The organism is Janthinobacterium sp. P210005, from assembly GCF_036231865.1.
GTDB classification, from domain to species: domain Bacteria; phylum Pseudomonadota; class Gammaproteobacteria; order Burkholderiales; family Burkholderiaceae_D; genus Janthinobacterium; species Janthinobacterium kumbetense.
This window is the reverse complement of sequence record NZ_JAZARC010000009.1, coordinates 57,672-115,342: the sequence shown is the minus strand read 5'-3', so window position 1 is coordinate 115,342 and position 57,671 is coordinate 57,672. Positions and strand designations below refer to the sequence as shown.

The following is a 57,671-nucleotide window of genomic DNA, read 5'->3' as shown; positions in this document are numbered from 1 at the left end:
GGTCGGCCACGCGCTTGAGTTCTTCCAGGCGGTGGGAAATATAGATGATGCACACGCCTTCGGCTTTCAGGCGTTCGATCTGCAGGAACAGCAATTCCACTTCGCGGTGCGTCAGCATGGCCGTCGGTTCATCGAGCACCAGCAGGCGGCAAGCGCCAATTAAATTGCGCGCGATCTCGATCATCTGCTGGTGGCCGATCCCCAGTTCGCCGACCAAAGTCCACGGGTCGAGGCCGCCCAATCCCACTTTTTCCATCTGTTCGCGCGCGTCGCGCTCAAGACGCGTACGGTCGATGAAGCCGAAACGCTGCGGCAAATTCTTCAGGTACAGGTTTTCCGCGATCGACAGGGTGGGAATCAGGTTGAGTTCCTGCATCACCATGCGGATGCCCAGCGCCTCGGCCGCGCCGCGCGAGGCGGGCTGGTAAGGCTTGCCGTCGAGCAGCATCGTGCCCGTGGTGGCTTGCTCCAGGCCGCAGATGATCTTCGACAAGGTGCTCTTGCCCGCGCCGTTTTCGCCCGTCAGCGCCAGCACCTGGCCAGGGGCGAAGCGCAGGCCCACGCCACCGAGGACGGGGCCGACATAGGACTTGCCGATGTTATCGAGCGTTAACAAGGGGATGGCGGCTGGCGCCGGGGGAATGTCGGTGGGCATGATAAAACTCCGCGGTAGTGGCGGCGGGGCCGGCGGCGCCTGCTCGGTGAGCAAGCGGGCGCCGGCCCCGGCGGGATCAAACGATCAGGACTTGGCGCCCTTGGCGACCAGTTCGACCTTGGTTTCGATGACGCCACCAAGCTCGGCCTGTTTCTTCTTCTGCGCCAGGGCTTTCAGCACGGTCTCGATGCCGAACACGGCTTGTTGCGAACCGAACTGGTCGGCGGTAGCCAGCACGCGGCCATCGGCCAGCATCGGCTTGATGGCGTTGATGTTGTCGTAGCCGACGACGAGCACTTTGCCCGTCTTGCCGGCCGCCTTGATGGCGGAAATGGCGCCGATGGCCATGTTGTCGTTACCGCACAGCAAAGCCTTGATATTCGGATTGGCGTTCAGCATGGCGGCCGCCACCGTGTTGGCGGGGGCGATTTCCCACTGGCCCGACTGCACGCTGACGACTTTCGCACCGGCTGCCGTCATGGCGTCCTGGAAACCCAGGGTGCGCTGCTGCGCGTTGTAGGTGGTGGACACGCCTTCGATGATGCCGACGGGGTCGCCCTTCTTGATTTGCTGCGCCAAGTAGTCGCCGACGACCTTGGCGCCCTTGCGGTTGTCCGGGCCGACGAACGGCACGGTGATGCCCTTCTCTTTCAGGGCGCCCGCGTCGAGCTTGTTGTCGATATTGACGACGATGATGCCCGCGTCGATGGCTTTTTTCAGCACCGGCACCAGCGCTTTCGAGTCGGCCGGCGCGATCACCAGCGCATTGACGCGCGAGACGATCATTTGCTCGACCAGCTTGATCTGGCTCGACGTATCCGTTTCATCCTTGATGCCGTTCGACAGCAGGTCGTACTTGGCGGCATTCGCCTTCTGATGCGCCTTGGCGCCATTTTCCATGGTCAGGAAAAATTCGTTGGCGAGCGACTTCATCACCAGCGCCACCTTTGGTTTGGCAGGTGTCTGCGCCATCGCCGGCACGGCGGGCAAGGCACATACCAGGACAGCGGCGGCAATCATTTTCAGGCGAATACGGGATGTCATGAGCGTCTCCAGAGTTGTTGGTCAAGCACGTGTACTGCATGCTTTTTAGGAAATTCGTTGCGCGCAAACGTTTGCGCGAAGCGAATAGTGCCTCAATGCCCCATATCAGTGCAAGCAAAACTGTATGTGCGGTGCAGCAAAAAGGGAGCGCCCAGAGGGAAACAGGCAGGCTGATGCCATCAGCCTGCCGGAGGGAAATACGCGGAAGTCAGGACTTTGTTGCGGGACGGGCGCTGGCCCACTGCACCGCCAGCACGCTGGCCAGCACCAGCAGCAAGCCCAGCATCGACCAGCCCGTCATGGCCTGGCCCAGCAAGGCCCAGCCCAGCACGACGGCCATCAGGGGGCTGAGCAAGCCCAGCGAGGACACGGCCACGGGCGACAGGCGGGCGATGCCGCGGAACCACAAGGCATACGCCAGCAGGGCGCCGGCCAGGCACAGGTAGGCGTAGGCCAGGACTTGCTGCCAGGACAGTGCCGGCAAGGGCGCGTCGGCCAGCCAGGCGACGGGCGCCAGCATCAGGCCGCCGAGCAGCAATTGCCAGCCCGTCAGCGCCAGCACGGGCAAGTCCGGCTTCCAGCGCCGCGTCAGATAGGTGCCGGCCGCCATGCAGGCCGTGCCGCCCAGCGCGGCGGCGATGCCGATGGGTTCCCACACCGTGCGCGGCGACAACAGCAAGACGCCCATGCCGGCCACGCCCAGCACGCTGGCGCCCAGGGCCAGGCGGGCCGGGCGGCGTCCTTCCACGCCCCAGGCGAGCCCCATCACCAGCAGCGGCTGGATGGCCCCCACCACGGCCGCCAAGCCGCCCGGCAAGCGGTAGGCGGCCACGAACAGCAGCGCCTGGAACACGCCGATATTCAGCGCGGACAGGATCAGCACGCGGCCCCAGTCGCGCCGTGCGGGCAGGCGCCGCATCAGCAGCAGCAACAGCAAGCCGGCCGGCAACACGCGGATCAGGGCCGCCGTGAAGGGACGGTGCGGCGGAAGCAGTTCGGACGTGACGATATACGTGGAACCCCAGATCAGGGGCGCCAGCGCCGTGAGCAGAATATCGCCCCAGGCGGGGCGGGCAAAGGAAGAGGTCATGAAACTATCTCGACATTAAGATAAAAGACCAGTGTGGGCGCGAACTATCTTGATGTCAAGATAAATACCTGCCTCCCTTGCCTGGCAGGCGGCGTAAAAAAACCCGGCATGGCCGGGCTTCTGGAATGCTGCAAGGCGGCAAGCTGCGCCGGCTGGACAGCTGCCTAATCGCGCATGCGGCGCAGGGTCGTCACCCGCATGCCGCCCATGCTGATCTGCGCCGTGTTGCCGTCGTCGCTGACGATAATGTCCATGGCCGTTTCGCCCGCGCCTTCCGGTGCGATCGTCACGGTATTGCCGTTGGTGGTGAAGGTGGCCTTGGTCGAAGTCCCGTTATTGATCACGCTGTCGCGTGTAAATTCCAGGACATTGCCCATCGCCGCCTGCCATTTCCCCACCGCCGGGTGGCCGCCAAAGCTGAACACGCTTTTCAGCTTGTCCAGCATGCCCGCGCCCTGCCCTGCCCGCGCTTTGCCCATCACACCGGTCATGGCCGCCTGGCTCATCTGCGCTTGGTCGATGACTTGCCACTGCTTGTCGACCAGCGCCAGCGGCAGCCGCACTTCCAGGTCGCCGTCCGGCAAGCGTTGCAGGATCAATGCGCGGTCCGGCGACTTGGCGAACCACGCCGCCTCATCGGTCAACGCCAGGGTGGCCTTGGCCATCGCCACTTGCTGTTCGCCCAGGTCGCGCACCTGATCGTAGCCGCTGACCTTGGCCACTTTCACGCCCTTGGCCACGCACAGCTTGTCGCCGCGCAAGGCCGCCTTGCCCGGCGCGGCCAGCGCGTAGACGAATTGCGATTGCGCAACCCAGCCGCCGCTGCTTTGTTCGACGGGAGTGTTGTACAGCCCGCTACGCACGAGGATATCCAGCCATTGCCGAGTGGAACTGTCGTACGACGCCACGCGGATCTCTTCCTTCTGATACGGCAAGTTGGCAAGGCACAGCAACTTGTCGCGCGCCGCCTCGTCGGCCGCCAGGTGGGCATCGATGGCACGGCTGAAACTGCTGGACGAAGCTGCCTCTGGCGCCAGCAACCACGCCAGCGCGCCACCGGCCACGACGACCACCGCCAGCACGCCGCCGGCAAGGAGGAGGTGGCGCCGCTGCACACCGGCTGGCTTGACGGGCGCGACGGGTGCCGGCGCAGGTGCGGGCGACGGCGCGGCGTTCACGGCCTTGCCGCATTCATCGCAAAAACGCGCGCCGGGAACATGGGCGGTGCCGCATTGGGTGCAGAAGTGAGCCATGGCGTGCCTTTACTTGAGTTTATGCGCGCATTCGCCGCAAAACACATCATCGGATGCGACCGGTGCCTTGCAGCTTGGGCACTGCAGGCTGTCAACCGGCGCGGCGGCCGGTGCAGCGGCAGCGGCTGGCGCGGCGGGGGCGCTCGCCTGCTCGGCCAGGGCACGCGCGCGCTCGCGCGCTTCCTCGGCTTTTTTCTTGACCGTGGCCAGGCCGTCGTTCAGGCTCGCTTCCGAGGCGCTGAAATCGACATTGCGCGTGGCGTCCAGGTAAATGATGCACACGCCCTTGGTAAAGATCAGGCCAGGCACTACGGCCGCGGCCGCCATCAGCAAGCCGCCGCCCAGGCCGGCTGCGACGATGTAGCCAGAACCGGAGCCGCCACGACCCAGGCCCGCAGCCAGCGCATACATATTCATCTCGCCCAGGCTGAGGATGCCAGCCGACATGCCCGTGGTGAGCGACACGCCGGTACCGAGCACGCCAAAGATCAGCAGGGCCACAAACGCGGTGATCAGGAACAGCAGCACTTCCAGCAAGATCACGGACACCAGCTTGGTGCGCACGATCTGGTTCAGGCGGGCAATGATCTGGAACACGCTGGCGCCCGACCAGGCGGCAGGGCCGGCCAGCGGCAGCATCACGTAAAACAGCGCAAACACCAGCACGCCCAGCACGATGGCCGACAGCGGGAAGACGACCGCGTACAGCACGGGGCCGAGCACGGGGATCTTGCAGACGAACAAGATGATGGCGATGGCGATCATGGCCGCCAGCACGATCAGAAATTCAAGGAAGACGACCGCGATCAGGCGGTGGCTCGTGTACAGCGAAACGAGCACGGCATCCACCAGACTCATGCCAGGCTGGCCTTGCGCATCGCGCATCAGCAGGATGCCCACGGCATTGGAACCGTAAAACATCACGAGGAAAGCCATCAAGCCGCCCAGGAAGGCCAGCAGCGCACTGCTCATGCCGCCGGCAAGCATCGTCAGCACGCCACCGACGAGCACGGCGCCGATGAAGGTCAGGGCCAGCAAGGCAATCGCGCGGAAGTTCCTGATGGCGTCGGTCGCTTCGATCAGCGAGCCCACGGCGGAAGAAAAGGGAAGAGGTTTAGCTGCTTCTGTGGAAATGGTCATGTCTAGCCTGAAAGGGGGAAATCGGAAGGGGACGGCCTGCCTGGCCGCCCCGTGGTAGCACGGTGTTAGTAGGCCTGCGCCAGTTGCAGCTCGGATGCCGGCGCCTGGCGCTGAACGATCTGCAGCTTGACGTCCTGGCCACCGACGCGCTTGCTATTCAGGTACAGGGCCGTGCGCACCGGGTAAATGCCCTGCGGCACACCTTCGGGCATGGGAATCGAGAAGCCGCCCTTGTAGGCGCCGCTGCCGTTATTGCTGCTGACCACCTTGCGCACGGTTTTGATCAAGTCGCCATTTGGCTTGTACAGGCTCAATTCCTCTTCCACCAGCGGGTTCGGATCGCGCGTGCCGGCCGCCACTTCGATATACGAATTGGTCTGCGCCTTCTGGCCCGGACGCACGGAGGACGGCGTAAAGCCCGTCTCGTATTTCACCAGGGTCGACTGCTCGGGCAGCTTGCCCTTGTTGGCCACCTTGTAGTCGGTCTGCACCTGCTGCGCCGTCTTGACTTGCTGGCTTTGATAATTCAAGGCCACGCAAGCGAGCGCGCCCAGGCTGGCGCCCAGGGCCGCGCCGCGCACGGTATTGTTGCCGCCGCCCAGCAAGCCGCCCACGACGGCGCCGATGCCGGCCAGCATGGCCGTATTGCATTCGCCGCTGGCCGCTTCCGTGCCGGCGGTGGTGGTATTGCCGGTGGCGCCAGGGCCGCCCGGCGCGGCGCAACCGGCCAGCATCGAGGACACGACCAGCATCGCCACCAGGGGCTTGGCCATTTGTTTCAGGTTTTTCACGTTATTCTCCGGAAAGATCAATCAATAGGAATGGAAGGCAAGCAGCGCGGCTTACTCGATCTGGATTTGCGACAGCGCCTTGTCCTGCGCTTCTTTCGCCTTGCGCTTGATGTCGAGCGCGTAGCGGTTGCCAGTGTCCATGCGCAACACGGCATTCGCGTTGGCAATGGCACAGTCGTATTTGCGCTGGCTCATGCAGTGGCTCGCTTCCGACAGGCTGTCCGTGATCACGCTTTCGAGACCGGAAGGCTTGCTGACAGGCGCGGCCGGCGGCGTCACCTTGACGGGCTTGGCGGGTTTTTCCGCGACAGGTGCCGGTGCCGGCGCTGGCGCCGGAGCAGGAACCGGTGCGGGGGCTGCCGCTGGCTCAGGCTCAGGCTCGGCAGCAGGTGTCGCGGCATGGTCGGCCGTCGTGGCGCCATCGAGCGCAGGGTCGCTGATGGCCAGCGGCTGCTCGGCAGCAGCCGTCGTGTCGTCGGCGGGAAGCGTCGGCGTGGGGACTGGCGCGGGTTCGGCAGGCTTGGCTGACAGGTAATAGTATCCGCCTGCCGCACCCACTACCACTACCGCCGCGACGGCTGCGACGATCAGCTTGATGCGGCTGCCACCGGCCGGGCTGTCGGATGCCGCTGCGGGCGCGGAAACAGGTTCCGCTGCGGGGCCAGGATCGGCACGGCGCTTTTCCAGCACTGGCGCTGGCACTGGGGCAGGCTCAGGTTCCGGCTCAGGCACGGGTATGGATGCAATGACGGGCTCAGTGACGGGCTCGATTAGCGGCTCGATCACGGGGGCGATCGCAGCCTCGATGACCGGCTCGATAACGGGTGCGATGACCGGCTCGATGACCGCTTCCGGCAGCGGCGGCGGCGCCGCTGCGGCAACGGGCGCCACGGCAAAGCTGAATGCGCACTTGGGGCAGAACTTGGCATCCGGCTTGCAATCATGGCCGCACTGGCCACAGGATTTGCCCGGCGCGGGGGCGGCGGCGGCAGGAGCAACGGCAAACGTCGTGCCGCAGGAAGAGCAGAATTTTGCGCCCGGCTTATTTTCGGCCTGGCAGGAAAGGCATTTCAATTGGCATCTCTTTTCATCTAAACGCTGGAAGGCGCGTACGCTGGCGCTTGCCAGAATGGCAGCATTGTTGCCGTACGGCTAAATATTCAACGAGTATATTTTCAAACACCAAGTTGCCACAAGGGAAAATTGCCTTTTGCTCTATTCAATTTTTAAATATTGGTAAAAATTCTGCTGCCCCCACATTTTTGCGCCCCATCCTGGTGCGCAGATAACAAAAAACCCGGCAACGCTGTGTGCGTTGCCGGGTTTTCAGGCGATGCCCGGGATGCCGAGGACGGTTTACTTGCGTCCGCCCCGTGCCGGCGCGGCATGGCCGCCCTTGGCTGGCGGCTTGCTGCCACGGCCCATCGGCACGGCGGCAGGCTTGGCCTTCGTCTTGATGGTCGACAAGATCGATGGACGCACCTTCGATTCGACGGCGGTCGCCTTCGGCGCCGCGGCCGTGCCGCCCAGGGCGATACGGTTCTTGCCCGGCGTAACCTTGAACTTGTCCGGTGTGCCGGCGCCATGCGTCTGGCGGCTGCGTTCGCCGGCGGCCAGGCCGCCCGACTCGGACGAGGTCCAGGCAGGAATCAAATGCTTGTCGCCATTGCCGATCAAGTCGCCACGGCCCATGTTGACCAGCGCTTCGCGCAGGATCGGCCAGTTGGCCGGGTCCTGGTAGCGCAGGAACGCTTTGTGCGTGCGGCGGATCTTGCCGCTGCGCGCCGTTTCCACCACTTCCGAGTCCGCCGTAACCTTGCGCAAAGGATTCTTGCGCGTGTGATACATGGTCGTCGCCATGGCCATCGGCGTGGGCATGAAGGTTTGCACCTGGTCCAGCTTGAAATTGTTTTTCTTCAGCCACAGGGCCAGGTTCAGCATGTCCACGTCCGTCGTGCCCGGATGGGCGGCGATGAAGTAGGGAATCAAATACTGCTTCTTGCCTGCTTCCAGGGAGAAACGGTCGAACATTTCCTTGAACTCGTCATACGCGCCGATGCCGGGCTTCATCATCTTCGACAAAGTCCCCTCTTCCGTATGCTCGGGCGCGATTTTCAACAGGCCACCGACGTGGTGCGTCACCAGTTCCTTCACGTACTCGGGGGAACGCACGGCCAGGTCGTAGCGCAAGCCCGAGCTGATCAAGACTTTCTTGATGCCGGGAATGGCGCGCGCCTTGCGGTACAGGGAAATGAGCTTGCTGTGGTCCGTGCCCAGGTTGACGCAGATGGACGGGTACACGCAGGACAGCCGGCGGCACGAGACTTCGATCTCTTTTTCCTTGCAGGCGAGGCGGTACATATTCGCCGTCGGGCCACCCATATCGGAAATGGTGCCCGTAAAGCCTTTGGTTTTATCGCGGATATGTTCAATCTCGCGCAGGATCGACGGCTCCGAACGGCTCTGGATAATGCGGCCTTCGTGCTCCGTGATCGAGCAGAAGGTGCAGCCGCCGAAGCAGCCGCGCATGATGTTGACGGAGAAGCGGATCATTTCCCAGGCGGGAATATGCGCCTTGCCATAGCTCGGGTGCGGGGCGCGCGCATAATTCATGTCATACACGCCATCCATCTCGTCCATGGCCAACGGCAGCGGCGGCGGGTTGAGCCACACGTCGCGTTCGCCGTGCGCCTGCACCATGGCGCGCGCATTGCCGGGATTCGATTCCAGGTGGAACACGCGCGAAGCGTGCGCATACATGACGGGGTCATCCTTGACGACGTCGTAGGCGGGCAGGCGCACCACCGTCTTGTCGTGCTTTTCCTTGGCCATGGCCAGGCGTTCTTCGCGGCTCATGATGCGGATCGGCTTGATGACTTCGGCCGACTTCGACGCATTTTCCGTGGCGCAGGCGGTCTTGTCTTCCTGCACCATCTCGTACGGGCTGTAGTGCGGATCGATCTTGCCGGGCACGTCGACACGGGTGGAATTGTGCACGCCCCAGTCGTCGCCAGGCAGCCAGCCGGACGGCACCATGAAGGCCGTGCCGCGCAAGTCGCGGATATCCTTGATCGATTCGCCGGCAGCCAGGCGGTGCGTCAGGTCGACCAGCGCCCGCTCGGCATTGCCGAAGATCAACAAATCAGCCTTGGAATCGGGCAAGACGGAACGGCGGACCTTGTCCGACCAGTAATCGTAATGGGCGATGCGGCGCAGCGACGCTTCGATGCTGCCGATGACGATGGGCACGTCGGGATACGCTTCGCGCGCGCGCTGGGCGTACACGGTGACGGCGCGGTCCGGGCGCTTGTTCGGTTCCGCGTTCGCCGTGTAGGCGTCGTCGGAGCGGATCTTGCGGTCGGCCGTGTACTGGTTGACCATGGAATCCATGTTGCCGGCGGTAATGCCGTAGTACAGGCGCGGCTTGCCGAGGATGCGGAACGCGTCGGCCGACAGCCAGTCCGGCTGGCTGATGATGCCGACGCGGTAACCCTGCGCTTCGAGCAGGCGGCCGACCAGGGCCATGCCGAAACTCGGATGGTCGATGTAGGCGTCGCCCGTGACGAGGATGACGTCGCACTGATCCCAGCCCAGCGTGTCCATCTCGGCACGCGACATCGGCAGGAAAGGCGCCACGGCAGCGCGGGCAGACCGCTTGGGAACGGTCGCAAATAAATTGGTAGGGGAGCTCATAGGGTACGGATTGTACCGGAATTGGCCATTTCCAACCTGACGGCCTGCTTTTTACTGTTGGATTTCAGTACAAAAAACGTTTAATTTTCAATTACTTGGGAGAAAGAGGCCCTTGGGGTCAGACCCGGCGGGTCTGACCCCAGATGTTGCTTTAGGGTTAAATTAAATACCCATATTGGCTAGAATCTCACCAAGTTCTCGCAGCGCCGGCTCCAGTTTCGGATGCTTGACGGCAAACTTGGCCGACAATTCCTGGCTGCGCTCGGCCAGCCCATAGGTGGTCGACTCTTCTTCCTGCTCCTGCGCGGCACGCTTTTCCATCAGCAACTTGATGTCGACATCGAGTTTTTGCAGCAAACCATGCAGTTCTTCATCGACGGGGCCGCTGGTTTCCAGCGTCGAATGCAGTTGTTGCAGCGATTCCTTGAGTTTGCTATCCATGTTTTTTCCTGTCAGTCAGTAAATTGCGTGTCCAGGAACAGCTGTTCCACCTTGCTCCTGGCCCACGGGGTCTTGCGCAAAAACTTCAGGCTCGACTTGATGCTGGGATCGCTGATGAAGCAATTGATATCGATGTGCTTGGCCAGGCCGTCCCAACCGTAGTGGGCGTGCAGGCGCGTCACGATACCTTCCAGGGTAATGCCATTCAAATCTTGCTGACTCATATACTCTTTCGACTGCCTTCTTGTTTACATCTTACTCAATTCTACGCCGCCGGCACGGAAAGCTTGCGTGCGCCAGGTCAACGCAACGCAAGCTTCTGATGGGGACGTCTTACTTGGCGTTCAAGCCACGGCGTTCCAGCAATGGTTCCACGGTGGCATCACGGCCGCGGAAGTCGCGGAACAGCTGCAGCGCATCGACACTGCCACCGCGCGACAGCAATTTGCTGCGGAACCAGTCGCCATTCTTGCGCGTCAGGCCGCCGTTTTCCTTGAACCAGTTGACCGATTCCGCGTCCAGCTTTTCCGACCACAGGTAGGCGTAATACGCCGCCGAGTAGCCGCCGGAGAAACTGTGCGAGAAGTAGCTGGTGCGGTAGCGCGGCGGCACGGGCGCGTAATCGACGCCCGCATCCTTCAGCGATGCCGCTTCAAAGGCCAGCACGTCGGTCGGAACCTGGCTCGGCGCCAGCTGGTGCCAGCGCTGGTCCAGCAGGGCCGCCGACAGGTATTCCGTCGTCATGAAACCCTGGTTGAATTTCTTCGCCGCCGTCACCTTGTCGAGCAACTCCTGCGGCATGGCCGCGCCGCTCTGGTAGTGCTTGGCATAGTTTTGCAACACTTCCGGCCACACGGCCCACATTTCATTGACTTGCGATGGATACTCGACGAAGTCGCTCGGCACGCTGGTACCGGCAAAGCGCGGATATTTCACGTTCGAGAACATACCGTGCAGCGCATGGCCGAATTCGTGGAACATGGTCGTCACTTCATCGAACGTCAGCAGGGTCGGTTGGCCGGCGGGCGGCTTCGGAATGTTCAGCTGGTTGGCGACGACGGGATGCGTGCCCATCAGCATCGACTGCGACACGTATTCATTCATCCACGCACCGCCATGCTTGTTGCCGCGCGCATAGAAGTCGGCGATGAACAGGGCCAGCGGCTTGCCGTTCGCGTCCAGCACGTCGTAGACGCGCACGTCCGGGTTGTACACCGGCAAGTCCTTGCGTTCTTTGAAGCTGATGCCGTACAACTTGTTCGCGGCAAAGAAGACGCCGTTGTTCAGCACGCTATTCAATTCCAGGTACGGTTTCAGCTCGTTTTCATCGAAATTGAAACGCTGCTTGCGCAGCTTGTCCGTGTAGATGGCCCAGTCGGCTGCTGCCACCTGGAAACCGCCCTTCTCGGCATCGACGATTTGCTGCAGGTCGGCCGCTTCGCGGCGCGCATTGGCAACGGCCGGTTTCGCCAGTTCCGACAGCAGGGTGTTGACGGCCGTGGTCGTCTTGGCCGTCTGGTCTTCCAGCGAGTACGCGGCGTAGTTGGCGTAACCGAGCAGGGTGGCCCGTTCGGCGCGCAGCTTGGCCAGCTTCAGCACGATGGCGCGGTTGTCGAACTCGCCGCCCTGGCTGCCGCGGTTCAGCGACGCATCCATCAGGCGCTGGCGCGTCTTGCGATCCGTCAATACCGCCAGCGGCGGCTGGCCGCTGGTGTTCACGAGGGCGATGACGAACTTGCCCGTCAAGCCGCGCTCCTTGGCTGCCGTGGCGGCCGTATCGATATCGCTGTCCGTCATGCCGGCCAGCTCAAGACGCGTGTCGACGACGATGCTCTTGGCATTCGTTTCCTTCAGCACGTTTTGCGCGAAGGCCGTTTCCAGGCCCGCCTGTTCGGCGTTATAGGCTTTCAGTTTTTCCTTGTCCGCATCGGACAGCTTGGCGCCGGCGCGCACGAAATCCGTGTGATAGCGTTCCAGCAGGCGCAAGGATTCGGCATCCAGGCCCAGCTTGTCGCGCTTGGCGTACAGGGTGTCGATGCGGGCGAACAGTTTCGGATTCAGGGTGATGGCGTCGCCATGCGCGGCCAGCTTCGGCGACACGTCCACTTCCACCGCTTCCAGCACGCTGTTCGTGTTGGTCGACGTCATGTTGCTGAAGATGCTTTGCACGCGGTGCAGCAACTGCCCCGTGCGCTCGAGAGCCACGATGGTGTTCTCGAACGTGGGCGCCTGGCGGTTGCTGGCGATCGCGTTGACTTCGGCCAGCTGGCGTTTCATGCCTTCGGCAAACGCTGGCGCATAGTGTTCATCCTTGATCAGGCCGAACTGCGGCATCTGGAATGGCAGCGGGCTCGCTTTGAGCAGGGGGTTCTGGGCGCTGACGGCAGCAGCAGGCGCGGTTTTTGCAGTGGCGGCAGCCATGGCGGATGGGGCGGCGTGGGCCAGCATGACGCTGGCGGCGATGACGAGCAGTTGTGGACGGATCATGACATCTTTCAGGAAGCGCGGGAAGAACCGCGATCGCGTCGCGGGCCAGTGGCAGATCATAGCAGTCTGTCACACAGGCGTCATCCAACATGGGCGATCCTGTGGTGCATCACGCCAACTGCGCGGTTTACCACGGTTTACGAGCAGAATCGCCAAATAAAAATGGCCGCCCGTTGCGGGGCGGCCATCGATATTCAGCACCGGCCAGGCCGGTGACGGGGGATTACTTGGCGTTCAAGCCACGGCGTTCCAGCAGCGGCTCGATCTTCGCATCGCGGCCGCGGAAGTTGCGGTAGATGTCGAGCGCATCGGCGCTGCCGCCGCGCGACAGCAGTTTATTGCGGAACCAGTCGCCGTTCTTGCGCGTCAAGCCGCCGTTTTCCTTGAACCACTCGACCGTGTCGGCGTCGAGCTTTTCCGACCACAGATACGCGTAGTAGCCGGCCGAATAGCCGCCCGCGAACGCATGCGAGAAGTAGGTGGTGCGGTAGCGCGGCGGCGCCGGGGCGAAATCGACGCCCGCGTCGCTCAAGGCGGTTTTTTCAAACGCCAGCACGTCGGTGGGGATCTGTGCCGGGGTCAGCTGGTGCCAGCGCTGGTCCAGCAGGGCCGACGCCAGGTATTCCGTGGTTTTATAGCCCTGGTTGAAATTGTCGGCCGCCGTCACTTTCGCCAGCAGCTCGGCCGGGATGGCCGCGCCCGTCTGATAGTGCTTGGCGTAGTTTTGCAGCACTTCCGGCCACAGCGCCCACATTTCATTGACTTGCGACGGGTATTCGACGAAGTCGCGCGGCACGCTGGTGCCGGCAAAGCGCGGGTATTTCACGTTCGAGAACATGCCGTGCAGCGCATGGCCGAATTCGTGGAACATGGTGTTGACTTCGTCAAACGTCATCAGGGTCGGCTGGCCCGCTTCCGGCTTCGGAATGTTGAGGTTATTCGCAATCACCGGCTTGCGGTTCAGCAAGGTCGACTGGCCCACGTAGGCATTCGCCCAGGCGCCGCCGCGCTTGTTGCTGCGCGCGTAGGGGTCCAAGGTAAAGATGGCCAGCTGCGTGCCGTCTTCATTGAAGACGTCGTACACCAGCATGTCGGACGTGTAGACAGGCAAGTCGGTGCGCTGCTTGAAGGTCAAGCCGTACAATTTACCTGCGGCAAAGAACACGCCCTTGGTCAGCACGCTGTGCATTTCAAAGTACGGTTTGAGTTGATTTTCATCAAAGTTGTAGCGTTCGGCGCGGACCTTATCGCTGTAGAAGGCCCAGTCGGCGGCGCCTACCTTGAAGCCGCCTTTGCCCGCATCGATAACCTTCTGGATATCGTCCGCTTCACGGCGCGCATTGACGACGGCCGGCTTCGCCAGCTCGCCCAGCAAGGCGTTCACGGCCGTGGTGTCGTGCGCCGTCTGGTCTTCCAGCGAGTAGGCCGCGTAGTTCGGGTAGCCCATCAGCGCGGCACGTTCGGCGCGCAGTTTTGCCAGTTCCAGCACTTCCTGGGTGTTGTCGAACTCGCCGCCACGGCTGCCGCGCGCTTGCGAAGCGGCCATGATGCGTTCGCGCACGGCGCGATTGGTCAGCAACGACAGCGGCGCCTGGCCCGTCGTGTTGACGAGGGCGATCACGTATTTACCGTCCAGGCCGCGCTTCTTGGCCAGGCCGGCGGCCACTTCGATGGCGGCCGGCGACAGGCCGTCGAGCTCTTCGCGCGTATCGATGACGACGGCCGACGCGTTCAATTCTTTCAGCACGTTCTGTGCGAACTTGGTCGACAGGGCAGCCAGCTGGCCGTTGTAGGCGCGCAGCTTTTCCTTGTCCGCCGCCGACAGTTTGGCGCCCGCGCGCACGAAGTCCGTGTGATAGCGTTCCAGCAAGCGTTTCGATTCCGCATCCAGGCCCAGCTTGCCGCGCTTGGCGTACAGGGTGTCGATGCGCTTGAACAATTTGTCGTTGAGCATGATCGCGTCGCTGTGGGCCGCCATTTTCGGCGCCAGTTCGCGTTCCAGGCCCTGGATCGTGTCATTCGTGTTCGAACCGGACATGACGGAAAACACGGTGCGCACGCGGCTCAGCAGCTGGCCCGAGCGTTCCATGGCCACGATGGTGTTGTCGAAGGTGGCTGCTTTCGGGTTGTTCGCGATGGCATTGATTTCCGCCAGGTTGGCGGCCATGCCTGCCGTAAAGGCCGGCGCGTAGTCGGCGTCCTGCACCTTGTCGAACGGCGGGTAGTTGAATGGCAGGCTGCTGGCTTGCGCAAACGGGTTCGAAACGGGCAGCGCCGCGGCTGCGGTAGCGGCGGTGGTTGGCGCGGTGGTGGCGGTCGCGGCAAAAGCGGCTGGCGCCAGCATCAGGCTGGCGGCGATGACGAGCATTGTTGGACGGGTCATGTCTACTTTCAAGGAACGCAAGAGAGCCGCGATTGTGTCGCGGGCCAGCCTGAAATAATAACAGCCTGAAACACTTGCGTCACCAGCAACTACCGATGGTAGCGCGCCCGCCAGTAATGAACGGTTTTCATGCGTCCCGCATCACGATGCCGATTTAGTAATGCGGCGGGCGTTCGTTGACCAGCCCGCCATTTGCCTGTTGCGCCCCGTCGCGCACGTGCTCGCCCAGCTTGTGCAGCATGGCTTCCAGCTGGTCGATGCGCTTGCCCTGCTGGTACACCATCTGGTTCAGCGACTCGACCAGGTCTTCCTGCTGCGCCAGCTTGATTTCGATATCGACGAAACGTATTTCCATCTGTTCTGCATTATCCATGGTGCTTCTGCTCATTTCTGACTGAAAGCGGCATTCTACCGCCGCAGCGGCGTGCGCCAGGACAAACTCCGTCCATTCGCCGCAGTCAGGCACCGATTTCTGTTGATTCTTCCTGCATGGGTTCAAGCCGCTTGACGAATGAGAACAAACGATTACAATGGTTGAACCAACACCAACACCAACACCAACCGAGCCACTGCTGATCGACACGCGCAAGACGGCCGAATACCGGCGCTGGGAAGATTCCCTGCACGATGTGGCGGCCGCCGCCATCGATGCGCGCATCAAGCATTTGCAGCACGGTAAAAAGGGCGACTGGCGGCCAGTGGGCGAAGGCGTGTGCGAACTGCGTTTTTTACAGACGGGACCGGGCTGGCGCGTGTATTTTCATGAAACGAACCGGGGCACCCTGATCTTGCTGCTGTTGGGCGGCAATAAATCCAGCCAGCAGCGCGACATCAGGCAGGCGCAAGCGATCCTGCGGGAGCTGAAAGCCCGGCAGGCGGCCCTCAAGAAAGCAGCGGCAAGTCCCTCCACAGGAGCACGAAAGAAATGAACCAGGATATCAACGATGACGGCTTCGACCTCGACGACCTCGACGCGCTGGGCCTGAGCAAATTTGACCCGACACAACACCTGACCAGCAAGGCCGCCGTGGCCGCCTACATGAGCGAAATCGTCGCCACCGGCAATGCCGAACTGTTCCAGTCCGCCATGAACGACGTGGTGCGCGCCTACGGCATGGGCAAGGTGGCGGCCCGTGCCGACATCACGCGTGAAGGCGCGTATAAAGCCTTGCGCGAAGGCAGCAAACCGCGCTTCGAAACCATTTTAAAGATGCTCGATGCGCTGGGCATGCAGCTGGCCATCGTGCCGAAGGCCACGCCGGACGGCGCCGCGGAAGCCTGAACGCCGCTTACACTTTCGGCGCGGCCAACAGCGCCTTCATGCGCGCCAGCCGTTCTTTCGGCGAAATCACTTCCGCTTCCGTGGGCACGGCGTCGCCCACGTCGAGTTGCATTTCCTTGATGAAACGCGACGGGTCGCAATGCACTTGCTCGCCGGCCCGCTTGCGCTTCTTGCACCAGGTGACGTGCAAGGTGCGCTGGGCGCGCGTGATGCCCACGTACATCAAGCGGCGCTCTTCCTGGATGCGCGCGGCGATGGTTTCGGCCGGCGCATCCGCGTCGCCCTTGTGCGGCAAGATCCCCTCCTCCACGCCGACCAGGAATACGTGCGGAAATTCCAGGCCTTTCGACGCGTGCAGGGTGGACATGCGCACGGCGTCCTGCTCCTCGTCCTTGCCTTCCAGCATGGTCATCAGGGCCACCATCTGCGTCAATTCCAGCACGTTCTTTTCTTCGCCGTCGCGGTCCTTGCCGCCCCGGCCCCGTTCCTTGAGCCAATTGACGAATTCCAGCACGTTCTGCCACTTGCTTTGCGCTTGGCGTTCCTCGAAGGCATCGTACAGATACGATTCGTAGTGGATTTCCTTCATCATGTCGTCCAGCACTTCGGCCGCGTTGTCGCCGCTGCCGGCCGCACCCGGGCGGCTGGCGCGCGATTCCAGGTCGTTGATGAAGTTGCAGAAGTCGCGCAGCGGCCCCAGTTGGCGATCCGTCAGCTTGGCCTCGATGCCGCCTTTAAAAACGGCCTGGAACAGCGAGCACTGCCACTGCCCCGAAAACGCGCCCAGGACCTCCAGCGTCGACTGGCCCACGCCCCGGCGCGGCGTCGTCACGGCGCGGATGAACGCCGGATCGTCGTCTTCGTTGGCCAGCAGGCGCAGGTAGCTGATGATGTCCTTGATCTCGGCCTTGTCGAAGAAACTCTGGCCACCAGAGATCGTGTACGGGATGCGTTCCTTGCGCAAACACTGCTCGATGATGCGCGCCTGGTGGTTGCCCCGGTACAAAATCGCGTAATCGGAAAATTTGTTTTTGCGCTCGAAATGGTCGGCCGAGATCATGATGGCGACCTGCTCCGCCTCCTGCTCGTCCGTCTGCATGCCCAGCACCTTGATCGGCTCGCCCAGGCCGTGCTCGGACCACAGCGACTTTTCAAACAATTTGGGATTGTTGCCGATGACGGCATTGGCCGCATTGAGCACGCGCATGGTGGAGCGGTAATTTTGCTCCAGCTTGATCACGCGCAAATCGGGGAAATCCGTCTCCAAGGTCTTCAGGTTTTCCACGGTGGCGCCGCGCCACGCATAGATCGCCTGGTCATCGTCGCCCACGGCCGTAAACATCGGCTTCTTGCCGATGCCCGTCACCATCAGTTTCACCAGTTCGTACTGGCACGTGTTCGTATCCTGGTATTCGTCGACGAGCAGATAGCGCAAACGGCGCTGCCACTTGTCGCGCACGGGGCCGTTGTTGCGGAACAGCTCCACCGGCAGGCGGATCAAGTCGTCGAAATCGACGGCCTGGTAGGCGGACAGCGTTGCCACATAGCTGCGGTAGATGCGCGCCGCATTCGCCTCGTCCTCATCCTTGGCTTGCGCCAGGGCCATATCCGGATCGATCAGGCCATTTTTCCACAAGGACATGGCGTTCTGGATGCCACGGATCACCTGTTTATCGGTGGTAATGGCGAGATCTTGCACGAGAGAAAAACAGTCGTCGCTGTCCATGATGGAAAAGCGGTCCTTCAGCCCCACGCCATTGGCTTCCTGGCGCAGGATTTTCACGCCCAGCGAGTGGAAGGTCGACACCGTCAACTGCTTGGCCTGGCGCGGCTGTTTCAACAGCTTGGCGATGCGTTCCTGCATTTCCAGCGCCGCCTTGTTGGTGAAGGTCAAGGCGGCGATGGTGCGCGGGTCATAGCCCCGGTCTTCGATCAGATGGGCGATCTTTTGCGTGATCACGCGCGTCTTGCCCGAGCCGGCGCCCGCCAGCACCAGGCAGGGGCCGTCGAGGTAGGTTACCGCTTCGCTTTGGGGCGCATTCAGACCGAACTGTGGTGCTTTGGACATCAGGGTATTTCCGCAGGGAACAGCAGCCCATTGTAACAGCGTCGCGCTCGCCTTTTGCACGCTGGCGCATGCCCGAAAAACAGGCAATGGCATTGATATATCGCCATATGCCGCCATCTGGGCCGCTGCAATGCGTGCGGCGATGCCACGCCTGGAGTACCATTCCGCCTATATCGCCCCTGCGCGCCCACTTACCGAATGGCAGTCCCATGAAATTTGAACACCTGATTGAAATCAACGATCCCTTGAATCCGCTGATCGACACCTTGACCCTGGAGCAAGTCTGGCGCGGCCTCGTCTTGCGCGCCGAATCGCCGAAACTGTTCGTGCCCCACCTGGACGAATGCCAGATCAGCGAACGCAGCGACGCCGGTTTCGCGCGCAGCCTGCGCTATGGCGAACTGGTCATCAACGACAAGGTGGTGCTGGTGCCGCAACTGCAGGTGCGTTACGAAGTGCCGGCGCAAAAGGATATCAGCGCCTCTTCGCTGGTGATGACCATCGAGATGCCCGACGAAGCGAGCCTGTGGGTGCGCTTCCAGTACGACGACGGCCACGACGCGGCCACCGATGCGGCCAACGCCCTGTACGACGACTTCCGCCGCTCCGCCTACAAGGAGTCCGACATCGACACCGTGCGCATCATGCGCGAACTGGCGCTCGAAGGGCGGCTCGATGCGGGTTTGCTGAATTAAACTATTCATGTAGAGAGTGTCTGGAAAACGTTCAGGGCTAGGCGCATTGCCGAAGACAGTACGAAAGTACGACTAGGCAATGCAACAACGCCATGGGCGTCTTTCCAGGCGCTCTACGTTCTGGCGCTGCGGCCCCATAGCTGGTCGGGCCGAAACTGCAATCCCGCCTGCTCCGCGCTGAGCACTTCGCGGATGGCGTGCAAGTCCACGCGCGTATCGCGCCGCAGCGGCACGTCCAGGCGCGCGCCACGGGGGCCGATCAGCGATTGCACATGGGGCGTGCTGGCGTTCAAGCCCTTGCGCGTGACGACGCCGATTTCTCCATTCAACAGTTTCACGAAGGTGCCGATGGGATAGATGCCCAGCTCGCGCACCAGCAAGGACGCCAGCGGCGCATCCAGGGTGGCCTTGTCGGCCATCAACATTTCGCGCAGGGCCACGTTCGGCAGCAAGGGCTGGCGGTAGCTGCGCTTCGATACGCGCGCGCAATAGCGGTCGGCCAGCATGATCAGGCGGGCGCCGATGCCGATCGCCTCGCCTTGCGTGCCCAGCGGATAGCCGCTGCCATCGATATTTTCATGGTGCTGCAACACGGCTTGCAGCCAGACGGCGTCCGTCACGCCCGTCGCGCGCAGCAAGTCGACACCGGCTTGCGGATGGGCGCGCAAATAGGCGCGTTCCTGCGCATCCAGCGGCCCCGCCTTGTGCTGGAAATCCGCATGGCGTTCCAGCATGCCCACATTCATGCTCAGCGCGGCCAGCACCACGCTGCGGATCACGCCCTCATCGAGTTTCAGGGCGCGCGCCAGCAAAGCCGTGATGACGGCCGTGTCAACGCTGTGGCGCACGGCAAAGTCGCCCGCGCCCTGGTTGTGCAAGATGCAGGCCAGCGCCACGTCGGCGTCCAGCACGACCGCTTCTTCCACCAGCTGCGCCAGCGCGGCCAGCGGCAGGTGGCTACCCGCTTGCCCGGTGGCAATGGCCGGCAAGACGAGGGCCAGGCCCGCCGTGACGAGGTTCAGCATGCGCAGGGCCGACGGCGCTTCCGTGGCCGTGCGCGGCACGTCGGCACTGGCATCGGCGATGACGCCGCGCGCCAGCAGCAATTCGATCTGGTTCTCGCTGCTGATGACATGGCCCAGCCTGGCCAGCAAGCCGCCCGTTTCGCCGTGCACGTCCCAGGGCAGGGCCACGCCCAGTGCGAGTTCTCCTGCATAAATGCGCCGAATTTTCACATCGTCTCCATCATCGCCTGCACCCGCCTGTTTTTACCATCCTGGCATCAGCGGTATGTACCGATTGAAATGTTTTTTGCTTTTAATCAATATTTCAATGTGGCAGCGATGATCGCGCAATCATGTGAGCTTGTCTACAAAATTATGTAAATCGCAAAGTTGCATTCAAGGGCCAGGGGTGCAGTCGGCGCAGCCGGGCGCGTGTTCCGGGTCTTTTTCCAGGTGCAGCGCCAGTTCGCGCAAGGCCGTGCGCACGCCTTCCTCGATGACGGGGTGGTAGAACGGCATATCGAGCATGGCCGGCACCGTCAGCTGCGCCTGGCACGCCCAGGCCAGCAAATGGCCCAGGTGTTCCGCCCGTGGGCCGATCAGCTCGGCGCCGAGAAAGCGCTTGCTGCCAAATTCCGCATACACGCGCAGCAAGCCCTGGTTTTGCAGCATCACGCGGCTGCGGCCCTGGTTGCCGAACGACACGGCGCCGACGGCGAAACGGCCCGCGTGGCTCACGCACAATTGCTGGTATGTGGCGCCCAGGGTGGCGATCTGCGGCTCCGTGAAGGCGATGGTCAAGGGCGTGCGGCGCAAGCCCGGTTTGACGTCCGGAAAGCGCGCCGCGTTGTCGCCCGCGATGCGGCCCTCGTCGGCCGCTTCGGGCAGCAGCGGCAGCGCATTGTCGGCATCGCCGGCGATGAAGATGGCGCTCTTGCCGCACTGCATGGTGTGCGCATCATGCAGGGGGACACCGTGACGGTCGAGCTCGATTTGCGCCGTTTCCAGGCCGATCTTGTCCACGTTCGGGCGGCGGCCGACGGCGGCCAGCAGATACTCGAACTGCTCGGTTTTTTCCACGCCCGCGGCATCGCGGCTGGTGAGCAGGATGCCCTTGCCGTCGGGCGTTTTTGCCACGTGCGCGACGCCGGTCATGAAGCGGATATCGAGTTCGCGCGCCAGCACGGCGTCCGCCTCGCGCAGCACCAGCGGGTCCGTCAGCTGCGCGACTTTATTGCCGCGCGCAAACAGGGTCACGCGCACGCCCAGCCGCGCCAGTGCCTGGCCCAGTTCCAGGCCGATCACGCCGCTGCCGACCACGGCCACGGAAGCGGGCAAGTCCGTCCACTCGAACACGGCGTCGCTGGTGATGACTCGGTCTCCCGCCGCCTGCCACTCGGGCGGCACGATGGCCGTGGAACCGGTGGCGATCACCACGCTGGCCGCTTCCACCAAGGTATGTTCATCCACCTGCAATGTGCCGGGGGAAATAAAACGCGCATGGCCGCGCAGTTTTTCCTCGTCGGCAATAGCGTTGACGCCGTCGAGCACGAAGCCGACAAAACGGTCGCGCTCGCTGCGCACCCTGGCCATCACTTGCCGGCCATCGATGCGCACGGGCCCCGGATGCACGCCGAAAGCCGGCGCGGCAGCCACGGCATGGGCCGCCTCGGCCGCCGCGATCAAGAGTTTGCTGGGCATGCAGCCCACCCTGGCGCACGTCGTGCCGTACGGCCCGCTTTCTATCATCAGCACGCGCTTGCCCTGCATGCGCGCCGCCCTGTGCGCCGTCATGCCGGCCGTGCCGCTGCCGATCACGGCCACATCCACTCGTATCGTCTTCATGCCGCTGTCCATCCGTTTGAGGTTGCTCACAGCGTTCGATACTACCCGTTTGCTGAAAATAAGGTTTTACTTTGCAGCAATATATGCATTAGTATAACTAATCATTTTCAAAATTTATAAGCTGAGCTAATGGGATCACTCGATTATCGCGCGCTGGCCGTGCTGGACGCCGTCGCCAGCCATGGCAGTTTCGACAAGGCCGCCCTGGCGCTGGGCATCACCCAGTCGGCCGTCTCGCAGCGCATCAAGGCGCTGGAAGACGCCAGCGGGCGCCTCTTGATCATCCGTGGCCAGCCAGCCGTGCCGACGGGCCTGGGCCAGCGCCTGATCGTGCATCACCGCAACGTCAAGCTAATGGAAGCCTCGCTCGACATCGACCTGGGCAACAGCGTCAGCATGCCGGAAATCGCCATCGCCATCGATGCCGACAGCCTGGCCACGTGGTTCCCCGACACGTTATCAGCCCTGCTGGCGCCGCCGCGCTGCCAGCTCGACGTGCGCCTGGCCGACAGCGACAGCGCCTTGCAGATGGTGCGCGACGGCTCCGTGTTCGGCTGCGTGGCGGCCGAGTCCGGCACAGCGATCGACGCGGCGGCCGCCACCAGCGTCACGCCGCTGGGCACCTTGCGCTATGTCTGCGTAGCCACGCCCGTGTTCGCGGGCCACTGGTTCGGCGACGGCTTTATTGCCGAAGCGGTGCAACTGGCGCCGGCCGTCGTGGGCCAGCACGGCTTGCTGGCGCGTTTCCTCGCGGAACAATTGAACATGCGTGAACCGTTTCCGCACCACACCTTGCCGGTGGAAGCGGCGCGGCGCGGCTGCGTCCAGGATGGCCTGGCCTATGGCTTGATGCCGCAGCGCCTGGCCGCGCAAGCGCTGGCGACGGACCGTCTCGTCGATCTGATGCCGGGCAGCACCCTGGACGTACCGCTGAGCTGGCACGCCTGGACCCTGGACACGCCGTTTACCAAGCTGCTGTCCGAGCAGATCGTCAAGTCCGCGCGCGACTATCTGAACTAATGCAGTGAATTAATTTAAATATCGAGCGGGTCCACTTCCAGCGACCATTTCACGCGCGTCTTCATGGCGCGCAATTCCGTCAGCCATTCTTTTAAAAACGCCTGCAGCGCGGGCCGCGAGGCGGACTCGAGCAGCAGCTGGGCGCGGTCCACGTTGTAGACGCGCGTCATGCTCATGGGAATTGGGTCGTTGATGGTCACCTGCGGGTGTTCCATGCACTCCTTGGCCGCCTGCAGGAACTCGATGGCCGTGGCCAGCTCGGGTGCTTCCGCGCGCAGCAGGGCCTGGAACAGGTACGGCGGCAGCGCCGCCTGCGCCCGCTCTTCCAGCAAGGTGGTGGCGAAGTGATCGTAATCGTGGTTGACGACGGCGTCGTACAGCGGATGGCGCGCATAGCGCGTCTGGATCAGCACTTCGGAAACGCTGCCCCCCTCCGTCTGCGCGGCGCGCCCGGCGCGGCCCGCCACCTGCATCAGCTGGGCGAACAGGCGCTCGCTGGCCCGGTAATCCTGGGAAAACAGGGCCGTGTCCGGATTCAAAATGCCGACCAGGGTCAGCTTTTTGAAATCGTGGCCCTTGGCCACCATCTGCGTGCCGATCAGGATATCCACTTCGCCCCGGTGCACGGTGTCGAACGCTTCCTGGGCGCTGCCCTTCTTGCGCGTGGAATCGGCATCGATGCGCAAGATCCGCGCCTCTGGAAACAATTGCTGCAAGCCCTCTTCCACCCGCTGCGTGCCCCGTCCCAGCGGCTGCAGGTCGACGTTGCCGCACGTGGGGCAATGGCGGGGAATGCGCAGTTCCAGGCTGCAATGGTGGCAGCGCAGCCGGTGTTCGGGCTTGTGCAGCACCATGAACGAGGTGCAGCGCGTGCAATTGCTGATCCAGCCGCACGATTCGCAGCAGATCACGGGCGAATAGCCGCGCCGGTTCAAGAACAGCAGCGACTGTTCCCCGCGCTCCATGCGCAGTTTCAAGGCGGCTACCAAATGCGAAGTCAGGCCATCTTTCGGCCGGTCGCGTTCCATGTCGAGAATCTTGACGCGCGGCAACACTGCATTCTTGACGGCCCGTTCGCGCAACTCCAGCTTGCGGTAGCGCCCCGTCTGTGCATGGTGCCAGCTTTCCAGCGACGGCGTGGCCGAACCGAGCACGATGGGTATCTGCAATTGCCAGGCGCGCCACACGGCCAGGTCGCGCGCGGAATAGCGCAAGCCTTCCTGCTGCTTGTAGGAAGGATCGTGCTCTTCATCGATGACGATCAGTTTCAGTTTCGGCAACGACGCCAGGATGGCCAATCGCGTACCGAGCACGATGCGCGCCTGGCCTTGGTGCGCGGCCAGCCAGTGCAGCATGCGCTCGCCTTCGGACAGGCTGCTGTGCAGGGTCGCCAGCATGACGCCGGGAAAGCGCGCGCGGATATTGCCTTCCAGCTGGGGCGTCAGGTTGATTTCCGGCACCAGGATCAGGATTTGCGCATCGTCCTCGCGCGCCAGCACCTGGGCGCACGCTTGCAGATACACTTCCGTCTTGCCGCTGCCCGTCACGCCGTACAGCAGGGTCGGTTTAAAGCCTTGCGCGCCGCCGATGGCGTCGGCCGCCTCTTGCTGGGCAGGATTCAGGGCCGGCATGTTCAGGGGCGTGCCGTCGTGTGCGTCGGCCAGCTTGCCCAGCTTCTTGATGGCGCGGTCGAGCGCCACGGTGGTGAGCACGCGCAAATTCTTCGGCAGGCCCGGCAGCGCCACTTCACCGAGCGGACGCTGGTAGTAATCGGCGGCAAAGGCGGCCAGCGCCAGCCATTGCTCCGACAGGGGTGCCAGCTGGCTGCGCACGGCCAGCACGTCCTTCAATTTCGCGGCGGGCACGTCGGTGCTGTCGGACACGCCGACGATCAGCCCCATCACTTCGCGCCGGCCGAACGGCACCAGCGCCAGTTGCCCCACTTGCGGCAGAGGCACGGCAGCGTCCGCATCCGCCGCCGCGTTCCAGCGGTAGTCGAACAGGGCGTTCAAGGGCGTGTCGAGCGCGATGTTCAGGATGCACGACGTCAAAATGCACTGCGACATGGGGGTAGGGCCTATCTCAATAAAAAAGCGCGCCGCAGAATCGATGGCGCGCGGGATGTCCGGCATCAAGCCAGCGGGCCATGATACTTGTTTCGCCCCTCAAACGCCTAACGGCAGGCAGGATGGTGTGGCATCCTGCCTGAAGAAAATTCTGTGGATAACTTTGTGGACAAAGCAAAATTAACTTTCAGAAAAATGTGGACAGAAAATTTCGATCGCCGTCAAGAGCGGCACGCAAGAAAAATTAAGTATTTAAAATCAACGACTTAAAAATTGACGCCCGGGAGGCTGGAAAACCGCAGGGCATTTCCGCCGCTGTGCATAACTGAACCATTTGTAATTTATTTATACAGAAATCAGCCCGCTTTTGCGGCGGCCGATCCGGAAAACCGGCGGCGGCATGCTGCAAAGTTGACAATTGCCGGGCAAGCGTTCGTTTTTACCTGCCGGGCGACGAAACATTGTTCAATTATCATGCAGTGCAACATGCACTTCAGGTGAAACCTGAACATCGGCGCTAAGTATCGGTTAACAAAATACTTTTCAATTTTATCCACAGAATCTGTTGATAACTTTGTGGACAATGAAGGAATAAGGCAGGCGAACGAAAGAATAACCTTATCAATAGCAACAAAGTCCGCCGAACAAGGCTTTTTTTATGTCTTAATAATCAAGTACTTGCAGAGCATCCCCGGGCATGGCTTTTCGACTGCCTCTTATTTCCGCAGCAAAAAAAATTGTGCATAAGTCGGTATTTCTTGCGAAGGCGCAGCAAAGAAAAAGGCAGGCTTCCGCTGGAAAGCCTGCCTTTCTGCCCCTGCGCCAGGGGAAAACGGCTACTTACTGGCCGCTGCGCATGGCGCGGCTCATGCTGTGCACGGCTTCCACCATGGCTGCCACCGATTCCGGCGGCGTGAACTGGGAAATACCGTGGCCCAGGTTGAACACGTGGCCCGTGCCTTCCGACGGCGCGCCGAAGGCGTTGAGCACTTTCGCCACTTCGGCGCGGATCTGCTCGGGGCTGGCGAACAGGATGGCCGGGTCCAGATTGCCCTGCAAGCCCACTTTATGGCCCACCAGCTGGCGCGCGCGCGTCAGGTTGACGGTCCAGTCCAGGCCCACGGCATCGGCGCCGATGTCGGCGATCTGCTCGATCCACTGGCCGCCGCCCTTGGTAAACACGATGGCAGGGATTTTCACGCCATCCTTGTCGCGTTTCAATTGCGCCACCACTTGCTGCATATAGGCCAGCGAGAATTCCTGGTAGGCGCCATCGGCCAGCGCACCGCCCCAGGAATCGAAAATCATCACGGCTTGCGCGCCGGCATCAATTTGCGCATTCAGGTACTGCGCCACGGAAGTGGCGTTGATGGCCAGGATGTGGTGCATCAGGTCCGGGCGGTTGTACAGCATCTTCTTGATGGTATGGAACTCTTTCGAGCCGCCGCCTTCCACCATGTAGCACGCCAGGGTCCACGGGCTGCCGGAAAAACCGATCAGCGGCACGCGGCCGTTGAGTTCCGTGCGGATTTGCGTGACGGCCTTGAAGACGTAGTCGAGCGATTCCAGATCCGGCACTTGCAATGCCTTCACGTCCTGTTCCGTGCGCAGCGGGCGCTCGAACTTCGGGCCTTCGCCATCGGCGAAATACAGGCCCAGGCCCATGGCGTCAGGCACCGTCAGGATGTCGGAAAACAGGATCGCCGCGTCGAGCGGGAAACGCTCCAGGGGCTGCAAGGTCACTTCCGTGGCGTAATCGGGATTCTTTGCCAGGCCCAGGAAGGAACCGGCCCGCTCGCGCGTGGCGCGGTATTCGGGCAAATAGCGGCCCGCCTGGCGCATCAGCCAGACTGGGGTGTGCTCGGTCGGCTGGCGCAGCAGGGCGCGCAGGAAAGTATCGTTCTGGAGCGGAGCAAATTGTGGCATGGAAGGCAATCAATAGCTTGGAGAAGCGGTATTATCGCATCCAATCGCCGCCATTTCATTGATTCCGGTGCCGCTTTGCAGCATTTGCCACGCACAGCGATGACTTTCGTTGTGCCAGCCCTTCCATTATGATGATGCACGCCGCCGCGCGCCTTGACCCTGCCTGGCGGCCCTTGATCCCCTCACTATACGGAGCCCGCATGACCTCGACCGCATCCAGCACCCCTTATGGCATCTGGCCATCGCCGATCAGCGCGGCCATCGTCGCCGCCGGCGCCTCGCCGCTGACGCAGCTGGCCCTGGGCGGTGCGGATGGCGGCGACGTGTTCTGGCTGGCCGGGCGCGCCAGCGAGGCGGGCCGCAACACCCTGCTGCGCCAGCGCGGCGCGCGCGTCGATGAATTGACGCCGGCACCCTTCAATGTGCGCACCCGCGTGCATGAATATGGCGGCGGCGCGTATGCCGTGGCCGGCGATACCGTCTACTTTTCGCATTTCGCCGACAATTGCCTGTACCGCGTGAGCGGCGACACCGCGCCCGCAGCGTTCACCACCGGCGGCAACACGCGCCATGCGGATTTCGTCGTCGATGCGGCCCGTTCCCGCCTGATCGCCGTGCGCGAACAGCATCCGCAGGAAGGCCATGCCCTGCCGGAAAACAGCCTGGCCGCCGTCGGCTTCGACGGGCGCGAAACGGTGCTGGCGCGCGGCCACGATTTCTATGCGGCGCCGCGTTTGTCGCCGGACGGCAGCCAGCTGGCCTGGATCAGCTGGGACCACCCGCGCCTGCCGTGGCAAGGCACGGAACTGTGGCTGGCCGACGTGCAGGCAGATGGCAGCCTCGGCTCGCCGCGCCTGATCGCCGGCGGCGCGCGCGAGTCGATTTGCCAACCGGAATGGTCGCCGAACGGCTTGCTGCACTTCGTGTCCGACAGCAGCGGCTGGTGGAATCTGTACCGCCTGCACGGCGCCGACATCGAGGCGCTGTGCCCGATGGAAGCGGAATTTGCCACGCCGCACTGGACCTTCGGCGGCAGCATGTATGGTTTCCTGTCCGACGACGAGATCGTCTGCACGTATATCCAGGCCGGCATCAGCTACCTGGCGCAATTGAACGTGGCGGCGGCCAAGCTGGAGCCGATACCGCACCCGTACCAGGAAATCCGCGAGCTGCGCGTGGGCCCCGGCTTCGTCGCGCTGCTGGGCGGCAGCCCCACCATTGCGCTGGAACTGGCGCGCATCGATTTGGCCAACCATGAACTGGAAGTACTGGCACAGTCGATCACGGCCCTGCCTGCGCTCGGTTACCTGTCCGTGCCGCGCAGCTTGAGCTATCCGAGCAACAATGGCCGCACGGCGCACGCCTTCTTTTATGCGCCCACGAATGGCGACGTGCAGGCGCCGGCAGGAACGTTGCCACCCGTCATCGTCATCAGCCACGGCGGCCCCACCAGCATGGCCAGCAATACCTTGAAACTGGCGACGCAGTACTGGACCAGCCGCGGCATCGGCGTGCTCGACGTCAACTATGGCGGCAGCAGCGGCTTCGGCCGCGAATACCGCGACGCGCTGCGCGGGCAGTGGGGCATCGTCGACGTGGAAGACTGCATCGCCGGCGCGCGCTACCTGGCCGCCAACGGCCTGGCCGACCCGGAACGCCTGATCATCCGCGGCGGCAGCGCCGGCGGCCTGACGACCCTGTGCGCATTGACGTTCCACGACGTCTTCAAGGCGGGCGCCAGTTACTACGGCGTATCCGACCTGAAGGGCCTGGACAACGATTCGCACAAGTTCGAATCACGCTACACCGACTACCTGATCGCTTCGCAGCCGCAAGCCGAGGCGCTGTACCGCGAGCGCTCGCCCATCCACCACACGGATAAATTGTCGCGCCCGATGATCTTCTTCCAGGGCCTCGACGACAAGGTGGTGCCGCCGCAGCAGTCGCAGCTGATGGTCGACGCCCTGCAGGCGCGCGGCGTGCCCGTCGCGTATGTCCCGCTCGAAGGCGAGGGCCACGGCTTCCGCAAGGCGGAAAACATCGTGCGCACCCTGGACGCGGAACTGTATTTCTACCAGCGCGTGTTCGGCCTGCCCGTGGCGGCCGGCGAGCCTCCCGTGCATATCGCCAATTTACCCGCATGACCCAGCAAAATGTCGACCAGCATCTGTTGGACGAGTTCGCCGCACTGGAGCAGCACGAGCAGATGATCCTGGCCTTGCTGGCGATCACGGGCGAACCGGTGGGCAAGCATGCCGTGTACGAACACTTGCAGCGCGCCAATGTCGTCGAACCGGACGGCACGCCGTTTTCCCTGCTGGTAGTGACGAACATGCTGCTGCGGCTGACGCGCCTGGCGCTGGCGTCGGAAATCGTGGGACGGGGCTTTGCCTGCGAAGCGAGGCTGCGCTGGCCCGCCATGCGCACCGCCATCGAACACCTGGTGTTTCGCGACCTGTGCCAGGCCATCGAGCTGATCAATCCCGTGCGCCGCAACTGGGATGGCTATGTGGAGCTGCGCAGCTACCGGCAAGGCGTGGCCCGCCTGCGCATCGCCCTGCTGCGCAATGACGAGGTACGCCACGTGGCCGCCATCCTGGCCGCCTGCATGGCGTGCTATGAAGCGCAGCAGCTGCATCCGCTGATCGAAATCTTCGGCCGGCCGTTCGAGCCGGAGATGTTGTCTTTCGTCATGCCGCAACTGCAGGATGACATCCTCGCCGTGCTGCTGGGCAATGCGCCGCGCGAGCCGGGCACGGCGCACGCCATCCGCGCGTACGCGCGCGCCCACCACGCGCGCCAGGCGGCGGCCGGCGACCATATCGGCGCCGCCCTGCCGCTGGCCCTGGCCGAAGACGCCCTGCTGTGCGGCGAACTCGACGCGGCTGCGCGCTACCTGGCAGACCAGCAGGGCCCGCAGGTGCTGTTTCTCGACAGCAGCATCGCCCTGTTGCGCGGCGAACATGCGCACGCCGTGGCGGGCTTCGAGACGGCCTTGAAGGGCTTGCGCAAGGAAACAGGCAAGCGCAAGCTGTGCTTCACGGGCATCGGCGGCCACTTGTACGTGCTGGCCTTGCTGCGCAGCAACGACGCCAAGCTGCTGAAAAGCGCGGAAACTTACCTCGATATCGCCCTGCATGCGCAGCCGAACCACGACAGCATCGTCTACCAGCAACTCAATACCCTGCGCCTGGTGCGCGCCGGCGTGCAGCTGGCGGAAAGTATCCCCACGCGCAGCTGGGAAACGGCACTGCAGGCGCAACTGTTCCAAGCCTTGTTGTACTACTGGCTGGCCTTACCGCAGTTGAGCGAACGCAAGGATCAGCTGCGGTCGCTGGTGCAGCAAGCGGACGCGGCCGGCTACGACCTGATCGCGGCGCAGGCGGCCGGCTTGCTGGGCTTGATGGGCGAGCCGCAGCAGGAGCGCTATGCGACGGCCAAGCGGGCGCAACATGGCTTGACGGACATGGCGCCGTGGTTCGAGCGCCAGGAAGCGTGGCAGCGCCAGCTGAGCGCGCTGATCAACCTGCAACAGAACGCGCCCGCCGAAGCGCTGGGCGGCGTCTCGCGCCTCGTGTGGCTGGTGGCGTTCGACCCGCGCTTTGGCCTCACGGCCGTGGAAGTGCGCGAGCAGAAGCGCGACGCGCGGGGCGGCTGGAGCAAGGGCCGCGCCATGGGCCTCAAACGCCTGGCCGAGGAGGCGGGCGACATCGATTTCCTCACGCCGCAGGATGCGCGCGCGGCGGGCAGCATCGCGCCTTTTAAACAATATTATTCGTCGGCGCCCCGCTATGAAGTCGAGCTGGACAAGGCAGCCGTCTTGCTGGTGGGCCACCCGCTCGTCTTCTGGCTCGATCACCCCGACACGCGCGTGGAGCTGATCGCCGGCGCGCCCGAGCTCCTCATCAAATCGCACGAGGGACAACTGTGGCTGGGCATGCAGCCGCCATTGCCCGACAACGGCAGCAATGTCGTGGTGCAGCGCGAGACGCCGACGCGTTTGCGCGTGGTGCACATCCTCGACGAACACCGGCGCATCGGCGCCATCGTGGGCCTGGGCCTGTCCGTGCCCCTGCATGCGGAAAAACAGGTGATGCAGGCCATCGGCGCCATCTCGTCCATGGTCACCGTGCAATCGGACATCGGCGGCGGCGCGGGCGATGCGGAAGCGATCACGGCCGACCACCGCCTGCACGTGCACCTGCTGCCCTACCAGCAGGGTCTGAAAATGCAGATTCTGGTGCGCCCCCTGCTCGACAACGGCGCCTATTACGCGCCGGGCAGCGGCGCCGAAAGCGTGTTTGCCGATGTGGCGGGCCGGGCCGTGCAAGCGCGGCGCGACTTGAACGGGGAACGCGAAGCGCAGCGCCAGCTCATCGGTCGCTGCCTGGTGCTGGAAGAGGCGGAAGAAGAGCATGGCGAGTGGCTGCTGGGCCAGCCTGCCCTGGGCTTGCAATTGCTGGTGGAGCTGCAGGCGCTGAACCCGGACGGCATGGTGCTGGCCTGGCCCGAAGGCGAAACCATGCGCGTGTCGAAACGCATCGACAGCGGCCAGATGCGCCTGAATATCAAGAGCGAAAAAGACTGGTTTGCCGCCAGCGGCGAAGTGCAGATCGACGAAGACAAGGTGATGGATTTGCGCGCCCTGCTGGACTTGATGCAGAACAATAAAAGCCGCTTCGTGGCCCTGGGCGACAACCAGTTCCTCGCCCTCAGCGACGAATTGCACCGCCGCCTGTCCGAGCTGGCCGCGTATGGCGAAGCGCATGCCGATGGCGTGCACATCCACCCGCTGGCCGCGTTTGCGCTGGAAGAGCTGGCCAACGATGCGGGCGGCGTGAAGGCCGACAAACTATGGCGCGAACACTTGCTGCGCCTGCGCGCCCTCGACGACTATCAGCCGCAGCTGCCCAGCACCTTGCAGGCGGACTTGCGCGACTACCAGCTGGCCGGTTTTAACTGGCTGGCGCGGCTGGCGCACTGGGGCGTGGGCGCCTGCCTGGCCGACGACATGGGTTTAGGTAAAACCTTGCAGGCGCTGGCGCTGACCCTGGCGCGCGCGCCGCACGGCCCCACTCTCGTCGTCGCCCCCACATCCGTATGCATGAACTGGATCAGCGAGGCGCAGCGCTTCGCGCCCACCTTGAACATCAAGCTGTTCGGCAGCGGCGACCGCGCCGACATGCTGGAAACACTGCAGCCGTTCGACGTGGTGGTGGCCAGCTATGGCTTGCTGCAGCAGGAAGCGGCGCTGTTTGCCGGCGTGCACTGGCATACGATCGTGCTCGACGAAGCACAAGCCATCAAGAACGGCGCCACCAAGCGCTCGCAAGCCGTGATGGCCTTGCAAGGGGACTTCCGCATGGTGGCCAGCGGCACGCCACTGGAAAACCACCTGGGTGAATTGTGGAACCTGTTCCGCTTCATCAACCCCGGTTTGCTGGGCACCCTCGACCAGTTTAATTTGCGCTTCGCCGGTCCCATTGAGAAAGATCAAGACAAGCGGGCAGCGGCCGGCGCGCGCCTGCGGCTGCGCCGCCTGATCGCGCCATTCATCTTGCGCCGCACGAAGACGCAAGTGCTGTCGGAATTGCCGTCGCGCACGGAAATCGTGCTGGAAGTGGAATTGTCGCCGCAGGAAACGGCGCTGTACGAATCCTTGCGCCGCGAAGCACTGGAAAAACTGGCCATGGTGGAAGGGCCGGCGTCGAAAAAAGCCATCCAGATCCTGGCCGAGATCATGAAGCTGCGCCGCGCCTGCTGCAACCCGCAACTGGTGGCGCCCGAGCTGGGCCTGGCCAGCAGCAAGCTGGCGGCGTTCGCCCAGTTGTTGTCGGGCTTGCTGGAAAACCGCCACAAGGTGCTCGTCTTCAGCCAGTTCGTCGACCATTTGACCCTGATCCGCCAGCACCTGGAGCAGCATGGCGTCAGTTACCAGTATCTCGATGGCAGTACGCCCATGCAGGAGCGCAAGCGCCGCGTCGACGCCTTCCAGGCGGGCGAGGGCGACGTTTTCCTGATCAGCCTGAAGGCGGGCGGCATGGGCATCAATTTGACGGCGGCCGACTACGTGATCCACATGGACCCGTGGTGGAACCCCGCCGTGGAAGACCAGGCGTCGGACCGCGCCCACCGCATGGGGCAATTGCGCCCCGTCACCATTTACCGGCTGGTGGCGAAGCACACGATCGAGGAAGGCATCGTCGAATTACATCAACACAAGCGCGACCTGGCCGACAGCCTGCTGGAAGGCAGCGACGCGGCCGCGCGCATGTCGGCCAATGACATGCTGGGCATGCTGCAGGAGGGGTTGAATCAATGAGATTGAAAAAATGAGCGGCGCCACCGCGTTCCATGCGATGATCGTTTTTCCCTGTTTTAATGCCACGCCATGACCGACTATATCGCCACCAGCGCCGGCCAGCGCGCCACCTTTTTATGCGGCAAATCCTGGACCGCCTACGTCAGCACCTTCCTCATCGCCGTGCTGCTGTTTTTTGCCGCCCTGCCGCTGGCCTTCAAGTACAACGCGCGCGCCGCCTTCGTCGTGCTGATCGGCTCGGCCCTGATCGTCGGCTACCGCCTGCTGACCATCCGCAGCTATCAGCTGTACTACGACGAGGCAGGCGTCTGGCTGGCGTCCGGTATCTTGCCGTGGAAAAAGAAACTGACGGGCGTCAAATGGCGCGACATGGATGAAGCCGTCTATGAAACGAACTTCTGGAGCTGGCTGTTCCAGTCCTATACGGTACGAGTCAGCCAGCGCTACACGCAGGAAACGGAAATCCACGCCACCGGCATGGCGCGCGGCAAGGATGCCGTGGCGGCCATCAATGCGCGCCACCAAGAATTGCTGCACGGCAGCGCCATCGTCGTCTAGCGCGGCGCGCTCCCGGCGCAAAAAACTGCGCAGCGGCGGCAATTAATGCTAATCTTTGGGCCGCCCAGGCAAGCAAGGCCAACCTTTCAATAGTTGTTTGTTACTTATATTATCAGTTTATTATTTTCTGATCAGGACAAACAGCAAAATATTCAAGAGATAAACTATGCTGATAAAAAATAAAGTTGCGCTCGCCGCATTGATGATGGCCTTTACCCTGACACCGGCCAGCGCCGCCAAGAAGCCGCAGAAGCAAGGCAAGGCCAGCACCAGCAGCAGCAAGAAAAAAACCGTCGGCAAGAAAGCGGCCGTCGTCAGCGCCGCCACGGCAGCCACGGTAGCGGCCGTCGCCAGCGAGAACAGCAGCGACCGCTCCATGAATAACCTCAGCGGCCAGTTCCTCACGGCCCTGTGGCGCCTGGACCCGGAAAGCGCGATTTCGGTCGGCAAATACGATGGCGCCGCCAACCTGAGCATTCCCGACGCGGCCAGCCGCCAGAAGCAACTGGCCTTCATCGAAGAATGGCTGGGTAAATTCGGCAAGCTGAATGCGAGCAAAATGTCGGACAAGCAACGTACCGACCTGGCCTTGCTGACGAATAAACTGCAATCGGACCGCTGGTATCTGACCACCTTCCGCGAATTCGAATGGAATCCCGCCCAGTACAACGTGGCCGGCTCCATCGACTTCATCCTGAACACGGAATACGCGGCGCAGCCGCAGCGTCTGCGTACCTTGCTCAAGCGCATCGCCACCGTGCCGCAATACTACGCGGCCGCGCGCGCCAGCATCCATCAACCCACGCGCGAACACACGCAGCTGGCCATCGCCCAGAGCGCCGGCGTGCTCAGCGTGCTTGACGACCTGAACAAGACGGCACAGGCGTCCATCCTGACGCCGGTGGAAAAACAGCTGTACACGGCCCGCATCGCCGCGGCCCGCACAGCCGTGCAAGGCTATGCCGCCTGGCTGACGGAACAGGACGCCGCGCTGGCGCAGAACGGCAACGCGCGCTCCTTCCGCATCGGCAAGGAGCTGTATGAACAGAAATTTGCCTACGATATCCAGGCCAGCGTGAGCGCCGAGCAGATGTACCAGAAAGCCCTGGCCGCGCGCGAAAAGCTGCTCGAGCACATGGATAGCCTGTCCGACGAGCTGTGGGTGAAAACCATGGGCGCCACGGCCAAGCCGGCGGACCGCACGGCAAAGATCGGCATGGTGATCGACAAGCTGTCGAGCAACCACGTGGCGCCCGCCGATTTCGTGCCGGAAATCCGCCGCCAGATCCCGGAACTGCAGGAATGGGTGACCAGCCACAACCTGCTAACGATGGACCCGAAAAAACCGCTGGTCGTGCGTGAAACGCCCGCCTACCAGCGCGGCGTGGCTGGCGCCAGCATCGAGGCGCCCGGCCCGTATCGCCCGCAGGACCGCACGTATTACAACGTGACGCCGCTCGATGGCGAAACGCCGGAGCAGGCGGAAAGCAGCTTGCGCGAGTACAACCACTGGATCTTGCAGATCCTGAATATCCACGAAGCCATCCCCGGCCACTACACACAGCTCGTGTACGCCAACAAGTCGCCGTCGCTGGTCAAGTCCATCTTCGGCAACGGCGCCATGATCGAGGGCTGGGCCGTGTATGGCGAGCGCATGATGCTCGAGTCCGGCTATGGCAATAATGCGCCGGAAATGTGGCTGATGTATTCAAAGTGGAACTTGCGCAGCGTCACCAACACCATCCTCGATTACAGCGTCCACGTGCTGGGCATGACGGAAGCACAGGCGCTGGATCTGCTGACGCGCCAGGCCTTCCAGACCCAGCGTGAAGCGACGGAAAAATGGCGCCGCGTGCAGCTGAGCTCGGTACAACTGACCAGCTATTTCAGCGGCTACAGCGAAATCATGGACTTGCGCGAACAGCGCAAACAGGCGCTGGGCAGCAAGTTCGTGCTGAAAGATTTCCACGAGCAATTCCTCAGCTACGGCAGCGCGCCCGTGAAAGTCATCAAGGAATTGATGAATTAACTGGCGCTCGCCGTCAGCTTGCAAAGGGCGCCGCGGCGCCCTTTTTTTTGCCTTTGCATCAGCATTTGCGCCAGCGCAAACCGTCGCGGCCCATAGTCGTTAATCTGCTGTGAAGGCAGGCGCCACCGCACTCCTCACTGGCAATTGCCGATTTTCCTGCTAGGCTGGATACAGGAGCGTCCATGCATATGCCCATCCAGTTCGACACCCTCGATTACGCCAAACGCCTCGCCTCGGCCGGCGTGCCCACCCAGCAGGCGGAAGCGCATGCGACGGCGCTGGGTGAAGTACTGGGTTCGGCCGTGGTCGTGCATGGCGAGCTGGCGGCGATGGAGCGCAATCTGCTGGGGGAAATCAAGCTGGTGGCGCAAAAGGTCGATACCAGAGTGGATGCGCTGGAACTGAAATTCGATACCAGAATAGATGCACTGGAGCAAAAATTCGACGCCCGCCTGGAACGCATGGACTTGCGCCATGGCGCCGACATGAAACACGTGTACTGGATGATGAGCACCCTGATCTTGCTCAACTTGGGCATCCTCAGCAAGCTGATGCTGCAGTAAGCACGCACTCACTTGCGCAACCATGAAAAAGCCGCTGCTCCGGAAGGAGGTCAGCGGCTTTTGCCTGCGTATCTTGCACGTGCCAGCTTGCGTCTAGGACGCTTCTTCCGGCGCTTGCGTGGCCTTGACGAAGATGGGTGCTACCAACAGGCCCAGCTCGAACAACAGGCACATCGGGATGGCCAGCGAGAACTGGCTGACCACGTCCGGCGGCGTGACGATGGCGGCGATCACGAAGGCGCCGACGATGATATAGGGACGCACTTCCTTGAGTTTCGCGATGGAAACGAGCCCCATGCGCACGAGGATCACCACCACCACGGGTACCTCGAAGGTGGCGCCAAAGGCCAGGCACATCGACATGACGAAATCGAGGTAGTTTTCGATATCGGGCGTCACGGCGATCGACGAGGGAGAGAAATCGCTGATGAAGTGGAACACGCGGCCAAACACAAAGAAATAGCAGAAGGCCACGCCGGCCATGAACAGCAGGGACGACGAGATGACCAGCGGCGCGATCAGGCGCTTTTCATGCGTGTACAGGCCGGGGGCGATAAACGCCCACATCTGGTACAGCACCCAGGGCAAGGCGACGATGAAGGCGATCACCAGCGTCACTTTCATCGGCACGAGGAACGGTGAAATGACGCCGGTGGCGATCATTTTCGAGCCGGCCGGCAGCGAGGCGATCATCGGTGCCGCGATAAAATCGTAGATATGCGAAGGCCCAGGCCAGTAAAACAGCACGGCGCAGACGACGGCGATGCCGATCGAGGCCTTGACCAGGCGGTTGCGCAGCTCGACCAGATGCGAGATAAAGGTTTCTTCCACCGGAGATTTGCTACTCATGAGTAAAAGGAGGAGGAACTGGCGCGCGGACGAAAGCGCGCCACGCGGGCGGCCGCCGACTGCACGTGCAGCTTGCCGCCATGGCGCTGCTTGTACCAGCCGGGGATGGCGGAATTGCGCACCAGCTTCTTGCGGCGGAATTCGCGCGCCTTGCGGGCCAGGTCATCGTTGGTGGCGCGCAGCATGGCTTCATGGGCGTCGTGCTGCCCCTCAAACGCACTGGTATCGCCGCGCCAGGCGCTTTCCACCTCGGCCAGGTTGCCGGAGATCGAGTTTTCCACGCCATGCATGGATTTCTCCACGCTTTGCTTGACGGAATGGGCCGCATCCTGCACTTCCTTCTGCAGGTTTTTCAGCTCTTCCATTTCAATTTCGCGCGAGACTTCGGATTTCACCTGGTTCAGATAGCGTTGCGCGCGGCCATACAGGGTACCGGCCATGCGCGCCACTCTCGGCAACTTTTCAGGGCCGATGACTATCAACGCAACCACGCCGATGATGGCGATTTTAGAGAGACCGAGATCGATCATAAGCGGACAAGGGCTGTTACCGGACGAGGCAAGCGCCCCGCCACGCTATCAGAACTTGCTTTTCTCTTTCGTTTCGACGTCGATGGTGCTTTTGTCGGCCACTTGCGATGGCGCAGCAGGAGGGGTATTGGCTGCCGGGGCGTCATCTTCGCCCTTGACGCCATCCTTGAAGCCTTTGACGGCCTTGCCGATATCACCGCCGATATTGCCCAGTTTCTTGGTGCCGAAGACCAGCATCACAATGACCAGAACGATCACCCAGTGCCAAATACTCAATGAACCCATCACATTCTCCTTGCGGGACGGTGCCCGAATAGCGTCGACCAATGCCGGTAGTATACACGCGAACCCGGCGCGCAGCGAAATCAGTGTTGACCGCGCCAAGGGCGGGGACCGCCGTACACATGCATGTGCAGGTGATACACCTCTTGCCCGCCGTTCGGGCCGCTGTTGATCATGGTCTTGAAGCCCCCGGCAGGCGCGCCATCGGCGTCATACGTGACGGCGCAGCCGAACTCGGCAGCAAGCTTCGGCGCCAGACGCAGCAGCTTGCCCAGCATCTCCGTATGGCTGTCATCGCAGTCGGACAGGCTGGCCACGTGGCGCTTCGGGATCAACAGCAGATGCACGGGGGCGGCCGGGTTGATGTCCTTGAAGGCCAGCAAGTCCTCGTCTTCATACACGATGGTCGAGGGAATTTGTTTTGCAGCAATCTTGCAAAAAATACAGTTATCCACGCACGCTCCAATAGATCAATGTTTGTCTGTTTCGCCAGCGTCGCGCAACTCATCCTTGCGTGCCGCCTTTTCTTCCAGGCCGGATAAGCCTTCGCGGCGCGCCAGCTCGTCGAGCACCTGCTGCGGCGTCAGGTCGAACTGCGCCAACATCACCAGACTGTGAAACCACAGGTCGGCGCATTCGTACAAGACCTTCGACGGGTCGTTGTCGCGGCGCGCATCCTTGGCGGCCATCACCGTTTCCGTCGCTTCTTCGCCGATTTTTTTCAGGATGGCGTCATCGCCCTTGGCAAACAGGCGCGCAACATACGACGTGGCGGGGTCGCCGCCGTTGGCCAGCTTGCGCGATTCGATCACGGCGGCCAGGCGTTTTAACGTTTCACTCATTTGCTCTTGCTTTCCGCGTAAATCGTCTCGGGGTCTTTCAGGACGGGGTCGGTAACTTGCCATTCGCCCGTTTTCTCGTCGCCTTCGAATTTCTGGAAGAAGCACGAATGGCGGCCCGTATGGCAAGCGATGCCGCCGGCTTGCTCGATTTTCAGCAAGACCACGTCTTCATCGCAATCGAGGCGGATTTCCAGCACCTTTTGCGTGTGGCCGGATTCTTCGCCCTTGTGCCACAGTTTCTTGCGCGAACGGCTCCAGTACACGGCTTCGCCCAGCTCCACCGTGCGCGCCAGCGCGTCGCGGTTCATCCAGGCGAACATCAGCACGTCATTGCTGCCCGCTTCCTGCGCGATCACGGGCACCAGGCCGTGCTCGTCCCATTTGACCTTTTTCAGCCACTTGGCATTGCTTGCTACGATGGTTCCGTTTTGCATGTTCTGTATCCCGGGTACTATTTTATTTACGCCAGGCGCATGGGAATGCCCTGCTGCGCCATGAACTGCTTGGCTTCCTGCACCGTGTGCTGGCCATAGTGGAAGATGCTGGCGGCCAGCACGGCGTCCGCGCGGCCCACCTTGATGCCATCGACCAGGTCTTGCAAGCCGCCCACGCCGCCCGAGGCGATGACGGGGATGCTGACGGCATCGGACACGCCGCGCGTCAGGCCCAGGTCGAAGCCCACCTTGGTGCCGTCGCGGTCCATGCTGGTGAGCAAGATTTCGCCGGCGCCCAGGCTTTCCATTTTACGCGCCCAGTCAAAGGCGTCCAGGCCCGTGGCGGTGCGTCCGCCATGGGTAAACACTTCCCACTTGCCGGGCGACACTTGCTTGGCGTCGATGGCGACGACGATGCATTGCGAGCCGTGCTTTTGCGACGCCTCGTACACGAGCTGGGGATTCGTCACGGCCGAGGTATTGATGCTGACCTTGTCGGCGCCCGCGTTGAGCAGCCGGCGCACGTCTTCCACCACGCGCACGCCGCCGCCCACGGTCAGCGGAATGAACACTTGCGACGCCACGGCTTCGATGATGTCGAAGATCAGGCCGCGGTTATCGCTCGAGGCGGTAATGTCGAGGAAAGTGATTTCATCGGCGCCCTGCTCGTCATAACGGCGGGCAATTTCCACCGGGTCGCCGGCGTCGCGCAATTCCGTGAAATTGACGCCTTTGACAACGCGGCCATTGGTCACGTCCAGGCAGGGGATGATACGTTTTGCAAGCATGATGGTATCCAGATTGTCGCCAGGCCAGGGCGTGCACGCGCACACCCCGGCCGGGCTGGCTTAAACGGCGGCGTCGGTCAGTTCGTCGGCGCGTTCCTGCGCCTGCGCCAGGTCGATCGTGCCTTCATAGATGGAGCGGCCGCAGATCACGCCTTCGATGCCTTCGGCCTGGACCGCGCACAGCGCTTCCACGTCGCCGATATTGTGCAGGCCGCCCGAAGCGATGACGGGGATCTTGACGGCTTGCGCCAGCTTGACGGTGGCCTCGATATTAATGCCGCCCATCATGCCGTCGCGGCCGATGTCCGTGTAGATGATCGATTCGACGCCGTAGGCTTCGAATTTTTTCGCCAGGTCGATCACTTCGTGGCCCGACATCTTGCTCCAGCCATCCGTTGCCACTTTGCCATCTTTGGCGTCGAGGCCGACGATGATGTGGCCCGGGAAGGCACCGCAGGCGTCGTGCAGGAAGCCGGGGCTTTTCACGGCCGCCGTGCCGATGATGATGTAGGTGATGCCGGCGTCGAGGTAGCGCTCGATGGTGTCGAGGTCGCGGATGCCGCCGCCCAGCTGCACGGGGATTTCCTCGATGTCATTTTCCACGGCGAAATCTTGCACGGCCTTCAGGATGGCTTTCACGGCGCCTTCGTTCTTCGGCTTGCCGGCAAAGGCGCCGTTCAGGTCGACCAGGTGCAGCCGGCGCGCGCCTTGCATCAGCCAATGGCGGGCCATCTCGGCCGGGTCTTCGGAAAATACGGTGGCAAGTTCCATATCGCCTTGTTTCAGGCGTACGCAGTGACCGTCTTTCAGGTCGATGGCGGGAATGAGCAGCATGGTCAGTGTGATTTAGAGTGAGTGAGGGGCGGAAAAAAAGCCGGATAGCTAACGTTAAGGTTGCCAGTGAACGAAGTTCTTGTACAGCTGCAAACCAGCGGCAGCGCTTTTTTCAGGGTGAAACTGTGTCGCGAAAATATTATCACGGGCGACGGCACAAGCAAACGGCGCGCCATAGACAGTCTCGCCCACCGTGTGCGCCGCTTCTTGAGGTTGAGCAAAATAGCTGTGCACAAAGTAAAAATAGGCGTTGTCGGCGATACCATTCCACATGACATGGGACGCCGTTTGCCGCACTTGGTTCCAGCCCATTTGCGGCACCTTGAAGCGCGAGCCGTCTTCCTGCACCTGGCCGTCGAGCTGGAAGCGCACGACTTTGCCTGGCAGCAAGCCCAAACCGGCCGCATCGCCCTCTTCGCTGCCGTCGAACAACATTTGCTCGCCGATGCACACGCCCAGCACGGGCTTGCTGTCCGCGGCGCGCAGCAGCGCCTCGAGCACGCCCGATTCGCGCAGGCTGCGCATGCAGTCGGGCATGGCGCCCTGGCCCGGCAAGACGATGCGGTCGGCGCTGTCGATGTCTTGCGCCAATCCGGAAATGCGCACGTCGGCTTCCGGCGCCACGGCGCGCAGGGCCTGCGCCACCGAGCGCAGATTGCCCATGCCGTAATCCACCACCACAATTTTATTCATGTTTGATCCCGGAATCTACAATATAGCGAGAGCGGCGCTTACAGGCTGCCCTTGGTCGATGGAATGATGCCGGCCGCGCGCTCGTCGAGCTCGGCAGCCATGCGCAGCGCGCGGCCAAAGGCCTTGAACACGGTTTCGCATTGATGGTGGGCATTCGTACCGCGCAAGTTGTCGATATGCAATGTCACGCCCGCATGGTTGACGAAGCCGCGGAAAAATTCCAGCGTCAGGTCGACGTCGAAGCCGGCGATCATGGCGCGCGTAAACGGGATGTGGTATTCGATGCCCGGGCGGCCCGAGAAATCGAGCACCACGCGCGACAGCGCCTCGTCCAGCGGCACATACGCATGACCGTAGCGGCGGATGCCCTTCTTGTCGCCGATAGCCTTGGCCACGGCCATGCCCAGGGTGATGCCCACGTCTTCCACCGTATGGTGGTTGTCGATATGCACGTCGCCCGTCGCTTCGATATCCAGGTCGATCAAGCCGTGGCGGGCGATCTGGTCCAGCATATGGTCGAGGAAGGGCACGCCGGTATTGAGCTTTTGCTGGCCCGTGCCATCGAGGTTGAGGGCGACGCGAACTTGCGTCTCATTGGTGTTGCGCGTGATTTCTGCGGTGCGGTTCATGGGAGGCTCTGGCGATAGGCTAAACGAGGGATGCCTTGAAGGCATCGTAAAAAAGGGAATTCTCTTCCGGGGTGCTGACGCTGATGCGTAGGCAATTGGCCAGCGCAGCATGCATTTTACTCATATTTTTAATTAAAACCCTGCGGGCAAGCAGTTTTGCGCAAACATCGTCGGAATCAGCCACACGAATCAGAAGAAAATTTGCCTTCGAGGGAAACACGGTCACACCCGGCAGCTCCGCCAGGCGCAGCGCCAGCGTATCGCGCGCGCTGTTGAGCAGATCCGCCTGGGCATTCAACACATCGAGGTGGTCGAGCGCGAATTCGGCCGCCGCCTGCGTCAGCACATTCACGTTATACGGCGGGCGCACTTTTTCAAATTGCGCCAGCAGGGCCGGCGCGGCCGACATGTAGCCGAGGCGGATGCCGGCCAGGCCCAGTTTCGACACGGTGCGCATCACCACCAGATTCTCGAACTCGGGCAGGCGGCCCATGAAGCTGTGCTGCGCGAACGGTTCATAGGCTTCGTCGACGACGGCGATGCCCGTGTCGCCCAGGGCGGCCAGGATGCGTTCGATGTCGGCGCTGGCAAACAGGTTGCCCGTCGGGTTGTTCGGATAGGCGAGGAATACCAGCGCCGGGCGATGCTGTTCGATGGCCGCCAGCATGGCCGGCATATCCAGGCTGAAGTCGGCCTGCAGGGGCACGCCGACGAAATCCATACCGGCGAACTGCGCCGAGCGCGCATACATGACGAAGGCCGGCACGGGCGCCAGCAGCACGGCGCGCTTGCCCGGCTCCTGATGGGCGCACGCCATGGCCAGGATGGAAATGAGCTCATCGGAGCCGTTGCCCAGCATGACGTCGAAGCCGGCGGGCACGCCCAGCTTGGCGCAGATGGCCGCCTGCAGGCTGGCGTACGACGGCGGATAGCGGTTCAGCGCCACGCCGGCCAGGCGCGCGCCCAGCTCTTCGCGCAGCTGCACCGGCAGCGGATACGGATTTTCCATCGCATCGAGTTTGATGTAACCGCTGGCATCGGCTACCTGATAGCTTTTGACGGCCCGCACATCGGACCGCACGGTGTTGCTGATTAACTGATCGAGGAAAGACATGCTGCAAACACTCCTGATGGAATTAAATGGAGACTAAATGACGACGTCTTCCGGCACGGCGGCGCTGCGCGCCTTGCGGGCCGGCGCTTTTTTCGCGGCGGGCGGTTTTTTCACGGCAGCCGGTTTTTTACTGGCCGCCTTGGCGGCCTTGGGCACGGCGGCGGCGCGGCGCTTGGCCGGTGCCTTCTTCTTTTCCGCCTTCGGCACGGCCGGTTCGGCCAGCTCCTGCGCCAGCGCCGCCAATCGCTGTTCGATGATGGCGCAGTAATCGGGATTCAACTCAAAGCCGACGAAATCGCGCCCGCAGCGCTTCGCCGCCAGGGCCGTGGTGCCGCTGCCCATGAACAGGTCGAGCACCACGCCGCCGGGCGGGCACGAGGCCTTGAGCATGCGCTCGATGATTTCGAGCGGCTTTTGCGTCGGGTGGTCGGCCCGTTCCGGGTGTTCCTTGTGCAAGCGCGACACGCTCCACAAGTCTTTCGGGTTGTAGCCCACTTCCAGCCATTTGGCGCCGATGAAAATCGAGCGCGAACGGGCTTTCTTGGTGGCCGCGTCGTAGGCGATGCGCACCGCGTCAAGGTCGAAGTAGTAATCCTTGCGCTTGACGAAGAAGCCGATGGTGTCGTGCACCGATGAAAAGCTGCGCACGCTGCCGCCCATGGACGGCACGCGGCGGTCCCAGATGATTTCATTCATCATCGCCATGCGCTGTTTCAGCATGACGAAGATCTCCGGCGAATAGCGCCAGGTGAGGAAGATATACAGGCTGCCGTTGGCTTTCAGCTTGGGCAGCGCCGCATCGATCCACTGCTCCGTCCAGCGCAGGTAGTCGGCCACCGACTGCTGGTCCGAGGCATTGCCGTAATCCTTGCCCAGGTTGTACGGCGGATCCGTCAGGATCAGGTCCACCGAGCCATCGGGAATGCGCGCCAGCCCCGCCAGCGCATCTTCGCAATAGACCCGGTTGACCCAGTCCGGCTGCTCCGCCATATTCGTCATGGCTGCGGCTTCAGACGCAGTTCGGCGCTGCGCGCGTGCGCCTGCAAGCCTTCGCCATACGCCAGGGTAGCGGCGACGCGGCCCAGGGTTTGCGCGCCCGCTTCACTGACGTGAATGATGGACGAACGCTTCTGGAAGTCGTACACGCCCAGCGGCGACGAAAAGCGCGCCGTGCGCGAGGTCGGCAGCACGTGGTTGGGACCGCAGCAATAGTCGCCCAGCGATTCGGACGAAAAGCGGCCCAGGAACATGGCGCCCGCGTGGCGTATCTGCTCGGCCCACTGCTGCGGGTTTTCCGCCGAGATTTCCAGATGTTCCGCGGCGATGGCATTGGCGATCTCGCACGCCTCTGCCATGCTGCGCACCTTGATCAGCGCTCCGCGGTCGGCCAGCGACGTGCTGATGGTGGCCTGGCGCGGCATCGTCGGCAGCAGCTTGGCGATGCTCTCCTCGACTTGCGCGATGTAATCCGCGTCGGGGCACAGCAGGATCGCTTGCGCCAGTTCGTCGTGCTCGGCCTGCGAAAACAGGTCCATCGCGACCCAGTCGGGGTCCGTCGTACCGTCGCACAGCACGAGGATTTCCGACGGTCCGGCGATCATGTCGATGCCGACGATGCCGAACACGCGACGCTTGGCGGCAGCCACGTAGGCGTTGCCGGGACCGACGATCTTGTCCACGGCAGCAATCGTCTGCGTGCCGTAGGCCAGCGCGCCGACGGCTTGTGCGCCGCCGATGGTGATCACGCGCGTCACGCCGGCAATCGCGGCGGCGGCCAGCACCATCTGGTTTTTCACGCCGTCGGGCGTCGGCACGACCATGATGATTTCGCCCACGCCCGCCACATGCGCGGGAATGGCGTTCATCAGCACGGACGACGGGTAGGCGGCCTTGCCGCCCGGGACGTAGATGCCGACCCGGTCCAGCGGCGTGATCTTCTGGCCCAGCACCGTGCCATCGGGCTCGGTGTAGGTAAAGCCGCGCAATTCCTCGCGCTGGCGTTCGTGGAAGGCGCGGATGCGCTGCGCGGCGATCTGCAGCGCCTCACGCTGGGCCGACGGCAAGCCGTTCAAGGCTGCCTGCAATTCGGCTTGCGAAATATCAAACGCCGCCATTTCCGCCGCGCCGCCATGCGGGATGCGGTCGAAACGGTTGGTATATTCCAGTACGGCGGCATCGCCGCGCGTTTTCACATCGGCCAGGATTTTTGCGACCGACGTTTCAATCGCTGCATCGGTGCCCGCCTCGAACGCCAGCAGCGTATCGAGCGATTGTTGGAAACCATCCTGGCTTGAATCGAGCTTGCGTATCTGTATCGGCATAATCGGCTTTCTGCTACTGAAGGTATCTAGGCTTGCGAAGCGCGTTCAAACGCCTCGATGATCGGCTGCAAGCGCTCGCGCTTGAGCTTGAGCGCAGCCTGGTTAACCACCAGGCGCGACGAAATTTCCATGATGTGCTCGACCTCGACGAGGTTGTTCGCGCGCAAAGTGCTGCCCGTGCTGACCAGGTCAACGATGGCGTCCGACAGGCCCACCAAAGGCGCCAGCTCCATCGAGCCATACAGCTTGATCAGGTCGACGTGCACGCCCTTGGCGGCGAAATGCTCGCGCGCCGTGTGCACGAACTTGGTGGCCACGCGCAGGCGCGCGCCCTGGTGCACGGCCTTTTCGTAGTCAAAACCGGCCTGCACCGCCACCGACATGCGGCAAGAGGCGATATTCAGGTCGATCGGCTGGTACAGGCCTTCGCCGCCGTGTTCGAGCAAGACATCCTTGCCCGCCACGCCGAAATCGGCCGCGCCGTACTGCACGTAGGTCGGCACATCGCTGGCGCGCACGATGATGACGCGCACGTTCGGATCGTTGGTGGCCAAAATCAGCTTGCGCGAGGTCTCCGGGTTTTCCAGCACCTTGATGCCGGCCGCTTCCAGCAGCGGCATGGTGTCCTCAAAAATGCGGCCTTTCGAGAGCGCCAGTATCAGCTGCGAATTGTCGCCCGTGTTCGATCCGTTCATGCTCGTTCCTTGTTATTTAATGCGTACGATGTTCGCGCCGACGGCCGACAATTTCACTTCCATGCGGTCGTAGCCGCGGTCGAGGTGATAGATGCGGTCGATCAGGGTTTCGCCATCGGCAGCCAGGGCCGCGATCACCAGCGACGCCGAAGCGCGCAGGTCGGTCGCCATCACGGGCGCGCCGCGCAGCTGCTTGACGCCGGCGATGATGGCCGTGTTGCCCTCGATGGTGATGTCGGCCCCCAGGCGGTTCATTTCCTGCACGTGCATGAAGCGGTTCTCGAAAATCGTCTCGGTGACGCGGCTGGCGCCATTGGCGATGGTGTTGACGGCCATGAACTGCGCCTGCATGTCGGTCGGGAAGCCCGGATATTCCGTGGTGCGGAAGCTGACGGGGTTCGGACGGGCCGACATCTCGGCGCGGATCCAGTCGGCGCCGAAGGTCATCGTCAGGCCCATGGCGCGCAGCTTGTCGAGCGCCGCGTCGAGGATATCGGTGCGCACGTTGCGCAGGGTGATATCGCCGCCGGTGGCCGCCACGGCGCACAGGAAGGTCCCCGTTTCGATACGGTCGGCGATCACCGCGTGCGAAGCGCCGTGCAGGGTATCGACGCCCTGGATCACCAGGCGGCTGGTGCCGATGCCGTCGATCTTCGCGCCCATGGCCACCAGCAGGTGGGCCAGGTCGGTCACTTCCGGTTCGCAGGCGGCGTTTTCCAGGATGGTCTCGCCTTCGGCCAGGGTCGCTGCCATCAGCAGGTTCTCGGTGCCGGTGACGGTGATCATGTCGGTGACGATGCGCGCGCCTTTCAGCTTGGCGCACTTGGCGTAGATGTAGCCCGCTTCGATGCGGATCTCGGCGCCCAGCGCTTCGAGGCCCTTGATATGCTGGTCGACGGGGCGCGAACCGATGGCGCAGCCGCCCGGCAGCGACACCTTGGCTTCGCCGAAGCGCGCCAGCAGGGGGCCCAGCACGAGGATCGAGGCGCGCATGGTTTTCACCAGTTCATACGGCGCTTCCAGCGTGTCGATGGCGCTGCCGTTGAGAACAACGCGGTCGCCGTCCTGCTGCACTTTCAGGCCCGTCTGGCCCAGCAGCTTCAACATGGTGGTCACGTCGTGCAGGTGCGGCACGTTCGTCAGGTCCAGGTCGCCCGCGGTCAGCAGGCCGGCGCACAGGATCGGCAGGGCGGCGTTTTTCGCGCCGGAGATGGCGATGTCGCCGTTCAGGCGGTTGCCGCCGTTGATGAGGAGCTTGTCCATGTGCTTATCCTTGGAATTCTTCGGGTGTCAGGGTTTTCATCGACAGCGCGTGGATTTCTTCGCGCATGCGGTCGCCCAGCGCCGCATAGACGATCTGGTGGCGCTGGATCAGGCGCTTGCCGGCAAACGCAGGCGAAACGATCACGGCCTGGAAGTGCTGGCCATCGCCCTCCACTTCGAGGTGCGTGCATTCGAGGCCGGCCGACAGATAGCCGTGGATCAGTTCTGGAGTGGTGGTCACGATAAGTCCTTGATATTGAATAATGTAGTGATGTGATGTGCCGCAATCAACGGCGCAATGAGTGTCGTAATCAATGTCGCAAACGATAGCCGCTCTTCAGCAGGCGGATTGACGCCAGCGCCAGGATCACGAGGAAGCCGGCGACGATGGACACGCTGAGCCACGGGCTGACGTCGGACACGCCGAAGAAGCCGTAGCGGAAACCGTCGATCATGTAAAAGAAGGGGTTCAGATGCGATACCGTCTGCCAGAACGGCGGCAGCGAGTGGATCGAATAGAACACGCCCGACAAGAAGGTGGCCGGCATGATCAGGAAGTTCTGGAAGGCGGCCAACTGGTCGAATTTCTCGGCCCAGATGCCGGCGATCAAACCCATGGTGCCCAGCATGGCGGCGCCCAAAAAGGCGAAGACGACGATCCACAGCGGCGCGACGAACGACAGGTCGGCGAACCAGCACGTGATGGCAAACACGCCAAAGCCCACGGCCAGGCCGCGCGCGACGGAAGCGAGTACATACGCCGAGAAGATTTCCCAGTGCGACAAAGGCGTGAGCAGCACGAACACGAGGTTGCCCGTGATCTTGGACTGGATCAGCGAGGACGAGGAATTGGCGAACGCGTTTTGCAGCACGCTCATCATCACCAGGCCGGGAATCAGGAAGGCCGTGTAGCTGACGCCGGGGCTCGGCTCCACGCGGCCGTCGAGCACATGGCCGAACACCAGCAGGTACAGCATCGACGTGAGCACGGGCGCGGCCACGGTTTGCGTCGCCACTTTCCAGAAGCGCAACGTCTCTTTGTAGACGAGGGTGCGAAATCCTGTCGAAATCATACGGTACCTTTATCCATGATCTGCAAGAAGATATCTTCCAGGTCGGCTTGTTGCAATTGCATTTCATCGATCTCGGCGCCCGCTTCGCGCAGGCGGGCGAGGATTTTTTCGACTTCGCTGTATTCGTTGACGCGCAGGCTGAACTTGTTCGGCGCCTGCTGTTCTTCCGGGTGCAGCACCAGGTGCTGCAAGTCGGCCGGCAGGCTGCCATTCTTGAGGTGCACCTGCAGCTGCGAGCCGGCGATGCGGCGGATCAGGGCCGACATGGTGTCGAGCGCCACCACCTTGCCGGTTTTCAGCATGGCCACGCGCTGGCACATGGCTTGCGCCTCTTCCAGGTAGTGCGTGGTCAGCACGACCGTGTGGCCGCCTTCGCGGTTCAGGCGCGAGATGAACTTCCACAGGGTCTGGCGCAGTTCCACGTCGACGCCGGCCGTCGGCTCATCGAGCACGATGACGGGCGGCTTGTGCACCAGCGCCTGGGCCACGAGCACGCGGCGCTTCATGCCGCCGGACAGGGCGCGCATGTTCGTATCGGCCTTGCCGGTCAGGTCGAGGTTTTCCATAACCTCGTCGATCCACTTGTCGTTGTTCGGCAAGCCGAAATAGCCGGACTGCAGGCGCAGGGTTTCGCGCACGGTGAAAAACGGGTCGAATACCAGCTCCTGCGGCACCACGCCCAGGTTGCGGCGCGCATTGCGGAAGTCCGTGACCACGTCGTGGCCATGGATCTTGACGGTGCCCGCGTCGGGGCGTATCAGGCCGGCGATGATGGAAATGAGGGTGGTCTTGCCGGCGCCGTTCGGGCCGAGCAGGCCGAAAAACTCGCCTTCCTCGATGGCCAGCGACACGCCGCCCAGCGCCTTGAGCGATTTATAGCTCTTTTCTACATTCGTTATTTGAATTGCGGTCATGTGCTTGTTTCAAGTGTAATGCGTCTGGTGTGATGCGCCAGTTGCCGGTGCAATGCAGGCCGGCTGGCCGGTGCAGGGCGCCCCTTCCGCAGAGGGTGGCGCAACAGTCAATTATAGTTGGAAACTTCGTGGAACACTTGGAGATCAATCCGACGGCGCTGCTGGCCTGCCGGCTTGAAAGCTACTGCTGATGCGGGGAGTGGGACAGGATCAATGATGATGCAGGTCGGACGGGCTGCGTTCGGCGTGGCCGCCGGCGCTGGCGCAGTCGTCGGTCGTCAACGTGCTCGAAACGAGCGAGCAGACGCCATACAGCTTGGTGAGGTTTTTCAGGTTGTCCGGCAGGTTTTTCAGCTCCAGCACGCCGCCGGCATCCTGCGCGGCGCGCTGCCACGTCAGCATGACGGAGACGGCTGCCGAATCGACGGCTTTGACGTTGCGCAAGTCAAACTTCGTCTGACCCGAGCGGATGGCGTCCAGACCCTGCTCCAATGCCGAAGTGGCATTGTGCACGGTCAGGGAAGTCAGGGACTGCAAGGTGTCGAGAGAGTCGGGCATGGCGTCGGGCTGCGCTGGTCTGGAGCTGGGTCAGGAGCTATATGATAGCCGATTATTTGGCTTTGGCAGCGGGACGGCTGGCCAGGGCCTTGTTTTTTGCCTGCAAGGTCTTGATCAGGCCATCGATACCGCCCTTGCTGATCTCGCTGGCGAAGCTGCTTTTGTATGTTTCCACCAGCCATGCGCCCAGCACGTTGATGTCATAGATCTTCCAGCCGGACGGGGTTTTCGCCACGCGGTAGTTCAGGGGCACGGGTTCGCCGCGCGCCACGTTCACCTGCGAGCGCACTTCCACTTCCGTGTCGGCCGGGTCGGCGCGCAGCGGCTTGAATTCCACGGTTTCGTTCTTGATCTGCGACAAGGCGCCCGAATACGTGTAGATCAGCAGAGTGCGGAATTCGCTGGACAGCTGCTTTTGCTGGTCCGGCGTGGCGTCGCGCCAGAAGCGGCCGGCGGCCAGGGCCGTCATGCGCTGGAAATCCACGTACGGCAGGATCTTGCTTTCCACCAATTCGGTGACGCGCTTGATATCGCCAGCCTGGATGGCCTTGTCGTTCTTGGCCGTCTCGATCACGTCCTGGCTGATGCGTTTGACCAAGACGTCCGGCGCTTCCACGGCGGGAGCGGCCTGGGCGGCGGTGGCAAAGGCGATGGTGGCCATCGCCAGCAGTTGTTTCATCAATTTCATGGTTCTACCTTTCATGGTGTTGCTATGCACCGGCTGGCGTCGATCGCAGCCGTGGTGTTTCTTTACCGCAGTTTACTCCTGAGGCCTAGCCTGGGAAGCCACGGTATTGCTACCAGATGTTACGAGGTCCGCCGGCGCCACATCGGCCGCGGCCGTCGCAGGCGGTGTTTCCGCTGGGACAGGCTGCGGTTGCGCCTCATAGGCCGGCTCGTAATCGCTGGTGTCGTTTTTTGGCACTTTGCGGTCGCGGCGGTCCGTATCGCCATCGAAAACCTTGCTTTCGCGCGCCTGCAGGAAGCCGTCGCGGATGAATTCATAACGGTCCAGCGCGGCCGCTTCCATCAGGTTGGTCGCGTCGAGCAGCGCGGCGCGCTTGTCGACGACGCGCGTCACCGTGCCGATATTGCGCACCGAGACAGGCTCCTTGTAGCGCCATGGGTCGCCCGTGATATCGAGCGGCAGGGCCACCGTGTCGCGCACGGTCGATGGGCCCAGCAGCGGCAGCATCACGTACGGACCAGGCTGGACGCCATACCAGCCCAAGGTCTGGCCAAAGTCTTCGTTATGCTTTGGAATGCCCGCCTGCGACGCGATGTCGATCAGGCCGAAGATGCCGAAGGTCGAGTTCATGCTGACGCGCACGACGTCTTGCAAGCCCGCCTCGCCCTTACCTTGCAGCAAGTTGTTCACAGCGCTCCACACATCGGACAAGTTGCCGAAGAAATTGCCCACGCCCGTTTGCACGAACGATGGCGTGACGGTCTTGTAAGCCGTGGCGACCGGTTTCAGGGCCACCTGGTCGACGGTGTCGTTGAACTTGAACATGGCGCGGTTGTAACCCTCGAGCGGGTCGCGCGGATTGGTGCCGGTGGCGCAAGCGCTCACGCTGGCGGCGATGGCCAGGGCCAGGCCGATACGCGCCAGGCTGCCTTGGGATTGTTTGGTCGACTCGCTCATTTGCTGTCCTTTCCTTCCGCTGCCTTGCTGTAGATGAACTGATTGATCAGGTCTTCCAGCACTGTGGCCGATTGAGTACGGGCGATCTTGTCACCCTCCGCCAGGTTCGCCAGATCGCCGCCTGCTTCCAGGCCGATATATTGCTCACCCAGCAAACCGGCCGTCAAAATCTTGGCCGAGCTGTCTTTCGGAAATTTGTAGCCATCTTCGATGTCGAGTTTCACCAGCGCCTGGTACGTCTTGTCGTCAAAGCGGATCTCCGCCACCCGCCCCACCACCACGCCAGCGCCCTTGACGGGCGCCTGCGGCTTGAGGCCGCCAATATTGTCGAACTTGGCACTAATGGTATACGTCTTGCTGAAAGACAGCGAGCTCATATTGCCGGCTTTGAGCGCCAGAAACATCAATGCCGCCACACCCAGCAAGACGAACAAGCCGACCCAGACATCCAAAGATTTACGTTGCATAAACAATCCTAAATAATTTTTACTTGCTGCCGCCTGCGCAACATCTTGCCCAGGCCCGCTGTTTTGTCGCTGATCGGCAATTACTTGCTAAACATCAACGCCGTCATCATGAAATCGAGCCACCACACCATCAACGATGAAATGACCACCGTGCGCGTGGTGGCGCCGGACACGTCTTCCGGCGTCGGCTGTGCCTGGTACCCCTGGAACAGCGCGATGAAGGTCACCGCAATACCGAACACCAGGCTCTTGATGGTGCCATTGCCCACTTCTTTCCAGACATCCACGCCGCCCTGCATCTGCGACCAGAACGAGCCTTCATCGACGCCGATCAGCACCACGCCGACCAGGTAGCTGCCGATGATGCCGACGGCCGTGAAGATGGCGCCGAGGATCGGCATGGCGATCACGCCGGCCCAGAAACGGGGCGCCAGCACGCGCTGGATCGGGTTCACGGCCATCATTTCCATGGCCGACAATTGCTCGCCCGCCTTCATCAGGCCGATTTCCGCCGTCAGCGACGTGCCGGCGCGGCCGGCAAACAGCAGCGCCGTGACGACGGGGCCCAGTTCGCGCGTCAGCGACAGCGCCACCAGCAAGCCCAGCGACTGCTCGGCGCCATACGTGGTCAGCGTGTAATAGCCTTGCAAACCCAGCACCATGCCGACAAACAGGCCGGAGACGGCGGTAATCACCAAGGAGCGGTTACCGATAAAGAACAGTTGCTCAATCACCAAGCGCGGACGGCGCCACAGGCCGCCCGACGAGGCGATGATGATGAAAAACGAGCGCACGGCAAAGCCGAGGTCTTGTACCGAATTGCGCAACCATGCTCCGATCGCCGCCAGGAAACGCGCGATCATCGGCCGCCCCCCGCCTGCAAGCCCAGGTCGTCGGCCAGCGACTTGCCCGGGTAATGGAACGGTACGGGGCCATCGGCCTCGGCATTGACGAACTGCTTGACGTACGGATGCGTCGACACGGCCATCTCGGCCGGCGTGCCGTGCGCCACAATCTTGCCCGATGACAGAAAATAGACATAATCAGCGATGGCGAAACACTCCTTCACATCGTGCGATACCAGGATAGACGTGGAACCCAGCGCATCGTTCAGATTGCGGATCAAATTCGCCGTCACGCCCATGGAAATCGGGTCCAGGCCGGCGAACGGCTCGTCGTACATGATCAGTTCGGGGTCGAGCGCGATGGCGCGCGCCAGCGCGACGCGGCGGCCCATGCCGCCCGATATCTCGGCCGGCTTCAATTGCGCCGCATTGCGCAAGCCGACGGCGTGCAGCTTCATCAGCACCAGGGTGCGGATCAGCTCTTCATTCAAGTCCGTGTGTTCGCGCAGGGGGAACGCCACGTTCTCGAACGCCGTCAAGTCTGTAAACAAAGCGCCGTGCTGGAACAGCATGCCCATCTTGCGGCGCAGCTGATACAGCTCGTCGGTTCCCAGCGTATGCACGATCTGGCCGTCGACATTCACGGAACCGGAACTGGGACGCAGCTGCCCGCCGATCAGGCGCAATACGGTCGTCTTGCCACTGCCGGAGCCACCCATGACGGCCACAACTTTTCCACGTGGGAAATCCATTTGAAGGCCCGATAAAATCGAACGTTCTCCATAGGCAAAGTGTAAATCACGGATCTCAACAAGATTTGGCACGACGAAGCTCACTATTTTAATGGCGTATTGTAGTGCAGAAACGCCAACCTCTGCTGAGACACCCCTCGGGACAGCCCCGTAAAGGGGAAGAATACAACACTAATGAATCGAAAGTCAGATATTGTAGTGGAAATTTGGCCCGCACATCGCGTCCCTGTCCGGCGATGTTCACAGCGATTGACTTGACAAGTAAAAATAACAAGGGCCACGCCGCATTCCGCGCCGTGGCCCTGGCAAAAAACGACCAATTGCTCGTTAATTAGCGCGGCAGCAGGGAAGCCCCCATCAGGAACTCATCGACGGCGCGCGCGCACTGGCGCCCTTCGCGGATGGCCCACACCACCAGCGACTGGCCACGGCGCATGTCGCCGGCCGCAAACACCTTGGCCACCGAGGTCTGGTAGCAGCCGGCGCCGTCTGTTGTCGCCTTGACATTGCCGCGCGCATCCGTGTCGACGCCGAACGCTTCCAGCACCTGTTGTACAGGGGAAACAAAACCCATGGCCAGGAAGACCAGGTCCGCCTTCATCTCGAATTCCGAGTTCGGCACTTCGCTCATCTTGCCGTCTTTCCATTCGACACGGCAGGCGATCAGCTTTTCCACCTTGCCGCCCTTGCCTTCGAAACGCTTGGTGGCCACGGCCCAGTCGCGCTCGCAGCCTTCCTCGTGCGAGGACGAGGTGCGCAGCTTGGTCGGCCAGTACGGCCAGACCAGCGGCTTGTTTTCCTGTTCCGGCGGCTGCGGCATCAGTTCGAACTGGGCCACCGAGGCGGCGCCATGGCGGTTCGACGTGCCGACGCAGTCGGAACCCGTGTCGCCGCCGCCGATCACCACCACGTGCTTGCCCGTGGCCTTGATCTGGTCCTTGAGCTTGTCGCCCGCATTGACCTTGTTTTGCAGCGGCAGGAAATCCATGGCGAAATGCACGCCTTTCAGCTCGCGGCCCGGCACGGGCAAGTCGCGCGGCTGCTCGGCGCCGCCGGCCATGATGACGGCGTCGAATTCTTTTTCCAGGTCTTCCGGGAAAATGGTTTCCTTGGCCCAGTTGTTCACGTGGGCAGGGAAATCCTTGCCCACCAGTACGCTGGTACGGAACACCACGCCTTCGGCTTCCATCTGTTTCACGCGCAAGTCGATGTGCGACTTTTCCATCTTGAAGTCGGGGATGCCATAGCGCAACAAACCACCGACCCGGTCGCTCTTCTCGAACACGGTGACGGCATGGCCGGCGCGCGCCAGCTGCTGCGCCGCCGCCAGGCCGGCAGGGCCGGAACCGACGATGGCCACTTTCTTGCCGGTACTGAAGCCTGCCGGCTGCGGCGTGACCCAGCCGTGCTCCCAGCCCATGTCGATGATCTTGTGCTCGATGGACTTGATGCCGACCGGATCTTCGTGGATGCCCAGGGTACAGGCCGATTCGCACGGCGCCGGGCAGATGCGGCCCGTAAATTCCGGGAAGTTGTTGGTCGAATGCAAGATGTCGAGCGCTTCACGGTAAGCGCCGCGGTACACCAGGTCATTCCAGTCGGGAATGATGTTATTCACGGGACAACCCGTGGTGCAGAAGGGAATGCCGCAATCCATGCAGCGCGCGCCTTGCACGGTCGCTTGCGCGTCCGACAGGTGCAGCACGAATTCCTTGTAGTTCTTCAGACGCGCGGCAGGCTCCAGATAGTGTTCGTCCTGGCGCTTGAATTCCATGAAGCCGGTAATTTTACCCACGATGTTTCCTTTGTATTTGCTGGCTGGGAGCGGCCGGGCCGCTCCCTGTCATTGCTCTATGCGATTGATCTTGGCTGGCTCAGGCGGCGACGGCTTGGACTTCCATGGCGGCATCGGCAGCCATTTCAATCAGCGCACGCTTGTATTCGTTCGGGAAGACTTTCACGAACTTGCCGCGCGCCGCGGCCCAGTCGTCCAGCAAGACGCGGGCGCGGGTGCTGCCCGTGTGCTTGAAGTGACGCTCGATCAGGCGCTTGAGGATGACTTCATCCGCTTCCGGCACGCCATCGCGGTGCTGCGTATGCCAGGCGTCGCGGTCCAGATGCTGCTCCGCCGCGGAGACGACCTTGTCCAGGCTGACCATGGCCGTGTTGCACTTGCTGGCAAAGTCGCCCGCCGGGTCATACACATAGGCGATGCCGCCCGACATGCCGGCCGCGAAATTGCGGCCCGTGTTGCCCAGGACCACCACCGTGCCGCCGGTCATGTATTCGCAGCCATGGTCGCCCAGGCCCTCGACCACCGTGGTGGCGCCCGAGTTGCGCACGGCAAAGCGTTCGCCCGCCACGCCATTGAAGAAGGCTTCGCCAGCGATGGCGCCGTACAGCACCGTGTTGCCGATGATGATGTTGTCCACCGCCCAGCCACGGAATTCCGTATTCGGCCGCACGATGATGCGTCCGCCCGACAAGCCCTTGCCCACGTAATCGTTGCCCTCGCCCACCAGGTCGATGGTGATGCCGTGCGCCAGGAAGGCGCAGGCCGACTGGCCCGCCGTGCCTTGCAGCTGGATGTGGATGGTGTCGTCCGGCAAGCCGGCATGGCCGTATTTCTTCGCCACTTCGCCAGACAGCATGGTGCCCACCGTGCGGTTCAGGTTGCGCACGGGCGAGATGAAGGAGACGCGCTCGCCCTTTTCCAGCGCCGCGCGCGCTTGCGCGATCAGCTTGTGGTCCAGCGCCTTTTCCAGTGCATGGTCCTGGAATTCCACGTGGCGACAGGCCTGGCCATCCGGGGTTTCCGGCTTGTAGAAGATGGCCGAGAAGTCCAGTCCCTGCGCCTTCCAGTGCGAAATCGCCTTGGATTTATCGAGCAAGTCCACGCGGCCGATCAGCTCGTCGTACGTGCGGATGCCCAGCTGCGCCATCAATTGACGGGCTTCCTCGGCAACGAAGAAGAAGTAATTGACGACGTACTCGGGCTTGCCCGAAAACTTGGCGCGCAGCACCGGATCTTGCGTGGCCACGCCCACCGGGCACGTGTTCAAATGGCATTTGCGCATCATGATGCAGCCTTCGACCACCAGCGGCGCCGTAGCGAAGCCGATCTCGTCGGCGCCCAGCAGGGCGGCGATGACCACGTCGCGGCCCGTCTTCATCTGGCCATCGGCTTGCACGCGGATGCGGCTGCGCAAGCCGTTCAAGACCAGCGTTTGTTGCGTTTCAGCCAAGCCCAGCTCCCACGGCGTGCCCGCATGTTTCACGGACGACAGAGGCGAAGCGCCCGTGCCGCCGTCGTGGCCGGCGACGACCACGTGGTCGGCTTTTGCCTTCGTGACGCCGGCAGCCACCGTGCCGATGCCCACTTCCGACACCAGTTTCACGGAGATCGAAGCGCGCGGGTTGGCGTTCTTCAAGTCATGGATCAGCTGCGCCAGATCTTCGATCGAATAGATGTCGTGGTGCGGCGGCGGCGAAATCAAGCCCACGCCCGGCACGGAAAAGCGCAGGCTGGCGATGTATTCCGACACCTTATGGCCAGGCAACTGGCCGCCTTCGCCCGGTTTCGCGCCCTGCGCCATCTTGATCTGGATCTGGTCGGCCGAGTTCAGGTAGGCCGCCGTGACGCCGAAACGTCCCGACGCCACCTGCTTGATGCGCGAACGCATGGAATCGCCTTCCTGCAGCGGAATATCGACGACGATCTGCTCGGCGCCCACGACGGACGCCATGGTGTCGCCCTGGCGGATCGGGATGCCCTTCAATTCCTGCGT

General features: G+C 62.5%; 53 protein-coding genes and 1 pseudogene (2 of these 54 cut by a window edge). 9 read left to right on the top strand and 45 right to left on the bottom strand.

The genetic code is table 11. The annotated features are described in order from the left end of the window. The 14 genes and pseudogenes from VPH40_RS27230 to VPH40_RS27165 all read right to left on the bottom strand — a co-directional run. Positions 1-655 carry the start of a sugar ABC transporter ATP-binding protein gene (locus tag VPH40_RS27230; protein WP_099666104.1) on the bottom strand. The gene continues 896 nt to the left of window position 1, outside the view, so only the first 655 of its 1,551 coding nucleotides appear in the window; its start codon is at positions 653-655; its stop codon lies beyond the left edge, outside the window. Between the two features lie 84 nt (positions 656-739). Further along, positions 740-1,699, bottom strand: coding sequence for a sugar ABC transporter substrate-binding protein (locus VPH40_RS27225; protein WP_369811642.1), 960 nt, complete (start codon positions 1,697-1,699; stop codon positions 740-742). Between the two features lie 208 nt (positions 1,700-1,907). Further along, a complete protein-coding gene (locus VPH40_RS27220; RefSeq protein ID WP_289900535.1) occupies positions 1,908-2,789 on the bottom strand; it encodes an EamA family transporter in 882 nt (293 codons plus the stop codon). A 164-nt stretch (positions 2,790-2,953) separates the two neighbouring features. Then, positions 2,954-4,042, bottom strand: a complete 1,089-nt coding sequence (locus VPH40_RS27215) for a zinc ribbon domain-containing protein (protein ID WP_328574976.1) — start codon at positions 4,040-4,042, stop codon at positions 2,954-2,956. A 9-nt stretch (positions 4,043-4,051) separates the two neighbouring features. Then, positions 4,052-5,182: a zinc ribbon domain-containing protein gene (locus VPH40_RS27210; RefSeq protein WP_328574975.1), complete on the bottom strand. Its 1,131-nt coding sequence runs from the start codon at positions 5,180-5,182 to the stop codon at positions 4,052-4,054. A gap of 65 nt (positions 5,183-5,247) precedes the next feature. Further along, positions 5,248-5,973: a hypothetical protein gene (locus VPH40_RS27205; RefSeq protein WP_289900538.1), complete on the bottom strand. Its 726-nt coding sequence runs from the start codon at positions 5,971-5,973 to the stop codon at positions 5,248-5,250. Between the two features lie 51 nt (positions 5,974-6,024). Next, positions 6,025-6,675 (bottom strand): hypothetical protein, encoded by a 651-nt coding sequence (locus VPH40_RS27200; protein ID WP_328574974.1) that lies wholly within the window; start codon positions 6,673-6,675, stop codon positions 6,025-6,027. 264 nt (positions 6,676-6,939) lie between these two features. Further along, a pseudogene (locus VPH40_RS27945) lies at positions 6,940-7,047 on the bottom strand (zinc-ribbon domain-containing protein); the annotation flags it as partial. A gap of 282 nt (positions 7,048-7,329) precedes the next feature. After that, positions 7,330-9,591, bottom strand: a complete 2,262-nt coding sequence (locus tag VPH40_RS27190) for a YgiQ family radical SAM protein (protein ID WP_289900575.1) — start codon at positions 9,589-9,591, stop codon at positions 7,330-7,332. 237 nt (positions 9,592-9,828) lie between these two features. Next, a complete protein-coding gene (locus tag VPH40_RS27185; protein ID WP_034753883.1) occupies positions 9,829-10,107 on the bottom strand; it encodes a DUF4404 family protein in 279 nt (92 codons plus the stop codon). 11 nt (positions 10,108-10,118) lie between these two features. Further along, the gene (locus tag VPH40_RS27180) at positions 10,119-10,331 is read right to left on the bottom strand and encodes a VF530 family DNA-binding protein (RefSeq protein ID WP_070219603.1); all 213 of its coding nucleotides are present in this window, start codon (positions 10,329-10,331) and stop codon (positions 10,119-10,121) included. 109 nt (positions 10,332-10,440) lie between these two features. After that, complete coding sequence (locus tag VPH40_RS27175; protein ID WP_328574972.1) at positions 10,441-12,594, bottom strand: M3 family metallopeptidase; 2,154 nt, start codon at positions 12,592-12,594, stop codon at positions 10,441-10,443. A 223-nt stretch (positions 12,595-12,817) separates the two neighbouring features. Next, positions 12,818-14,962, bottom strand: a complete 2,145-nt coding sequence (locus tag VPH40_RS27170; protein WP_442906696.1) for a M3 family metallopeptidase — start codon at positions 14,960-14,962, stop codon at positions 12,818-12,820. A 169-nt stretch (positions 14,963-15,131) separates the two neighbouring features. Continuing rightward, positions 15,132-15,350, bottom strand: a complete 219-nt coding sequence (locus VPH40_RS27165) for a SlyX family protein (protein WP_046683207.1) — start codon at positions 15,348-15,350, stop codon at positions 15,132-15,134. Between the two features lie 157 nt (positions 15,351-15,507). On the opposite strand from VPH40_RS27165, the gene VPH40_RS27160 reads away from it, so the two are divergent. Both VPH40_RS27160 and VPH40_RS27155 read left to right on the top strand, forming a co-directional pair. Then, positions 15,508-15,906 (top strand): type II toxin-antitoxin system RelE/ParE family toxin, encoded by a 399-nt coding sequence (locus VPH40_RS27160; protein ID WP_328574970.1) that lies wholly within the window; start codon positions 15,508-15,510, stop codon positions 15,904-15,906. Further along, positions 15,903-16,259, top strand: coding sequence for an addiction module antidote protein (locus VPH40_RS27155; protein WP_328574969.1), 357 nt, complete (start codon positions 15,903-15,905; stop codon positions 16,257-16,259). Before VPH40_RS27160 ends, VPH40_RS27155 begins: the two co-directional genes overlap by 4 nt. A gap of 7 nt (positions 16,260-16,266) precedes the next feature. Here VPH40_RS27155 and VPH40_RS27150 read toward each other — a convergent pair whose 3' ends face one another. Beyond that, positions 16,267-18,327 (bottom strand): UvrD-helicase domain-containing protein, encoded by a 2,061-nt coding sequence (locus VPH40_RS27150; protein ID WP_077398209.1) that lies wholly within the window; start codon positions 18,325-18,327, stop codon positions 16,267-16,269. A 209-nt stretch (positions 18,328-18,536) separates the two neighbouring features. On the opposite strand from VPH40_RS27150, the gene VPH40_RS27145 reads away from it, so the two are divergent. Further along, the gene (locus VPH40_RS27145) at positions 18,537-19,022 is read left to right on the top strand and encodes an SRPBCC family protein (RefSeq protein WP_099666092.1); all 486 of its coding nucleotides are present in this window, start codon (positions 18,537-18,539) and stop codon (positions 19,020-19,022) included. Between the two features lie 113 nt (positions 19,023-19,135). Here VPH40_RS27145 and VPH40_RS27140 read toward each other — a convergent pair whose 3' ends face one another. Together VPH40_RS27140 and VPH40_RS27135 are read right to left on the bottom strand one after the other, a co-directional pair. Beyond that, a complete protein-coding gene (locus tag VPH40_RS27140) occupies positions 19,136-20,257 on the bottom strand; it encodes an HD-GYP domain-containing protein (RefSeq protein ID WP_328574968.1) in 1,122 nt (373 codons plus the stop codon). 165 nt (positions 20,258-20,422) lie between these two features. After that, complete coding sequence (locus tag VPH40_RS27135; protein WP_099668313.1) at positions 20,423-21,871, bottom strand: dihydrolipoyl dehydrogenase; 1,449 nt, start codon at positions 21,869-21,871, stop codon at positions 20,423-20,425. A 129-nt stretch (positions 21,872-22,000) separates the two neighbouring features. Between VPH40_RS27135 and VPH40_RS27130 the strand changes: the two genes are divergently transcribed. After that, entirely contained in the window at positions 22,001-22,891 is an 891-nt protein-coding gene (locus tag VPH40_RS27130; protein ID WP_251351549.1) for an ArgP/LysG family DNA-binding transcriptional regulator, read from the top strand. A gap of 14 nt (positions 22,892-22,905) precedes the next feature. On the opposite strand, the gene VPH40_RS27125 is transcribed toward VPH40_RS27130, so the two are convergent. Beyond that, positions 22,906-24,957, bottom strand: coding sequence for a primosomal protein N' (locus tag VPH40_RS27125; RefSeq protein WP_328574967.1), 2,052 nt, complete (start codon positions 24,955-24,957; stop codon positions 22,906-22,908). Between the two features lie 840 nt (positions 24,958-25,797). Beyond that, a complete protein-coding gene (gene hemE, locus VPH40_RS27120; RefSeq protein ID WP_099666089.1) occupies positions 25,798-26,883 on the bottom strand; it encodes a uroporphyrinogen decarboxylase in 1,086 nt (361 codons plus the stop codon). Between the two features lie 200 nt (positions 26,884-27,083). On the opposite strand from hemE, the gene VPH40_RS27115 reads away from it, so the two are divergent. From VPH40_RS27115 to VPH40_RS27095, 5 genes are all read left to right on the top strand, one after another. After that, positions 27,084-29,027, top strand: a complete 1,944-nt coding sequence (locus tag VPH40_RS27115; protein ID WP_328574966.1) for a dipeptidyl-peptidase 5 — start codon at positions 27,084-27,086, stop codon at positions 29,025-29,027. Then, the gene (locus tag VPH40_RS27110; protein ID WP_328574965.1) at positions 29,024-33,205 is read left to right on the top strand and encodes a DEAD/DEAH box helicase; all 4,182 of its coding nucleotides are present in this window, start codon (positions 29,024-29,026) and stop codon (positions 33,203-33,205) included. The genes VPH40_RS27115 and VPH40_RS27110 overlap by 4 nt, the downstream gene beginning before the upstream one ends. Before the next feature lie 69 nt (positions 33,206-33,274). After that, on the top strand, positions 33,275-33,763 hold the full coding sequence (locus tag VPH40_RS27105; RefSeq protein WP_251351544.1) for a hypothetical protein: 489 nt from the start codon (positions 33,275-33,277) through the stop codon (positions 33,761-33,763). A 169-nt stretch (positions 33,764-33,932) separates the two neighbouring features. Next, on the top strand, positions 33,933-35,792 hold the full coding sequence (locus VPH40_RS27100) for a DUF885 domain-containing protein (RefSeq protein ID WP_328575026.1): 1,860 nt from the start codon (positions 33,933-33,935) through the stop codon (positions 35,790-35,792). 182 nt (positions 35,793-35,974) lie between these two features. Beyond that, entirely contained in the window at positions 35,975-36,355 is a 381-nt protein-coding gene (locus VPH40_RS27095; protein WP_099666085.1) for a hypothetical protein, read from the top strand. Positions 36,356-36,448: 93 nt separating this feature from the next. Here the strand turns inward: VPH40_RS27095 and tatC are convergent, their stop codons facing one another. The 26 genes from tatC to VPH40_RS26965 form a co-directional block, all read right to left on the bottom strand. Then, positions 36,449-37,204: a twin-arginine translocase subunit TatC gene (tatC, locus tag VPH40_RS27090; RefSeq protein ID WP_035823092.1), complete on the bottom strand. Its 756-nt coding sequence runs from the start codon at positions 37,202-37,204 to the stop codon at positions 36,449-36,451. Continuing rightward, on the bottom strand, positions 37,201-37,734 hold the full coding sequence (gene tatB / locus VPH40_RS27085; RefSeq protein WP_328574964.1) for a Sec-independent protein translocase protein TatB: 534 nt from the start codon (positions 37,732-37,734) through the stop codon (positions 37,201-37,203). Before tatB ends, tatC begins: the two co-directional genes overlap by 4 nt. A gap of 48 nt (positions 37,735-37,782) precedes the next feature. Further along, positions 37,783-38,019 carry a Sec-independent protein translocase subunit TatA gene (gene tatA, locus VPH40_RS27080; protein ID WP_034780931.1) on the bottom strand — a complete coding sequence of 79 codons (237 nt, stop codon included), beginning with the start codon at positions 38,017-38,019 and terminating at the stop codon, positions 37,783-37,785. 80 nt (positions 38,020-38,099) lie between these two features. Beyond that, the gene (locus VPH40_RS27075) at positions 38,100-38,471 is read right to left on the bottom strand and encodes a histidine triad nucleotide-binding protein (RefSeq protein ID WP_099666083.1); all 372 of its coding nucleotides are present in this window, start codon (positions 38,469-38,471) and stop codon (positions 38,100-38,102) included. Positions 38,472-38,486: 15 nt separating this feature from the next. After that, on the bottom strand, positions 38,487-38,858 hold the full coding sequence (locus tag VPH40_RS27070; protein WP_034753849.1) for a phosphoribosyl-ATP diphosphatase: 372 nt from the start codon (positions 38,856-38,858) through the stop codon (positions 38,487-38,489). Next, complete coding sequence (gene hisI, locus VPH40_RS27065) at positions 38,855-39,292, bottom strand: phosphoribosyl-AMP cyclohydrolase (protein ID WP_034753847.1); 438 nt, start codon at positions 39,290-39,292, stop codon at positions 38,855-38,857. The genes VPH40_RS27070 and hisI overlap by 4 nt, the downstream gene beginning before the upstream one ends. A gap of 26 nt (positions 39,293-39,318) precedes the next feature. After that, positions 39,319-40,080 (bottom strand): imidazole glycerol phosphate synthase subunit HisF, encoded by a 762-nt coding sequence (hisF, locus tag VPH40_RS27060; protein ID WP_099666082.1) that lies wholly within the window; start codon positions 40,078-40,080, stop codon positions 39,319-39,321. 60 nt (positions 40,081-40,140) lie between these two features. Further along, entirely contained in the window at positions 40,141-40,914 is a 774-nt protein-coding gene (hisA, locus tag VPH40_RS27055; protein ID WP_070219639.1) for a 1-(5-phosphoribosyl)-5-[(5-phosphoribosylamino)methylideneamino]imidazole-4-carboxamide isomerase, read from the bottom strand. A 54-nt stretch (positions 40,915-40,968) separates the two neighbouring features. Then, the gene (gene hisH, locus VPH40_RS27050; protein ID WP_328574963.1) at positions 40,969-41,607 is read right to left on the bottom strand and encodes an imidazole glycerol phosphate synthase subunit HisH; all 639 of its coding nucleotides are present in this window, start codon (positions 41,605-41,607) and stop codon (positions 40,969-40,971) included. 38 nt (positions 41,608-41,645) lie between these two features. Beyond that, on the bottom strand, positions 41,646-42,236 hold the full coding sequence (hisB, locus tag VPH40_RS27045; protein ID WP_010402123.1) for an imidazoleglycerol-phosphate dehydratase HisB: 591 nt from the start codon (positions 42,234-42,236) through the stop codon (positions 41,646-41,648). 19 nt (positions 42,237-42,255) lie between these two features. Beyond that, entirely contained in the window at positions 42,256-43,350 is a 1,095-nt protein-coding gene (gene hisC / locus VPH40_RS27040; RefSeq protein ID WP_328574962.1) for a histidinol-phosphate transaminase, read from the bottom strand. A gap of 33 nt (positions 43,351-43,383) precedes the next feature. Further along, a complete protein-coding gene (locus tag VPH40_RS27035) occupies positions 43,384-44,349 on the bottom strand; it encodes a DNA-methyltransferase (RefSeq protein WP_442906694.1) in 966 nt (321 codons plus the stop codon). Continuing rightward, positions 44,346-45,671: a histidinol dehydrogenase gene (hisD, locus tag VPH40_RS27030; protein ID WP_077398225.1), complete on the bottom strand. Its 1,326-nt coding sequence runs from the start codon at positions 45,669-45,671 to the stop codon at positions 44,346-44,348. Before hisD ends, VPH40_RS27035 begins: the two co-directional genes overlap by 4 nt. A gap of 26 nt (positions 45,672-45,697) precedes the next feature. Beyond that, positions 45,698-46,366, bottom strand: a complete 669-nt coding sequence (gene hisG / locus VPH40_RS27025; RefSeq protein ID WP_077398226.1) for an ATP phosphoribosyltransferase — start codon at positions 46,364-46,366, stop codon at positions 45,698-45,700. A 12-nt stretch (positions 46,367-46,378) separates the two neighbouring features. Then, positions 46,379-47,629 carry a UDP-N-acetylglucosamine 1-carboxyvinyltransferase gene (murA, locus tag VPH40_RS27020; RefSeq protein ID WP_289907034.1) on the bottom strand — a complete coding sequence of 417 codons (1,251 nt, stop codon included), beginning with the start codon at positions 47,627-47,629 and terminating at the stop codon, positions 46,379-46,381. Positions 47,630-47,633: 4 nt separating this feature from the next. Continuing rightward, positions 47,634-47,870, bottom strand: a complete 237-nt coding sequence (locus VPH40_RS27015; protein ID WP_034753824.1) for a BolA family protein — start codon at positions 47,868-47,870, stop codon at positions 47,634-47,636. A 70-nt stretch (positions 47,871-47,940) separates the two neighbouring features. Next, positions 47,941-48,702: an ABC transporter permease gene (locus tag VPH40_RS27010; RefSeq protein WP_251351539.1), complete on the bottom strand. Its 762-nt coding sequence runs from the start codon at positions 48,700-48,702 to the stop codon at positions 47,941-47,943. Continuing rightward, positions 48,699-49,616 carry an ABC transporter ATP-binding protein gene (locus VPH40_RS27005; protein WP_289900551.1) on the bottom strand — a complete coding sequence of 306 codons (918 nt, stop codon included), beginning with the start codon at positions 49,614-49,616 and terminating at the stop codon, positions 48,699-48,701. Before VPH40_RS27005 ends, VPH40_RS27010 begins: the two co-directional genes overlap by 4 nt. Before the next feature lie 210 nt (positions 49,617-49,826). Then, positions 49,827-50,174: an STAS domain-containing protein gene (locus VPH40_RS27000; RefSeq protein WP_077398229.1), complete on the bottom strand. Its 348-nt coding sequence runs from the start codon at positions 50,172-50,174 to the stop codon at positions 49,827-49,829. A gap of 52 nt (positions 50,175-50,226) precedes the next feature. Beyond that, entirely contained in the window at positions 50,227-50,862 is a 636-nt protein-coding gene (locus tag VPH40_RS26995) for an MlaC/ttg2D family ABC transporter substrate-binding protein (protein ID WP_099666076.1), read from the bottom strand. Between the two features lie 72 nt (positions 50,863-50,934). After that, a complete protein-coding gene (locus tag VPH40_RS26990; RefSeq protein WP_099666075.1) occupies positions 50,935-51,819 on the bottom strand; it encodes an MlaA family lipoprotein in 885 nt (294 codons plus the stop codon). Then, entirely contained in the window at positions 51,816-52,286 is a 471-nt protein-coding gene (gene mlaD, locus VPH40_RS26985; protein WP_070346035.1) for an outer membrane lipid asymmetry maintenance protein MlaD, read from the bottom strand. Before mlaD ends, VPH40_RS26990 begins: the two co-directional genes overlap by 4 nt. An 80-nt stretch (positions 52,287-52,366) precedes the next feature. Continuing rightward, complete coding sequence (gene mlaE / locus VPH40_RS26980) at positions 52,367-53,149, bottom strand: lipid asymmetry maintenance ABC transporter permease subunit MlaE (protein WP_034780952.1); 783 nt, start codon at positions 53,147-53,149, stop codon at positions 52,367-52,369. Continuing rightward, the gene (locus VPH40_RS26975; RefSeq protein ID WP_034753922.1) at positions 53,146-53,955 is read right to left on the bottom strand and encodes an ABC transporter ATP-binding protein; all 810 of its coding nucleotides are present in this window, start codon (positions 53,953-53,955) and stop codon (positions 53,146-53,148) included. Before VPH40_RS26975 ends, mlaE begins: the two co-directional genes overlap by 4 nt. 259 nt (positions 53,956-54,214) lie before the next feature. Continuing rightward, entirely contained in the window at positions 54,215-55,678 is a 1,464-nt protein-coding gene (locus VPH40_RS26970; RefSeq protein ID WP_070257787.1) for a glutamate synthase subunit beta, read from the bottom strand. A gap of 79 nt (positions 55,679-55,757) precedes the next feature. Next, positions 55,758-57,671, bottom strand: the end of a protein-coding gene (locus tag VPH40_RS26965; RefSeq protein ID WP_328574961.1) for a glutamate synthase-related protein. It continues 2,787 nt past the right edge of the window; only the last 1,914 of its 4,701 coding nucleotides appear in the window; its start codon lies beyond the right edge, outside the window — the gene reads right to left on this strand; the stop codon is at positions 55,758-55,760.

Excerpts from the sequence above, each read along its gene's own strand:
- VPH40_RS27225 (WP_369811642.1), bottom strand. The coding sequence starts at position 1,699 with ATGACATCCCGTATTCGCCTGAAAATGATTGCCGCCGCTGTCCTGGTA.
- VPH40_RS27220 (WP_289900535.1), bottom strand. The coding sequence starts at position 2,789 with ATGACCTCTTCCTTTGCCCGCCCCGCCTGGGGCGATATTCTGCTCACG.
- VPH40_RS27215 (WP_328574976.1), bottom strand. The coding sequence starts at position 4,042 with ATGGCTCACTTCTGCACCCAATGCGGCACCGCCCATGTTCCCGGCGCG.
- VPH40_RS27210 (WP_328574975.1), bottom strand. The coding sequence starts at position 5,182 with ATGACCATTTCCACAGAAGCAGCTAAACCTCTTCCCTTTTCTTCCGCC.
- VPH40_RS27190 (WP_289900575.1), bottom strand. The coding sequence starts at position 9,591 with ATGTCGCGTGCCGAGATGGACACGCTGGGCTGGGATCAGTGCGACGTC.
- VPH40_RS27185 (WP_034753883.1), bottom strand. The coding sequence starts at position 10,107 with ATGGATAGCAAACTCAAGGAATCGCTGCAACAACTGCATTCGACGCTG.
- VPH40_RS27180 (WP_070219603.1), bottom strand. The coding sequence starts at position 10,331 with ATGAGTCAGCAAGATTTGAATGGCATTACCCTGGAAGGTATCGTGACG.
- VPH40_RS27175 (WP_328574972.1), bottom strand. The coding sequence starts at position 12,594 with ATGATCCGTCCACAACTGCTCGTCATCGCCGCCAGCGTCATGCTGGCC.
- VPH40_RS27170 (WP_442906696.1), bottom strand. The coding sequence starts at position 14,962 with ATGCTCGTCATCGCCGCCAGCCTGATGCTGGCGCCAGCCGCTTTTGCC.
- VPH40_RS27165 (WP_046683207.1), bottom strand. The coding sequence starts at position 15,350 with ATGGATAATGCAGAACAGATGGAAATACGTTTCGTCGATATCGAAATC.
- VPH40_RS27160 (WP_328574970.1), top strand. The coding sequence starts at position 15,508 with ATGGTTGAACCAACACCAACACCAACACCAACCGAGCCACTGCTGATC.
- VPH40_RS27155 (WP_328574969.1), top strand. The coding sequence starts at position 15,903 with ATGAACCAGGATATCAACGATGACGGCTTCGACCTCGACGACCTCGAC.
- VPH40_RS27150 (WP_077398209.1), bottom strand. The coding sequence starts at position 18,327 with ATGTCCAAAGCACCACAGTTCGGTCTGAATGCGCCCCAAAGCGAAGCG.
- VPH40_RS27145 (WP_099666092.1), top strand. The coding sequence starts at position 18,537 with ATGAAATTTGAACACCTGATTGAAATCAACGATCCCTTGAATCCGCTG.
- VPH40_RS27135 (WP_099668313.1), bottom strand. The coding sequence starts at position 21,871 with ATGAAGACGATACGAGTGGATGTGGCCGTGATCGGCAGCGGCACGGCC.
- VPH40_RS27130 (WP_251351549.1), top strand. The coding sequence starts at position 22,001 with ATGGGATCACTCGATTATCGCGCGCTGGCCGTGCTGGACGCCGTCGCC.
- VPH40_RS27125 (WP_328574967.1), bottom strand. The coding sequence starts at position 24,957 with ATGTCGCAGTGCATTTTGACGTCGTGCATCCTGAACATCGCGCTCGAC.
- hemE (WP_099666089.1), bottom strand. The coding sequence starts at position 26,883 with ATGCCACAATTTGCTCCGCTCCAGAACGATACTTTCCTGCGCGCCCTG.
- VPH40_RS27115 (WP_328574966.1), top strand. The coding sequence starts at position 27,084 with ATGACCTCGACCGCATCCAGCACCCCTTATGGCATCTGGCCATCGCCG.
- VPH40_RS27110 (WP_328574965.1), top strand. The coding sequence starts at position 29,024 with ATGACCCAGCAAAATGTCGACCAGCATCTGTTGGACGAGTTCGCCGCA.
- VPH40_RS27105 (WP_251351544.1), top strand. The coding sequence starts at position 33,275 with ATGACCGACTATATCGCCACCAGCGCCGGCCAGCGCGCCACCTTTTTA.
- VPH40_RS27095 (WP_099666085.1), top strand. The coding sequence starts at position 35,975 with ATGCATATGCCCATCCAGTTCGACACCCTCGATTACGCCAAACGCCTC.
- tatC (WP_035823092.1), bottom strand. The coding sequence starts at position 37,204 with ATGAGTAGCAAATCTCCGGTGGAAGAAACCTTTATCTCGCATCTGGTC.
- tatB (WP_328574964.1), bottom strand. The coding sequence starts at position 37,734 with ATGATCGATCTCGGTCTCTCTAAAATCGCCATCATCGGCGTGGTTGCG.
- tatA (WP_034780931.1), bottom strand. The coding sequence starts at position 38,019 with ATGGGTTCATTGAGTATTTGGCACTGGGTGATCGTTCTGGTCATTGTG.
- VPH40_RS27070 (WP_034753849.1), bottom strand. The coding sequence starts at position 38,858 with ATGAGTGAAACGTTAAAACGCCTGGCCGCCGTGATCGAATCGCGCAAG.
- hisI (WP_034753847.1), bottom strand. The coding sequence starts at position 39,292 with ATGCAAAACGGAACCATCGTAGCAAGCAATGCCAAGTGGCTGAAAAAG.
- hisF (WP_099666082.1), bottom strand. The coding sequence starts at position 40,080 with ATGCTTGCAAAACGTATCATCCCCTGCCTGGACGTGACCAATGGCCGC.
- hisA (WP_070219639.1), bottom strand. The coding sequence starts at position 40,914 with ATGCTGCTCATTCCCGCCATCGACCTGAAAGACGGTCACTGCGTACGC.
- hisH (WP_328574963.1), bottom strand. The coding sequence starts at position 41,607 with ATGAATAAAATTGTGGTGGTGGATTACGGCATGGGCAATCTGCGCTCG.
- hisB (WP_010402123.1), bottom strand. The coding sequence starts at position 42,236 with ATGAACCGCACCGCAGAAATCACGCGCAACACCAATGAGACGCAAGTT.
- hisC (WP_328574962.1), bottom strand. The coding sequence starts at position 43,350 with ATGTCTTTCCTCGATCAGTTAATCAGCAACACCGTGCGGTCCGATGTG.
- VPH40_RS27035 (WP_442906694.1), bottom strand. The coding sequence starts at position 44,349 with ATGACGAATATGGCGGAGCAGCCGGACTGGGTCAACCGGGTCTATTGC.
- hisD (WP_077398225.1), bottom strand. The coding sequence starts at position 45,671 with ATGCCGATACAGATACGCAAGCTCGATTCAAGCCAGGATGGTTTCCAA.
- hisG (WP_077398226.1), bottom strand. The coding sequence starts at position 46,366 with ATGAACGGATCGAACACGGGCGACAATTCGCAGCTGATACTGGCGCTC.
- murA (WP_289907034.1), bottom strand. The coding sequence starts at position 47,629 with ATGGACAAGCTCCTCATCAACGGCGGCAACCGCCTGAACGGCGACATC.
- VPH40_RS27010 (WP_251351539.1), bottom strand. The coding sequence starts at position 48,702 with ATGATTTCGACAGGATTTCGCACCCTCGTCTACAAAGAGACGTTGCGC.
- VPH40_RS27005 (WP_289900551.1), bottom strand. The coding sequence starts at position 49,616 with ATGACCGCAATTCAAATAACGAATGTAGAAAAGAGCTATAAATCGCTC.
- VPH40_RS27000 (WP_077398229.1), bottom strand. The coding sequence starts at position 50,174 with ATGCCCGACTCTCTCGACACCTTGCAGTCCCTGACTTCCCTGACCGTG.
- VPH40_RS26995 (WP_099666076.1), bottom strand. The coding sequence starts at position 50,862 with ATGAAATTGATGAAACAACTGCTGGCGATGGCCACCATCGCCTTTGCC.
- VPH40_RS26990 (WP_099666075.1), bottom strand. The coding sequence starts at position 51,819 with ATGAGCGAGTCGACCAAACAATCCCAAGGCAGCCTGGCGCGTATCGGC.
- mlaD (WP_070346035.1), bottom strand. The coding sequence starts at position 52,286 with ATGCAACGTAAATCTTTGGATGTCTGGGTCGGCTTGTTCGTCTTGCTG.
- mlaE (WP_034780952.1), bottom strand. The coding sequence starts at position 53,149 with ATGATCGCGCGTTTCCTGGCGGCGATCGGAGCATGGTTGCGCAATTCG.